Consider the following 57,671-nt stretch of genomic DNA (forward strand, 5'->3'; position numbering starts at 1 on the left):
ATTTTTCCATAAACCTAACCCCCATAAATTATTTTTACTCTAACTTATGGGGGTCAGGTCATTTCCGCGGGCGGCTGGTGAACCTCCTCGAGCTGGCGCACTTCTCCGCCTCTTATCTAGGTGGAGAATCAATTACCATGCATTAAAGTTTCTGGCCGTAGTACCTGTCCAAGGAGAAACCACGTCCCATAATCTCTGAGGCATTAAGGAAGATTACAAAGGATTCTGGTTCTTCTTGTTGCAGCAGCTTTTTCAACTGTACAGCTTCCGGCTGCTCCGTTACACAAAGGATCATTGTCTTCTCTTCCTTGCTGTACCCGCCGACCGTACGGACCTTTGTCAATCCGCGGTCGACTTTGTCGCGGATGAGGGCTTGGACTTTGTCATCTTCATCGGTAATGATCATCACGAGTTTGGTAGCAGAAGTCCGCAGTTGCACCATATCAATGACTTTGCTGCAAATATAGATGGCCATCAAGGCGAACAATGTAAGTTCCAGGCTGAATACGATGATGGAAGCTGCAACAACAAGCCCGTCCACCAGCAATTGGGAATATCCGCTGGAGATGCCAGTGAATTTTTTGACAATCTGAGCAATTGCTGCGGTGCCTCCTGTCGATCCATTTCCTTTGTAGACAATCCCAAGTCCGACCCCAAGCACAATCCCTCCATAAACGGCACCGAGGAGTGGGTTGGTGATGGTAAAGGGAATTTCCGCCGTCAGGTAGATGATAAATGGGACCCAAAAGGTTCCCAGCAGGGTTTTCCAACTGAAGTCGCTCCCCATGGCAATCCAGCCGACGATGAAGAGTGGAATGTTGATCGCAAACTGGACGAGGGCCGGACTGAGTGCATACAGTTCAAATAGTATCGTACTTACACCGGAAATACCGCCTGCTGCTAATCGCGCCGGCAGCAGGAACATATTATAGGATAAGGCTACAATAGTTGCACCGAAGATAATATATACATATTCAAGCAAAGGCTGGTTTAGTTTGTGACGAATTTCCATCATGATGCAGTCCCTTCTCGTTCATTTGATAACTGTTTCATTCTATCACATCGAGTTTTGCTCTGCCGCCTGTTTTGAGGAATCATTTCCAATGGGTTAATATAGAAGGTATAAGCGAATGGAGGGTCATACATGATAAATAGTTTGCGCGATACAGTAAGGTTGAATAATGGTGTTGATATGCCAGCCTTCGGACTTGGTGTTTATAAAGTGGAAGAAGGGGAAACAACCGTCCACTCGGTAAAAACAGCCATCGACCATGGATACAGAAGTATTGATACCGCTGCGTTCTACGGGAACGAGCGTGGTGTAGGACGAGCTGTTGAGGAAAGTGGGGTGCCTCGGGAGGAATTATTCATCACCACCAAGGTATGGAATGACCAGCAGGGCTATGAAGAAACACTTCAGGCATTTGATGAAAGTCTGAAGAAGCTTGGTCTCGACTATCTGGACCTTTACCTGATCCATTGGCCGGTCACAGGTATGTATAAAGATACGTGGAAGGCGATGGAGAAGCTGTATGAGGAGGGGAAAGTTCGTGCGATCGGTGTCTGCAATTTCCATCAACAACATTTGGATGATCTCCTTCCGGAATGTAAGGTGAAGCCGGCCATCAATCAGGTGGAGTATCACCCCCATCTAACCCAAGAAAAGCTCGCAGAATACTGCCGGCAGGAAGAAATTCAACTGGAGGCATGGTCGCCATTAAAGCGTGGGGAAATATTTGATGAGCCGATATTACAGGAAATCGCTGAAAAGCACGGAAAAACTGCAGCCCAAGTCGTGCTGCGCTGGGATGTGCAAAATGGGGTGATTACGATCCCAAAATCTACCAAGGAACATCGCATCAAAGAAAATGCCGATATCTTTGATTTTTCATTGAGTGACGAAGATATGAAAAGGATCAATCGGCTGAATAAGGATGATAGAGTCGGAAGCAGTCCGGATAAATACCCGGTCGAATAACAGCTGAAGATGGATGGAGGAAAGTGGGTATGAAGGTTATAGATACGCATTGTGATGCCCTGCTGAAGCTGCAGATGGAAAAAAGAGGGGTGTACTACGGCAGAAAACCGCTGGATTTCCAACATGCCGATATGCTGGATACGAATCTGGATCGACTTCGCCAGGGAAAGATTGGGACACAGTTTTATGCCATTTTCATTGAGCCCGATATCCCAATGGAAGAAAAGTGGCAGCATGCACTGGAACAGATTGATCTGTTTCATACAGAGATACTGGATAAACACCCAGAAATGAGGCATATTCGCAGTTGGTCTGATCTGAAAACGTTGCATGCAGACGAAATTGGTGCCGTACTGACCTTGGAAGGGGCTGATCCGATTGGTAATGATCTTGGAAAGCTGCGCCATTTATATCGCGCAGGCGTATTGGCTGTCGGTCTGACTTGGAACCATGCGAATCTTTGTGCAGATGGAGTACACGAACCTCGTGGAGGGGGGTTAACCCTTCTTGGAAGAGAAGTGATCAGGCTCAACAATGCTCATCAGGTAATGAGCGATGTTGCCCACTCCACGGTACGAGGATTCTGGGATATAGTAGAATTAGCTGATTATCCATTTGCAAGCCACTCCAACGCAAGAGCGGTCTGCGATCATCCGCGCAATCTGTATGATGGCCAAATCAAGGCATTGATTGAAAAGGGCGGAATGATTCACGTCGTGTTTCATCCAGAGTTCATTTCGGACACGAAGGAACAAGTGGAAATCGATGATCTTATCAGGCATATCGACCATATTTGTTCACTTGGTGGGGTGGAACATATCGGTTTTGGTTCTGACTTTGACGGAATTGACAAGTATGTTGATAATTTGGAGAACGCAGCAAAATATCAAAACCTGATCAATGCCTTGCTGAACCATTATCCGGAAGAGCAAGTCCGTGGATTTGCCGGACAGAACTTTTTGAAGCACATGCCGAACTGAATAAGTGGTGGTATAAAGCTGTAATCCCATGTGTGGCCTCTGGGATTACAGCTTTTTTTTGTGTGTGTTTATACTATCAGCTGGTTTTTATGCATATATATCTACCATTTATGGATAAGCTCTCGGTTCAGGAGGTGGGATATGAATAGATGGATGGTTCGAAAGGAGTGTTGGTACCAGGGGCGCATTTACATGACTCGCATAGCAGGAAACAGAGCTCGAGCAGATCCGCTGCTTTCCTGTATTTCCTTTTAATTATGTGTCGTACGAACTTCCGGTCAAATAAACCCTGTCAAGAATGGGAGGAAACTAGATGAGTGACCAGAAACTCTTGAAGATACTCGGAAGGAAAGACACACTTGCTTTAGCGTTTGGGGCGATGATCGGCTGGGGGTGGGTGGTAACGACCGGGCTCTGGATTACGGAAGCCGGATCACTTGGTGCCATCCTTGCCTTTGCTATTGGCGGATTGCTTGTGCTGATGGTGAGCCTCACCTACGCTGAATTGTCATCAGCCTTGCCACTGGCCGGCGGAGAGCATGTGTACACGTATAAGGCCATGGGAAGAACTGCCTCATTTATTGCCACATGGGCTATCATTTTAGGTTATGTCTCTGTCGTAGCTTTTGAAGCGGTGGCTCTTCCAACGGTGTTTGAATACCTCGTACCTAATTACAGCCAAGGCTATTTGTATACGATTGCCGGTTGGAATGTGACGGCGACTTGGGTCGGCGTCGGAATGATTGGTTCCATCTTTATAGGTTGGATCAACTACCGGGGTATCAAGCTGTCTACGGCGATTACATTCATTCTTACCCTGTTGATTCTCATGGCAGGAGCATTGTTGATTACCGGGAGCACTGCTGCCGGTAATACACAAAATATGCAGCCCTTTTTTGAAAATGGAATGGCCGGTCTTATGGCAGTGGTGATCATGACTCCATTCATGTTTGTCGGCTTTGATGTCATCCCTCAGGCAGCGGAAGAGATTGATCTTCCAAAAAAACGAATCGGCCAGCTGCTCGTATTTTCGGTTGTACTTGCTATCATCTGGTATATTGCCGTTATCTTCGGTGTATCAAGAGTGATGGGAACAACTGCACTTGGCGAATCAGAATTGGTAACAGCAGACGCCATGGCTGCAGCTTTCGATGACAGTCGGTTCATGGGCAATCTCCTCGTTCTTGGAGGTATCGGCGGTATCCTTACAAGCTGGATCGGTTTCTATGTCGGAGGAAGCCGGGCAATATTTGCGCTTGCAAGAGCTGGCATGCTGCCAAAAAGCCTGGGGGATCTCCATCCGAAATATCGGACACCTCATCGAGCCATCCTGTTGATTGGTGTCTTTTCCACAGCGGCACCGCTGCTCGGCCGGCCGGCACTGGTTTGGCTTGTGAATGCAGGTGGACTAGGGCTTGTTGTGGCATGGTTGATGGTGGCCGTTTCCTTTATCATCTTGAGGAAAAAGGATCCGGAAATGGAACGGCCGTTCAAACTTGCCGGCGGGACTGCTATTGGGTGGATTGCTGTTGTCATGGCGGGTGGTGTTACTCTTTTATATGTGCCGGGAATGCCATCAGCCCTTATCTGGCCATATGAATGGGTAATCATTCTGCTCTGGGTCATCCTTGGAGCTGTCCTGTACCGGCTGTCAATGGCCAAATATGGTAAGTCGTTTGCAGATGACCATATGAAGAAAGAAATTGATCGGATTACATGAATACGAAAAAGGTTTCCCAAGGAGGGAGACCTTTTTGTTATCGGAGGAGTGAAAGTGGGTATAGAATATTAACGGAATTTTCTATAAAATTATATTGACAACATTACTTGGCAGACACTACACTGTAACAAAGGTATTGTCGACAATCGACACACTATCTCACATCAGTTCACCTATCATGTCCACTAACGATCCTCTAATTGCCTATTTTTTGAAAGAACCCGTCAACGTACGAAGCAGTAGTTCATACAATGTATAAACGGCTCAGCTGGTGGTGCTGAAATAAAAAAGAGGGGAAGGGATGTGTATGTTAACATTTTCCGTTTCTGAGTTTCAGGATAGGATTGCTAAAACGAAGGAACGCATGGCTGCGGAGGGGATGGATATTCTGCTGGTTACTGATCCGGCAAATATGAATTATCTTACCGGCTATGATGCATGGTCCTTTTATGTCCACCAGCTATTGGTCGTCATGATTGACGAAGACCAGCCGTACTGGATAGGGCGGGGGTTGGACGCCAATGCTGCAAGATACACAACCTGGCTGGATGAAGAGCATATACTTCCCTATGCTGACAACTATGTCCAGTCGACGATAAGACACCCCATGGATTTCGTGTCTGATTTCATCCGGAGCAAAAAGAGCGGTAAGCTAATTATCGGTGTAGAGTTGGATGCCTATTATTTCACTGCTCAGTGTTATATTCATTTGGCACATGGTCTGCCGGATGCCCGTTTCAAAAATGCCACCAACTTGGTGAATCGGATCCGCATTGTCAAGTCTGATCAGGAAATTGCCTATATGAAACAAGCTGCAAGAATTTCGGAAAAAGCTATGCAGGCAGCCTTTGAGACATTGAATGAAGGTGTCCGGCAAAGTGAAGTAGCTGCGGCCATCAGTCATGCGCAGATCATTGGGACAGAGGAATATGGAGGAGATTATCCATCCATTGTTCCATTGCTTCCTACGGGAGAGAAAACATCCGCCTGCCATTTGACCTGGACGGATGATACCTTCAGAGAGGGAGAACCGGTCATCATTGAACTGGCGGGATGCTATAAACGTTACCATTCGCCATTGGCGAGGACTGCGGTAGTCGGAATGCCGAGCGAAGAGGTGTATCAGCTTAGCGAGGTGGTCATCCAAGGCATTCAAGCTGCATTGGAAGCGGTTAAACCAGGAGCTACCTGTGAAGAGATCGAGCTTGCCTGGAGGAAGGAAATCACCAAACATGGGTTGAAGAAAGAGTCTCGTATCGGCTATTCTGTAGGACTGAACTATCCGCCTGATTGGGGAGAGCATACAGCGAGCCTTCGCCCGGGAGATCAGACGATCCTCGAACCGAATATGACCTTCCATATGATACCGACCATCGATCTCGGCCATATTGGCATGGAAATCAGTGAATCATTCCGAGTGACCGAAGAAGGCTGTGAAACACTTGCCAAATTCCCGCGGGAGCTGTTGATAAAGCCCAATGCTCGTTTAGCCTAGGTAGACAGCACTAGGGTTTCGTGTAGAAGGAATATTTGGCAGCACATCCTTAATTGCCGGAGGGCAGCGATATCAACCAGAACATTCCATCCCAGCAGTAAAAAGCCGTACCCCGAGGTGTACGGCTTTTCGCATTATCTTCTTTTGTCCCAGACTTCCGGATTGATCATCGTCGGTGGCTTTTCACCGGATAGTCCGGCGCGTAAATTTTTTGCTGCCAGTTCTGACATGGCCAGTTCTGTCTCCCAGGTGGACGAGCCGATATGCGGAGTTGTCACGGCATTCTCCATGCTGAGCAATGGGTTATGCAGATCCATCGGTTCCTTCTCGAACACATCAAGACCACAGCCGGCAATTTCACCTTTTTCGAGGGCTTCAATCAAATCACTTTCGACAATTGTTTTTCCGCGGGAGCCATTGATGAAAATCGCACTATCCTTCATCAGGCGGAACTCCCTCTTGCCGATCATGCCCTCGGTTTCTGGTGTGAGGGGGGTGATCAAGCAAACAAAGTCAGACTCTCCCAGCAGCTGATCGAGTTCTCGGTAGCTTGCATCGAACCTTTTCTCCGCTTCCGGTTTGCTTCTGCGACTGTGATAGAGGATCTCCATATCAAAGCCAAAATGGGCCCGTTGGGCAATAGCAGCGCCTATCTTGCCCATGCCGATGATTCCGAGTGTTTTATGATGGACATCAATGCCGTAATGATCCGGCCCCAAGGGTTCTGTCCAATTGCCGCTCTTTACTTTGTGATCCAGCTCGGGAATCCTTCTAGCCGCACTGAGAATCAATCCAAACACCGTATCTGCTACGGTGTCGGTCAGGATATCAGGAGTATTGGTGGCGGCAATATTTCGTTTTGTCAGCTCTGGAAGATCGAGATTATCATAGCCGACCGAAACATTGCTGACGATTTTCAAATTTGGCGCACGGTCCAATAATTCTTTGGTGACAGGAAGGGCAAGGCCGATGATCCCTTCCGTCTCTCCCAGCCATTGCAGAAAATCCGAGTCGTTTTCTACGTCGACGTTTTTAAAGAAGCGGACATCGAATTCCTTTTCCAACTGATCCAAAACCGGCTTTTCCACCCGATTATAAGCTAAAACTTTTTTCTTCAATAGTCATCCTCCTTGTCCATCCGTTTCATTATTTATATGCGGGACAGATGTAAAACGATTCATCCCATAGAACATATGACAGTTACCATCAACATAGAGGAGAAACAACCGGAAGTCAATCGAAATAAATATATTTCAAATTATCGGAAAAATGATTGACAGAGGCCGGGCATCTATCCTATTCTAAAATTAAGGTATTGTCGACAATCGACAATAGGCATTTCGAGCAGGGAATGAGCATATTCTTGGAGAAGGGAAGTCAAACAGCGATGGAAGAGGATCGTATGATTGTACAGAAACCGTTAAGTGAATTGATTGCAGAAGAATTGAGGCAGCGTATCTGGAATAAGCAGGTACAGTTTGGCGAGAGACTGCTGGAAACTGAACTGGCGGAGATGTTCGATGTGAGCAGGAGTACGATCCGGGAAGCATTGAAAATTCTGGAGCAGGAACAGCTCGTCATCAGCAAAGCCAGAAAGGGAACGTATGTCACCGAGTTCACGGATGAAGACTTGGCAGAAATCATTGAGCTTCGTACTTTGATGGAAGCACATGCCTTTCAGGATGCCTTGCCAGAACTAGGAAGAGAACACTTCGCCAAACTGTCAGAAATACTGGATGAGATGAAAACTGCTGCCGGAAAGGGGAAATGGGGGGACCTGTTCGATCTCGACATGAAACTTCACGGCTATATCGTCAATCAATCCGGAAATTCACGGATCATTCGTATCTATGAATCCATCCAGGTACAGATTCGTGCCTATCTCGTCCACTTGGATCAATACTATTCCAGTCCGCATTCCTTTTATGCGGAGCACAGGGAGCTGGTGGATGCCCTGAAGACAAAAGATCCACAGAAGGTCAATCGCAGTGTAAGGGATCATATTTCCTATGTGGAGGAAAAGCTGCTGCAGACGAAACAGAAACAATAATTTGTGAGGGAGGCTGCATATGATGACAAAACAGTTCGCCAATGTGAGGACAGAACTGCCGGGTCCAAAAGCAAAGGAGCTTCTGGACAGGAGGCATGCCATTGTACCCGATGCCGTTAGTTACGGAGCCCCGACATTTGTCCATAAGGCAAAAGGTGCATTGCTTGAAGATGTGGATGGAAATACTTTCATCGATTTCGCCGGCGCCATCGGGACCATTAACGCGGGACACAGCCATGAGACGGTGACAAATGCATTGAAAGATCAAGTCGATCGTTATATTCATACAGGGTTCAATGTCATGATGTATGATCCTTATATTGAATTGGCAGAGAAAATTGCCAAACTAGCCCCGGGGGCTTTTGAAAAAAAAGTCATGTTCCTGAACAGTGGTGCAGAAGCAGTGGAGAATGCCGTCAAACTGGCCAGGAAATACACGAAGCGCCAGGCTGTTGTTTCCTTTGCCGGCGGCTTTCATGGACGCACATTGATGACGATGTCATTAACAGGGAAGGTGAAGCCGTTCAAATACGAGTACGGCCCATTTGCCCCTGAAGTCTATAAAGCAGCCTACCCTTATCATTACCGCCGGCCGGAGGGGATGAGCAAACAGGCCTATAGCCGACATCTCTTGGAGGAACTGGAAAAGTTCTTCATCAGCCATGTAGATCCGAGCCTGGTAGCGGCCGTGATTATGGAACCTGTGCAAGGAGAAAGCGGTTTTATCGTTCCTGATAAAGAATTTGTCCAAGGAGTGAAGAGACTCTGTGAAAAACACGGTATTCTGATGATTGCGGATGAGATTCAGACCGGTTTTGGCCGGACGGGTAAATATTTTGCCATGGAACACTTTGATGTTGAACCTGATTTGATTACCATTTCCAAATCCATGGCAGCGGGTCTGCCGATCAGCGGAATCATCGGCCGCAAGGAAATCATGGATTCGCCGGGCAGCGGAGAACTTGGCGGAACGTATTGCGGAAGCCCGCTTGGCTGTCGGGCCGGTCTCGCTGTTCTAGAAATCATGGAGAAGGAGCGGATCAACGACCGGGCTGAAACGATCGGCCGCCAAGTGATGGACCGTTTTAGGCACCTCTATGAAAAGTTCGAGGCTGTCGGTGATTATCGGGGACTTGGTGCCATGTGTGCCATGGAATTTGTCAAAGACCGGGATACGAAAGAGCCGGATAAGCAGCTGACCAATGAAATTTTCAAGGAAGCATACAGCAGGGGCCTCATTTCCATGAAGGCGGGGGTTTATGACAATGTCATCCGATTGTTGATGCCGCTCGTGATTACAGATGAACAATTACAGGAAGGACTCGATATTTTGGAGGAATCGGTGGAAGCAGTACTTGCTCCCGCCAAAAATTAATAAAACTAGCAATAAGGATGGGAGGGGCATATATGACAAAATATCTGATGTATGTAGATGGACAATGGACTGGTAATGAACTGGAAACGATGGATGTCGTCAACCCGGCAAATGGCGAAGTGATAGGGACGGTTCCATATGGCGGGGAAAAGGAAGCCCGGAAGGCCATCGAGGCGGCTCACAGGGCTTTCTCCTCCTGGTCCGCTCTTACGGCTTATGAGCGGGCAGGATATTTGAAAAAGCTTCAGGAACTAATGCTCGAAAATGAGGATGATCTGGCAGAAACAATGACATTGGAGATGGGAAAACCGATCAAGGAGTCGCGTGGGGAGGTAAAATATGCTGCCTCCTTCCTGGAATGGTTTGCTGAAGAAGGGAAACGGGTGTATGGGGAAACCATCCCTTCCCATTTAAACGGAAAACGTCTGCAGGTTTGGAAAAAGCCTGTCGGGGTAGTCGGAGCAATTACTCCTTGGAATTTTCCTGCAGCGATGCTGACGCGAAAAATCGGTCCTGCTCTCGCAGCAGGCTGTCCGGTTATTATGAAGCCTTCCAGGGAAAGCCCGCTGACAGCAGTGAAATTGACGGAGCTCTGTGAGAAGGCAGGCTTTCCAAAAGGTGTCGTGAACCTGGTGACTGGTTCTTCTTCTGGAATTGCCGGTGAATTGATGCAAAATGAGAAAGTACGGAAAATCACCTTCACCGGATCTACGGAAATTGGCAAAAAGCTGATCAGACAGAGTGCGGATCAGGTGAAGAAATTATCCTTGGAACTGGGTGGGCACGCGCCGATCTTAGTGATGGATGATGCGGATATCGATAAGGCGGTAAAGGGAGTTGTCGCCTCTAAATTCCGTAATGCTGGGCAAACTTGCATTTGCGGCAACCGGATTTTTGTCCAATCCGGCATCTACGATGAATTTGTCCAAAAGTTTTCCAAGGAAGTAGAGAAGCTGAGAGTAGGAGATGGCCTGAATACGGAGACAGATATCGGTCCATTGATCAATAAGGACGGCCTTGATAAAGTTGCCAGACATGTGGAAGATGCTGCCGGCAAAGGAGCAAAAGTGGTGATCGGCGGAAAGCCCCTTGCTGATAAGAACGGCATGTATTATACACCGACTGTCATGGCGGATGTCACAACAGATATGGTGATGATGCAAGAAGAAACATTCGGTCCGGTTGCACCGGTCATGAAAGTGGAAAGCGACGAAGAAGCGGTCACCCTTGCCAATCATACACCATATGGTCTTGCTGCCTATGTATTCTCTGAAAATGTCGCCAGAGGCATGAAAATCATTGAACAGCTCGACTATGGAATTGTGGGCTGGAATGACGGGGCGCCATCCGCCGCGCAGGTACCTTTCGGCGGTATGAAAGAAAGCGGAATCGGTAGAGAAGGCGGTCATGAAGGAATGGATGCCTTCATTGAATCCCAATATGTTTCTATTGGTGTGGACTGATTTTCCAAGAAGGGATGTGGGCCAATGAAGAAAAGAATCCAGACGGATAACGCTCCTGCACCGACAGGGCCTTACTCCCAGGCCATATTGGAAGGTGGATTCGTATTTATCTCCGGACAGGACGGAATCCACCCTAATGGTGAATCAGCGGGAGAAACGATAGCCTTGCAGACGGAAGCGGCATTGAGAAACATTGAAAGTATTTTAAAGGAGGCTGGCGGCAGCCTGGAGAATCTAGTGTTTGTCACATGCCATTTGGATGATTTGACAGAAGAAAAGGCGAATGAATTCAACCAAGCTTATCGGAAGTACTTCAACCAAGTGGAGAAGAAACCGGCAAGGATTACCGTCGGGAGCCAGCTGCTTGACGGGAAGGTGGAAATAACAGCCATCGCCTCCATTGATCGGTGAGGAGGGGTTTGTTATGGCCAATACTGGCACGACAATGAAAGAGAGAGCCCAGGCTATCCTAAAGGAGCTGTCGATATGGCGCCGCCACTTGCACCAGTTTCCAGAGCTCAGTTTTTCTGAATACAAGACATCCGATTTTATTGCTGGAATACTGGAAAAGATTCCAGGGATGCAGGTGGAGCGGAATGCGGGGTATCCGACAGCAGTCCTTGGAACTTTATCCTCCGGTGACGGCCCTGTGGTTGCCATGAGAGCCGACATGGACGCCTTGCCGATCCAAGAAGAAAATGTGACGGATTATCGATCCAGGGAGAAAGGCGTAATGCATGCCTGTGGTCATGATGCACACACTGCGATCGTCCTGGGGGCTGCCCATCTGCTGAGTACTTGTTTTGAAGAGGAGAAGTTGAAAGGAACGGTGAAATTCATCTTTCAGCCTGCAGAGGAACGGGCAGATGACACGGGGACCACTGGTGCACCATATATGTTGGAACACGGCGTCCTGGATGATGTGAAAGCAGTTTTCGCTCTCCATATGGATCCCGAGCATCCGTATGGAAAGATAAAGCTCCATGACGGGTTCAGTATGGCCAATGTGGATGTGTTCCGGGCGAGAATCAAAGGAACCGGCGGACACGGGGCTTATCCGCATCTTGGCAGCGACCCTGTCTGGATGCTCGGCAATGTACTCCAAGCTGTATACGGGATTACAGGTAGGCATGTGTCCTCTTTGGAGTCAGCTGTCATCAGTATTGGCAGCCTGGAAGCTGGCTCAGCCAGCAATGTCATTCCCGCTGAAGTGGAAATAGGTGGGACCATCCGCACTTATAAGCCGGAGATCCGCACAAAGACACATGAGGAGCTTCGCCGAGCTTTCTCAATTGCTGAATCATTGGGAGGGGAGGCAGAGCTGGAAATCACAGCGGAGGATCCTGCTTTATACAATTCTCCAGAGGTGAACCGGGAGATTGAAAGGGCGATCCACCACCTTTTTCCTGACTTCGACGTGCTGGATCAGCCATTCGGCATGGGAGGGGAGGACTTCGCCCATATGGCACGGGCAATTCCCGGGGCCATGTTTTTCCTAGGATGCCGGCCGGAAGCGCACCGTGTGCGGCATCTTCACACACCTATTTTTGATATCGATGAGCAGAGCCTTGTCGCAGGAACCGCGATATTGGCGGAGACTGCCAGGCAGTTTGTGAAATGAGAGGAGGAACAGCATGCCGCAGCCAATAACACAGAGGGATGTCTGGAAGGCACGCAACAGGATAGCCTCCATCGTCAAAAAAACACCACTCATTCATTCTCCTGGTTTATCGGAACTTAGTGGTGCCCATGTATATTTGAAGCTGGAAAATCTGACAGTGACCGGCTCCTTCAAAATCAGAGGTGCGGCAAATAAAATCCTGACCCTTTCCCGGGAGCAAAGAGAGCGGGGGATCACCACGTTCTCCACCGGGAATTTCGGCATGAGTGTAGCTTATATGGCAAAAAGGTTAGGGATACCGGCAACCATCTGCATCTCTGAGCGAGTTCCGCCTGCGAAGGTGAAAGTGCTGAGGGATGCTGGTGCCACATTGGAGATATACGGTAAATCACAGGATGAAGCGGAGAAGAGGAGCTATCAGCTGGAAAAGGAACATGGGTGGGCGGTGATCCATCCATTTGATGACCAGGACATCATTGCCGGCCAAGGCACGATGGGACTGGAAGTGCTGGAAGAGCTGCCAGAAACAGATATGGTAGTTGCAGGCCTTTCTGGTGGTGGGCTGCATGCCGGACTCGGCACTGCTCTGAAGGCGGCGGACCCAGCTCTATCCCTGCTGGGTGCTTCTACAGAAAAAGGGCCGGCCATGCTTGCGAGCATCCGTGCCGGAAAGCCGGTCACGGTTCAAGAGCATGACACACTGGCAGACAGTCTGCTCGGTGGAATAGGGCTTGATAACAGATATACCTTCAAGCTTGTCCAGCAATATGTCGATGATATTCTGTTGATCAGTGAGCAGGAAATTACCCAAGGCATGTCCTATATGTTTCATCACCATCGAATGATAATCGAGGGGGCTGCTGCTGCTGGCATAGGCGCTTTGCTGAATCAACGTTTCGAAACTGGATCGAATGTGGTGATGATTATCAGTGGGGGGAGTGTCGATGCGAAAACAGTGATGGATCTTGCTGCAAAGCATAAAGGATGAACGGAATGGGCGGGCATGTGAAACAACCAGAGGGTAGATGGTCATAACAGAGGATGAATAAGCAGGTGAACATGGTGGGGCACAGAACGGCATATCAGCATCAGCCTGATGTACCAGCAGGTTCACCTCTTTCCTCTCCTCATGGCAACCCATGTCCCTGTCAGAAAAGGAGGCAGACCATATGAGTAAAATTCTAGTGGATGATCAGATTATCGACCGGAAGAACTTGATCGACATTGAAGACCGCGGCTACCAGTTCGGTGATGGGGTCTATGAAGTGATCGGTGTCTATGAAGGTAGACCGTTCATGATGGATGAACATCTCGAGCGATTGCAGCGGAGTGCTAAAGAAGTTCAGTTGAAGCTTCCATATAGTATGGTGGAATTACGAAACTTGTTGAATCAATTGGTGAAAGCCAACCATCTGGATGAAGGAATCATCTATCTGCAGGTGACTCGCGGGGCTGCATCCCGCTGGCATGAATTTCCTGGTGAAGATGTCCAGCCTAAGACGATCGCCTATACACGGGCGGAGGAGCGTATGACAGAGGTGGAGGATCAAGGGGGCCATGCCGTGCTGACGGAAGATATCCGCTGGCTTCGCTGTGATATCAAGACACTGAACCTGCTTCCCAATGTGCTAGCTAAACAGGAAGCAAAGAAAAACGGCGCTGTCGAAGCCATATTGCATCGCGGTGAAACCGTTACAGAAGCGAGTGCTTCCAATGTGTTCATCGTGAAAAACGGAGAACTCTTCACCCACCCGGCCAACAACCACATCTTGAACGGCATCACCAGGCAGAAGGTCCTGGAGTTATGCAGGAAAAACAATCTGCCCGTCCATGAACAGACCTTTACTGTGAAAGATCTGCTTGCAGCTGATGAGGTGTTTGTTACCGCCACCAAGTCGGATATTATTCCGATCCTGGAAGTAGACGGGAAACAAATCGGTTCCGGCAAGCCGGGCAATATCACTGCGAAAATCCTCCAGGAATTCCGCAGTTTGATCTACGAGCTCGTAAACGCCTGAAGATAAAATCAGAGGGATGGGGGGCTTTGATGGTGTTATCCCAGCATCTCACCGGCAGCCCGACAGAAGCCATTGTCCACCTGCATAAATATCATGAAAACGTGAAGAAGGTTAAAAAACACCTCCATCAAACATGGTTGATGGCAGTAGTGAAGACGAATGCCTATGGCCATGGAGTTGTCCAAATCAGCAAAGAAGCAGTCAAAGCAGGAGCCGACCGCCTGGGGGTGAGCTCGGTGGCAGAAGGAGTCCTGCTAAGGAAAGAAGGAATACGGATACCTATCCAAATCCTTGGGGCGATTCCTGGCACACTGGCTGACGATGCAGTGGCATATGATCTGATCGGTTCCATTTCCACCAAAGAGCAGGCCCTTGCTTTCAGTAAGGCAGCCGTCCGCCACCGGAAATGGGGGCATGTTCATTTAAAGATTGACACAGGTCTTCACCGATTTGGTGTACCCCCGGAAGAAGCGCATGATTTCCTGGAGGAGTGCAGAGGTTTGCCGAATTTATACTGGGAGGGTGTCTACACGCATTTTTCCCATGCAGATGATGGAGATTGGCAGCGGACGGAAAGTCAGTATGAAAAATTTCTGCAGACCATTCAAGCATTGGAGGAGAAGGGGTGGGCCTTCCCTGTGCGGCATGCAGGAGGTTCCACCATTATGCTGGAAAGGCAGGATATGTACCTGGACATGGTGCGGCCGGGTATCTCATTGTTTGGCTATCCACCGGCTGCCCGCCAGCGCTCCATCCTTGACCTTGAACCCGTAATGGAAGTGAAAACGCGGATCCTGCAGCTGCATGATCTTTCGGCTCAGACATCGATCGGATACGGTGGAAGTTATACCTGTCCCTCCCGCCGTAAGATAGCTGTTGTTCCTGTCGGTCACGGGGACGGTTATGCCAGGAGTCTTTCCAATCGTGGACAGATGATCGTACGGGGGCAGCGCGCAGGAATTGTCGGCACCATTTCTCTCGATCAGACCTTCCTGGATGTCACGGACATTTCCGGAGTATGTGAAGGAGATGAAGTCATACTGATCGGACGGCAGCATGAAGAGCAGATTACCGCATACGAAGTCGCTGAGTGGATGGATAGTATTACAGACGAAGCACTGGCAAGTCTCAAAGAACGAATTCCTCGCGTCTATTCAGACATGGATACAGGAAAGGAGAATTGGAAGTGAAAGAGATCAATATAGCAGTCATACCAGGAGATGGGATAGGACCTGAAGTCATCGGGGAAGGTATCAAGATATTGAAAGCAATTGAAGAGAAAGACCCGGAAATCTCCTTTTCTTTTACGGAATTTCCCTGGGGCTGTGAGTATTATCTCCAGCAGGGAAAAATGATGGATGCAGATGGCATCGATCGCCTGGCGAAATTTGATGCCATCTACTTGGGAGCAGTAGGGTATCCTGGGGTGCCGGACCATATTTCTCTCTGGGATCTCCTATTAAAAATCAGGAAGTCTTTCGACCAATATGTCAATCTAAGGCCAATCACATTGCTTCATCCAGAATTGACCCCATTGAAAGGGAAGTCCGGCTCAGACATCGATTTTCTCGTGATACGCGAAAACAGTGAAGGGGAGTATGCCGGAGCAGGTGACTGGCTTTATAAAGGGAAACCAGAAGAAGTCGTCCTGCAGACTGGGGTTTTTTCCAGAAAAGGGACAGAGCGGATCATCCGCTATGCTTATGAAGAAGCAAGAAAAAGCAATCGGACCCTTACAAGCATCAGCAAAGGAAATGCCCTGCAGTATTCGATGGTTTTCTGGGATGAAGTATTTGAAGAAGTGGGCAGAGAATATCCGGATGTAGAGACCTATTCTTATCTGGTGGATGCGGCAAGCCTGTACTTTGTCACCGATCCGGAACGGTTTGAAGTAGTGGTGACGTCCAACTTGTTCGGAGATATTCTGACCGATCTTGGCGCAGCGCTGACAGGGGGGCTGGGGCTTGCAGCTGGAGCAAATATCAATCCAGAACGGAAGTATCCTTCCATGTTCGAACCGATTCATGGATCAGCTCCTGATATTGCTGGAAAGGGTCTGGCCAATCCGTTGGCATCCATCTGGTCGGCAAGTCAGATGCTTGACTTCTTTGGAGAGGAAGAGTGGGGAAGAACGGTACTCGATATCATGCGGGACCTGCTGAAGGAGCCGGAACTTCTTACTCCTGATTTAGGAGGTAAGGCAACCACACAGGAAGTCGGTGACAGGTTTGCAGACATGCTGAAGAGAAAATAAAAAGATTAAAATAAGAGGCTGGGACAAAAGTGTTTTATCAAGGGGGATTCCGAACGAACAAAGGATAGGAGATATCCTTCGCTTTTCGCGATCGGCTGATGAGCTCTTCGTGCTATCGCACTACGGTGTCTCACCTATGCCTTCCTCTTGCAGGAGTTTGCGTATACTTCCATCGCCTATTCGGTTCATTATTCGTCTCTTGAGATAAACAGTTTAGTTATGTCCCAACCTCTTCATTTATATATGAAATGTTACCACCACGTGAATGGGTGCCGCGCTATGCCACTCATGCCATGCCCGCTGCAACTCGATCGCCGCTCAACGCAACCTGTCAGGAGATGCGGTACAGCCTGATTTTCCATGGAGACTCGGCGTTTTCAAACGTCTCTTCATGGACGAGACCGAGTTCTTGATAGTTGCTGATCGGAACAGCAGAAAGGATATAATCTCCGCCAAGGTTTTTCAAGGCGTCTGTATTGATGTCCAACTGTTCGATTGGTTCACTGCGGTCTTTGGTGAACAGATAATCCTTTCCGTGCTCAGCTACATACATATACAGACGGCCGCCCCAGTCATCGAAGTAGTTTTCTAGTGTTGGATTCTTGTCCAACTCACCGGCAATCACTTCACGGAACTTATGCTTATATTCCAGAGGGAAGCTGTTATTGTAGGTATCCAGCGTATAAAAGCCATTGAACTGGGCGATGGTCGGATGCATGCCGATACTCACTACACGATATTCGGATTGTTCTTCCCCGATATATTCTTCCATTTCCTGAAACAGTTCTTCCGAGTAAAATTCAGCAAACGTCGGCATCCCGTAGGAACTGTATTTGAATTCCTCTTGAAGTCCGAATAGATTGTATGCTTGCATGGCAATCAATAATGCAGCAAAGACAGGTCCCCATTTTACATGCCTCCACAGCACGGACAATGCCAGAGCAAAGGCGATGTACCAAATCGCCGGATCGAGGAAATGAATTCTGGCAAAGTTGAAGGTATTGGCGATCATGAAATTATCCTTCAGAACCCGCATGCCTTCCCAATACCAGAAAGCATACCAGGTGGCCAGTATCAGATTGACTATGAATAGTGTCAGCAGCCTTTTTGGCGGGATATTCTTCCAGGCAAGAATCAACATGGCGCCTAGTACCAATGGAACAATAATATATGCCTGATGTGCTTCATCATGGGTGAGGCCGTACAGGAAGTTTTCCCATGCCAGTTCATAGGTCCGTTCGAACGTGTTATAGCCAAGGTCCATTTCTTCCCGATGGGAGGTGAATCCTTCGTCAAAGAACATGGATATGATCAGCAGATAGTTTTTTATAATATAGATGCCAGTCATAGCACACATAGCTGTAAACCATGGCCAATTCGGCTGTTTTCTGCGATACCAGTCCAGCAGCCAGAAAATACCCATGACTCCGATAAAAAAGACAAAGGACAGAACAAAATTGGAGAAGAATGGGATCAGCAATAGGACCAGCCAGTGACGCTTCGGTGTGTTCCACCCATATTTGCGGATGGTCAGGAACAAGTAAAGAGCAAGTGGCAGACCGGCAATCGATAGGACTCCAGACGGCCAGTAAGGAAGCATCGCAAAGCAAAGGGCAGAGCCTGCCGTAATGAGCTGCTGTTTTTTCCCTTTGAATACAAAGCGGCTCAACAGCAGATACATGCCAATGAACGCACCGATACGCATAATCGTCTGACTGATAGTATATGCTGTCATCGGTTCGAACCATACATACAGCCATACGACGGCATCAAACGCCGACGGCAGTGTGCTTCTCGGCAGCCCGTTGATGGCTTGGGGCAGTTCGGTATCCTCCATGGTGAATATAGGGCCATGTTCTGCCAGCAATTGGTACCAGACAATATTGGAGTCCATATTATCATGCACCCGGATATGAGTATGCTCGCCAAGTATGTAGTAGGGCAGCAAATAAGCCGCCAGGATGATGCAGGCCAACAGGATGAATTTATTTCTGGAAATACTTGTGAATAGCCGTGATCCCATGATCCACATCCTTTTCTGTCAATCCGTAATATAGCGGCAGGCGCAGAATTCTTTCGCTTTCTACCGTCGTCCATCTGTCTTCACCGATGAAGGAGCCGAACCGCTTCCCGGCATCCGAAGAATGGAGGGGGACATAATGTGGGACAGCCATAACCCCTTGCTCCTTCAGATAGGCAATCAAGCGGGAACGTTCCTGTCCATCCTTTGTCTTTATGTAAAACATGTGGGCATTATGTTCACAGTCTTCGGGGATATGCGGGCCCTCGAGCATTTCTTGGTCGAATAGTTCCTGCAATCCTTTCTGGTAGTTGTTCCAGCTGCGAATCCTGTTTGCATTGATTTTTTCTGCATGGTCAAGCTGTACTGATAGATAGGCGGCATTGAGCTCACTCAACAGAAAGGAAGAACCGATATCACGCCAGGTGTATTTATCGACCACCCCTTTGAGGAACTGTGAGCGGTCTGTTCCTTTTTCCTGCAGAATCTCCGCCCGCTCGATCAGTGACGGGTCATTGACCAGCAGTGCACCACCCTCGCCACATGTATAATTCTTCGTTTCATGGAAGCTGAAGGTCCCCATATGCCCGATGCTGCCAAGCGGTTTACCCCGATAGCTGCTCATCAATGCCTGGGCAGCATCCTCAATCACCCACAGATGGTGTTTTTCTGCTAATTCCATTATTCGGTCCATGTCACAAGAAACACCTGCGTAGTGGACTACAACGATGGCTTTTGTCCGACTGGTTATTGCGTTGGCAGTTTGATCGGGATCTATATTCATCGTCCCCGGCGTAACATCGACGAATCGGATGTCCGCCCCTCTCAGGACAAAGGCATTTGCCGTGGAAACAAAGGTATAGGAGGGCATGATCACTTCATCCCCTTCACCGATTTCTGCCAATAATGCGGTCATTTCCAGGGCGGCAGTACAGGAAGGGGTAAGGATGGCTTTTTCACAGCCAAGACGTGCTTCCATCCACTGGGAGCATTTTTCCGCGAATGGCCCATTACCTGCTAATTTCTGCTGATTCATTGCCTGTTTGATTGCTTCATGTTCTGTTCCGATGTTGCAAGGTTTATTGAATGGAATCATATAATCACCTCATGACGATAATTCCCAGGACAATTAGGGAAAAGCCGATAATTTTCTGTGTATCTACTGGTTCGCCGAAGAAAACGGCGGAAAGAATGAAAACCAGCACGAAGGACAAGCTCATGAACGGATATGCATAGCTGATATCGAACTTGGTCATGGCTGCCATCCAGCTTAGCGCCGCCAGGAAAGCTGCCAGAAACCCGGAAATGATCCAAGGGTTCAGCAGCAGTTGAAGCAGGAAGAGGATTTTATCGGCCAGCGGCCCAGGCAGGTTCCCTTGCTGGTCGATCTTCCACTTCAGAATGAGCTGGCCATAGACAGTAAAGAAAATCGTGCCGAATATATAGGCATAACCCATGGATCACCCTCCTACCGGCAACGAGCCATTCAGTTTATGATAAACATTCACGGCACCATTCAAGCGGAATCCGAGTGAAATGAACACATTCAAGGATGCCGGGTTGGAAGGAGAAATAGAAGTCTTCAGCTGGTCATATCCACTGATGCGGAACTGTTCTTCGACACAGGCACTGGTAAAGGCCTTGGCAAGCCCCCTCCCGCGGAAATCCTTATGCATGCCGAGCAGGAGGATCCTATCCTTCTCATAAGCGAAGAAGCCGGCCGTCCGGTCTTCAAATTGAAGGGCAAGAATCTGATCCTGGTCAATCAAGTCACTGACCCAATTGCGGTATCTCCGGTCCGCCATATAATCCGGAATATTGAAATCCCGGTGGAACCGGCCACCTTTAAAGGCTTCACCGGCAATATCCAGTATCTCCTCCCGGTCGTATTCCCGAGTAAATGTGATACCTTCTTGGTAGACTGTTTCGAATCGGTTCCTTCTGCAGACTGGCTCTGTCAGTGTATCGACATAATAGAATCCGTGCTTTACCAGGTTTTGCGTATCGGCAGAAGGAGGCACTTTGAGCGTAAAATGCCCCTCTGTCTCACTCGTCTGCTGGAGAGCGGCTTCACTATATTCAGTCAGCTGGTATGTATCCACCAGGAAATTCCGCTTATCCCAAGGGGTTGCTTCCAAGTATTCCTTCATTCTATCAGCTCCTGTTCATCTGTATCTTTTGCTTCATCTGTTGTTTCACGTATGAGATATAATGGTCTGGCTTTCGTTTCATTGAAGATTTTTCCGATATAAAGTCCCAGGATACCGAAGTTGAAAAAAATCAGTCCACCGAGAAAGAAGATGGAGACCATCACACTGGTCCAGCCGGCTACACGTTCATCCAGGAAAAAGTAGCGGGCAAATAAGTACAACGCATATAAAAAGGATGCGAAAGAGATAAGGAACCCGAACTGGATCGACAGCCGCAGTGGCTTGTTCGATTGGGAAACGATCGCATCGGTTGCCAAGCTGAGCAATTTATGAAAATTATAGGATGACTTTCCTTCTTTTCTGGCATTATGTTCGACGGGGATTTTTGTGGAGCGGTACCCCATCCACTGGATGAACAGTGGAAAATAGCGGTTTTGTTCCCGCATGCGGCGGTATCCCATCACCACTTTCCTTTCGCAAATGCTGAAATTGGCTACGGTGAAATCGGTGGATTGCCCGCTGAAATAATCATAAATCCTATAGAAAAGTTGGGAGCCTTTCTTTTTCAGCCAACTGTCCTGCCGCTCCACCCGCTTTCCAAATACTACTTCGTATCCTTCCTGAGCCTTTTGATAGAGTTTCGGAATCTCTTCTGGACGGTCCTGCAGATCGCAATCCATGACGACGACCCAGTCGCCCTTTGTGTGGTCGAGTCCGGCAGTAATGGCATGATGCTGACCGAAATTCCGGGCGAAATCCAGTCCTGTGATGGCTGGATCTTCTTCACTCAATTTCTTGATTGTTTCCCATGCCCCGTCTGGACTGGCGTCATTTACAAGGATGATTTCATGTTGGGCTGGTATGCTGGAAATTGCCTTCCGGATCCGACGGCAAAGCTCTACCAAACAGGTTTCACAGCCGTATACCGGAACGACCACAGAAATTAGAGGGTCTGCTTGTTTTTCCATTCGCTTACATACCACTCCATTGTTTTCTTCAACCCTTCATGGAAATCAACTGCAGGCTTCCAGCCCAGTTCCTGCTTGATTTTCCGGTCGTCTACCGAATATCTTCGGTCATGGCCTTTCCGGTCTTCCGTAAACTTGATGAGGTCTCTATAGCTTGAAATACTGTACGGCTGCCGGTACTCCGGCACAAATTCATCAAGAAGACTGCAAATCTGAGCTGCCATATCCTTATTCGTCTGTTCGTTTCCGCCACCGACATTATAGCTTTCCAGGGTGTGCCCTTTATGGTAGATAAGATCAATGGCTCGACAATGGTCGTCGACATAGAGCCAGTCACGGACATTTCCACCATCCCCATAAATGGGGATTTGTTTGCCTTCCAATGCATGGCTGATGATTGTAGGTATCAGTTTTTCTTGATGCTGCCGAGGACCATAGTTGTTGGAACTGGAGGAAATGACCACATCCATTCCATACGTATAGCCAAAGCTTTTGACAAAGAAATTTGCACTTGCCTTGGAGGCGCTGTATGGGTTCCGTGGGTTATATGGCGTCGTCTCCGAGAAACTTCCTACCTCGCCAAGCGACCCATAGACCTCATCGGTGGAGATTTGGTGAAATCTGCGGATGTCAAGCTCACCTTTTTCTTCCCAATCTTTCTTGGCAGCATCCAATAGAGTCAAGGTACCGAGTACATTGGACTCCACAAATGCCTGTGAATCTTCAATCGAGCGGTCGACATGTGATTCTGCTGCAAAATTGATGACACCGGATATGTCATATTCTTCAAATATGGAGGTTATCCAAGCTTTATCTCCGATATCTCCTTGAAGGAAGCGGTAATTCGGCCGCTGGTCCACTTCCCGGAGGTTATCCAGATTGCCTGCATAGGTCAGTTTATCTATATTCAATATCTGGGTATCTGGATATTGTTTGGTAAAATAGTCGATGAAGTTGGAGCCGATGAATCCGGCTCCGCCTGTAATAAGCAATGTCTGCTGACGATTATTCATTGCTGGCCACCCCTAGCATCGGATGCTGATCGATGGAATCAGGCTCCCAGTATTGGGTCGTATGCTTCCGTGCAGCAATCTCCAGCAAGTATTGACCGTAATCGTTTTTCTCCATCGACTTTCCCTTCTTATACAGCTCATCTTTCGAAATATATCCCAGATAGTAGGCGATTTCTTCCAAGCAGGCCAGTTTGAAACCTTGGCGCTGTTGGGTGATTTTGACAAACTCGGCTGCTTCAAACAGCGATTCATGTGTACCGGTGTCCATCCATGCAAACCCACGGCCAAGCAGCTCAACATCCAGCTGACCGCGTTTTAAGTATTCTTTGTTCAAATCGGTGATCTCCAATTCCCCTCGAGCGGAAGGCTTCAATTTTTTGGCGATTTTCACAGCGCGGTGGTCATATAGATACAGACCTGTCACCGCAAAATCGGATTTCGGATCCTCCGGTTTTTCTTCCAAGGACAGCACCTTTTGATAGCGGTCGAACTCTACGACGCCAAAGCGCTCCGGGTCTTTGACACGGTAGCCGAATACTGTGGCATGCTGATGGGTTTTAATCGCATTGCGAAGCAGGGTGGTAAACCCTTGGCCGTAGAAAATATTATCGGCGAGAATCAGAGCCACTTTGTCAATACCGATAAATTCCTCAGCAATTGTCAGGGCTTCCGGAATTCCCTTCGGCTCTGCCTGCTCCTGGTACTCGAGGCGGATCCCAAGCTCACTTCCGTCCCCCAAAAGCTCCTTAAAACGCGGAGTATCTTCTGGTGTACTGATAATCATGATTTCATCAATCCCTCCGAGCATCAGAACGGACAGTGGATAATAGATCATCGGTTTGTCATATACGGCAAGCAAATGTTTATTGATACTGTTTGTACTGGGGGATAACCTTGTCCCGCTTCCCCCGGCCAATATGATTCCCTTCATACCTCTCACCCCTTGTGGCTGGTATGTACGATGCCAGCCGAATTTAGTATCATGTTGCAAGGATATAAATTAGTACGATATATCTTATAATCTATTACCACGTCTATGCGGAAGATAATCTTACGTTTTGATTTCAATTATATTTCATTCGAGATGAGGTAGCGGCGTCCATGGTCAAGTGCGTTCCACAAGACTCTTGTCTGCCAACTGCATGATGGTCATGTCATCCATTGGCGGGTTATGGATTCCGGCCCGGACGTCACGATAATGCCGCTGCAGTGGGTTATTTCGGGACAGGCTTCGTGCACCGGTGATTCTCATGGCTTTATCGACAGCATCTACCGCTTTATTGACAACAGACAGCTTTACAGCCCCTAAGACCGGTTTCATTTTATTGCGTGCATCCTTGTCTGCAGCATCCCACTTTGCAGCGACACTATATATGAAGTGTTCGCTCTCCATCAGCATCAGTTCTATTTCTCCCAGTTTCTGTTTAACATTGGGCAGATCAGAAATGGTGCCCTCAATACTGTTTGGCGAATAGGTGGATGCAAATCCTGCAGCATATTCCTGTGCCGCTCTGGCAATGCCCTGATAACAGGCCGGGATATGTAGGAGCCATCCGGCTGCAGGCTTGTTCCCGGGTTGGATATATTCCACTAAATCATTTTTTTTCACGTTTACCTGTTCCAGTACGAGGTCGTGACTTCCAGTGGCCCGCATGGCAATAGAATCCCATGTTTCTTCTACAGAGACACCAGGAAGTTTTCGGCGGATGAGAAAATTGCCGGTCTGCTCTGTGCCTTTGATAGAGGCACTCACGACAAAATAATCCAGAACAGGAGCCATGGTGGTAAATGTCTTTCTGCCATTGATGTTCCATCCCGAATCCGTCTGTACTGCAGTGGTCTCGGGTCTGCCACCGCGGGTCGGGCTCCCCGTTGCTGGTTCAGTAGCTGCATTATTCAGTAGAGCGCCATTGGCCAGTACGTCCTCGGCAAATTCTTTGTACTTCACTTCGTCCCAGATTCCATTTTCCCCCAAGTATTTGGTGATGCCCATATGCCAGCCGATCGATAATGCAGTCGCACCATCCTTTCTTGCAATGGTTTCCTGCATTTTGAGCAGTTCATAGAGGGAGATTCCCATACCTCCATATTTAACAGGGATGGTAAGGGAGGGATATCCGATCTCCTTCAATTCTTTCACATTTTCTTTAGGAAAGGTTCCTTCTTCATCATGTTTCTGAGCACGCTCGGCAAATCGGGATGCAACATCCTCCATCTTTTCCAATCTCTCCTCCATGGTAGCAAGTTTCAAAAGTTCCATTCCTATTTCCTCCTTTAGGTTCATTTTGCTGTGGCAGGGATGTCTAGCAATTTTCATAGAAAGAGTAATCATTTGACCTATTTTCCAGGAAATCCCATTATGATAGGATTATGGTAATCCAGTGTGGTTGCCCTTTGAAGGATAGGGTTAAAGCGGTTTATACAATTTGTTGAAAGATATTGCATTTTCAAAAATATTAAATTATACTACTCTTAACTTATTAAAATAATATTACAAATCTACCATTTAACCTTCCTACGAACATATCTTCTATATGTACGATCACACCTCATTTTTTGAGGGACGCAGTGACCAACGACCATGACCATACTATCCAGACATATTGCGGGCCGCTCTTTTTTACACACCAAACCAGTTGTATGGCCACAGATTATCATGAATTCACATGAGATTGTTACTATTGTATATGATTATATTATCTGAAGTTTCAACCTTTCATTAGAATTGTAACGGAAGTGAAGGAAGACTGAAAAGGGAAATGCATAGCCTTCCAAGGGACATAGAGAGAAGCTCCCTAGGGCATCAATCGTCCGTTGTGATGCGTTCCGGACATGCTCAACTACAGAATGCAACTTCTTCATTAGGGGGATTATCTTGAGAAATAAAGAGAAATTATTGGATATCAGCCATCTAAAAACTTCTTTCCGTATTGGTGATGATTACTATGCAGCGGTGGATGACGTGTCCCTCGCTTTGAATAAAAATGAAGTACTTGGGATTGTTGGAGAATCAGGCTCCGGAAAAAGCGCTTTGGCTTTTTCCATCATGGGCCTTCATACGAGAGCCAAGATTGAAGGAAATATCCAGTTCAAAGGTCAGGACATTACAGATATTTCCCCAGGTGTGCTCAATAAATTGCGTGGAAATGATATGGCGATGATTTTCCAAGACCCGCTCACTGCATTGAATCCTTTGATGGAGATTGGTGATCAGATTGCGGAAACCTTGATTCTGCACCGGCCGGAAATGACACAGCGACAGCGCAAAGACCGGGTGATCGAACTGCTGAACTTGGTAGGGATACCACGGCCGGAACATGTTTTTCAGCAGTTTCCGCATGAGCTGTCTGGAGGTATGAGGCAGCGTGTGATGATCTCCATTGCAATAGCAAATAAACCAGAGCTGCTGATTGCCGACGAGCCGACCACCGCACTTGACGTCACCATACAGGCACAAATACTGGATTTGATCAGAGAATTGAAGGAGGACATGCATGCAGGTATTATCCTGATTACCCATGACCTAGGAGTGGTTGCCGAAATGGCGGATCGGGTGGCCGTCATGTATGCCGGGCAGGTAGTGGAGATAGCTGATGCATATACACTGTTTGAGAAGCCGCTCCATCCCTACACAAGATCCCTGTTGAATTCCGTGCCGACAGAGGGTCAGGATAAACTCCATGTGATCCAAGGCATTGTCCCTTCTTTGAAGAACTTGCCACGGGAAGGTTGCCGGTTTGCAGCACGGATTCCATGGGTGGATCAGTCGGTTCATGAGGATCGGCCTGAACTTCATGAAGTAAGTCCGGGGCATTTTGTTCGCTGTACCTGTTATAAACATTTCTACTTCCCGGATGAAAGCAAGGAGGGTCAATCCCATGGCATTTCTTGAAGTCAACAATTTAAAGGTGTATTACCCGATCAAAGGCGGGATCCTCAATCGCACCATGGGCCACATAAAGGCAGTGGATGATGTCTCTTTCACCATCGAAGAGGGGAAAACCTACGGACTTGTCGGAGAGTCAGGTTCTGGCAAAACAACGACAGGCAGGGCAATCATCGGCTTGGAAACAATCACTTCAGGTGAGGTGATTTTCCAAGGGAGGGATATCACCGACAGGAAGAGCCAGACAAGGAAAATGCGCAAAGATATCCAAATGATCTTTCAGGACCCCTATTCTTCTCTGAACCCAAGGAAACGCGTACAGGATATTATTGCCGAGCCTTTGAGGAATTTCGAAAAGCTGAGCAGGCAGCAGGAGAAGAAACGGGTACAGGAACTCCTGGAAATGGTGGGGTTAAGTCCTGAAAGCATGGTGAAATACCCACATGAATTTTCCGGAGGACAGCGGCAACGGATCGGAGTGGCCAGGGCGATTGCCCTGAAGCCGAAATTGATTATCGCCGATGAACCCGTATCTGCTTTGGATGTTTCTGTTCAAGCCCAGGTGCTCAACTTCATGCAGGATATCCAAAAAGAACTGAATCTTACCTACTTATTTATCAGTCATGATTTGGGAATTGTCAAACACATGTGTGATGATATTGCCATCATGTACAAGGGACGTTATGTCGAGAAAGGGACCAATGAAGACATCTTCCAACATCCCCAGCATATTTATACGAAACGTCTGATTGCGGCAATTCCTGATATCAATCCAGCCAATCGGAAGAAGCAGTTTCATTACAGGCAGGAAGTGAAGCGGGAGTATGAACAGTTCTATGATGATTATTTCGACCAAGAAGGCTTGGCATATGGATTGAAACCGATTTCGAAGTCGCATCTGGTGGCCTTGCCGGAGAAGGGGTGATGAACAGATGTGGAAATTCATCGTCAGGCGGCTGTTGATCACCATGCCGCAAATTATCATACTCAGCGTATTGATCTTTTTGATGGCCCAGGCCATGCCGGGCGATGCGCTGACCGGGGTGCTGGACCCGAACGTGGACAGGGCAACCCTGGAAGAACAACGGGAGAAAATGGGGCTGAATGATCCATGGCATGTCCAGTACCGTGACTGGGTGGCCGGAGTGCTCCAAGGAGATCTGGGACAGTCCTTCCGTTTCAAGATGCCTGTCACTGATATTGTCGAACAACGGATTATCAACTCCTTTTGGCTGTCCCTTGTAACCTTGATATTCACCTATCTTATTGCTATCCCCCTTGGAATTCTGAGTGGGAGATATAATGATTCCCTGCTGGATCAGGGGATCACAGGTTACACGTACATCGGTTTTGCTACGCCGTTATTCATTTTCGCACTTGTGATGCTTTGGGTTTTCGGATACAACCTCGGCTGGTTTCCGACCAGTGGTAGTGTGGCACCAGGCCTCCAGCCGGGAACGGTCGATTATTTTCTGAGCAAGTTGTACCATTTGATCCTCCCCGGACTCTCCCTGGCGCTGATTACTACAGTGAATACGGTGCAGTATCTGCGAAGCGAAATAATCGATACGAAACAACGGGATTTCATTGTGACAGCAAGAGCAAAGGGTGCATCAGAATCAAGGGTCTATAATAAACATATTTTCAGGAACTCCTTGCTTCCAATCGCAGCATTCTTCGGCTGGGAAATCACCAGCCTGATCAGTGGCACCGTTTTTGTAGAGCAAATCTTCGGTTATCCAGGAATGGGACAGCTCTTCCTGGAATCGATCACCCTGCGTGACTACAGTGTAGTTACAGCGGTTGTACTGCTGTTCGGGATTGCTTCCATTCTGGGAGCACTGCTGTCCGATATCATCCTGAGCATTGTCGACCCGCGTATACGCATCAAATAAGAATCAGATAGCACTGAGGTGATAGAAATGGAATCAAACCGAATGAATACAACTGCAGAGAGCATGGATTCCACCAGAAGCCCTTCAGGCATGCGGATCCTTTGGCGGGAAATTGTCCGGGATAAGCTGGCACTGACTTCGTTGATTTTCCTCATAATCATCACGGCTTTTGTTTATGGAACCTCCTTGTTTCTGGAACAGGATGAGATTGTCAAAGTGGACCTGTTCTCTATTCATGAAGCGCCAAGTGAAGAATTCTGGCTGGGCACAGATTATGGGGGAAGGGATATATTCGGACAGTTGATCATCGGGACGAGAAATTCCCTCTCCATCGGATTCCTCGTAACCTTGATGAGCGGAGCGATCGGTATCATCTATGGACTGGTTTCCGGCTATTTCGGCGGTCATATTGATAATGCTCTAATGAGAATTCTGGACTTCTTCATGGTTTTGCCGATGCTGATGATCGTCATTGTATTTGTCTCCATCGTCCCTGATTACGGAATCGTATCCTTTTCGTTGATCATGACGGCATTCTTGTGGATGGGAATAGCAAGGCTGATCCGTTCGAAGGCGCTACAGGAAAAAGAGCTTGACTATGCCCAGGCATCCAAAACATTGGGTTCCTCCGACTTTAAAATCATGTTCACCCAGGTCCTGCCTAACATCACCTCGTTGATTGTCGTCACGATGACGTTGAACCTGGCGGCCAATATCGGATTGGAGTCGGGCTTATCCTTCCTCGGCTTCGGTTTTCCGGAAAGCACACCAAGCCTTGGGACCCTGTTAAGCTATGCAACCAATCCACAGACACTGGAATACAGATGGTGGATCTGGGTACCGGCAGCTGTTCTAATTCTTCTACTGATGCTAGCTGTTCGCAATGTGGGGGAAGCGCTGAAACGAGCAACAGACGCCAGGCAGCGGAGAGGTTGATCGTAGAGTTGCTCGAAAGGAGTGATGCCTGAGAGAGTGGGACACTACCATTGGTACCATCATCAATCTGTCTTTGTATTGATGTTGAGTATATTGCTGGTTGAGGAGCATCGCTGGCAGAGAAGAAGTAATTAAAAGGGGAGGTTACAAGGATGGCACAGAAAAGCTTGAGCAAATGGCTTTTGGCTCTCATGATGGTATTGTTGCTTGCACTGGCAGCATGCGGTAATGAGAGTGGCGGGGAAGGTTCGGACGACAGTGGAGATTCTGGGTCAGATTCTGAAGGAACAGAAGAAGGAGCAGAAGGATCGGAAGATGGACTTTATTCCATTGAAGACTTCGAGCCTGTCACCACAAATGAAGGAGAAGCAATCGATGGCGGGACGCTGAATTTCGGTCTGGTGACGGACACCGTGTTTGAGGGGACGTTAAACTGGGCCTTCTATTCAGGGGACTATGATAGAGAAATAATAAATTGGTTTGATGATTCACTATTGTCTATTGATGAGAGTTTCAACTATACAAATGATGGAGCTGCAACCTTTGAAGTGAATGAGGAAGGGAATGTATTCACCCTCACGATCAGGGATGGTGTCAACTGGCATGATGGGGAGCCGGTAACTGCGGAAGACTGGGCATTCTCCTATGAAGTCATCGGCCACCCGGAATACACCGGGATCCGTTATGACTCCAGCTTCACAAATGTCGAAGGGATGCAGGAATATCATAGCGGGGAAGCGGATGAAATCTCAGGTATAAAAGTAATCGATGAAAAAACATTGGAAATCACCTTTAAAGAAGCAGGTCCATCTCTACTTGCAGGTGGCATCTGGCCATATGCCTTGCCGAAACATGTATTCGAGGACATTCCGGTTGCAGAAATGGCAGAATCTCCAGAGGTGAGGGAGAATCCAATCGGTATGGGAGCCTTCAAAGTAGAAAGTATTGTTCCAGGAGAATCTGTAACAATGACAGCGAACGAGGATTACTGGAAGGGAGAACCGGCACTGGACGGAGTTACCGTTAAAGTTGTCAGCCCACAGACCGTGGTTCAGGCACTGGAAAATGGAGATGTCGACATGGTTGACAGCTTTCCTACTGAACAATATCCTGATGTGGAAGAAAGTCTGACCAATGTAGAATTTCTTGGCCGTGTGGACCGGGCGTACACGTATATCGGCTTTAAACTTGGTGAATGGGATGAAGAACTCGGTGAAGTTGTGATGGATGAAGATGCAAAAATGGCGGATGTCAATCTACGCCGAGCCATGTGGCATGCCGTAGATAACAATGCGGTCGGCAACCAGTTCTATAATGGTCTTCGCTGGAGTGCCAACACACTGATTCCGCCGTTCCATGAGGCGTATCACGACCCTTCCATCGAAGCACCGACCTATGACCCGGACCAGGCAAAGCAAATCCTGGATGAGGCAGGTTATGAAGATACGAATGGAGATGGCATGCGTGAGACCCCTGAAGGTGAAGAGCTGGTCATCAACTTTGCATCCATGTCTGGCAGTGACATTGCTGAACCGTTGGTCAACTACTATATACAGGCATGGAACCAAGTCGGTTTGGATGTACAATTGGTGGATGGCCGTCTATTGGAATTCAACTCCTTCTACGACAGGGTGGAGGCAGATGATCCAGTGATTGATATCTACCAGGGTGCATGGGGAGTAGCTACAGATGTTAATCCTGCAGGGACTTATGGACGGGAGGCAATGTTCAACTATTCCCGTTATGCCAGCGAGGAAAATGACCGTCTTCTGGAAGAAGGAGCGTCCGAAGCTGCCCTGGATTTGGAACACCGGCAAGAGGTTTATAAGGAATGGCAGGAATTGATGGTAGAGGAAATCCCCGTATTCCCAACGCTCTATCGTGCTGAACTAGTACCGGTGAACAATCGCGTACAGAATTATTCCATCACTGCTGAATGGTGGGAGCCACAAGAGATTTCTTTGACACAGGAAGAACCCGAAACAGTAGAATAGAAGAATAATGAAAGGTCCGCCTTGCGGACCTTTTTCTGTTTTACGGTAAATAGAGGAAACTTTAGGAAATAGGTATTTTATATCTTAAAATCTATTCTAGCTTCTAGTAAGCTGTAACCATAAAAAATGTTAAGGATGGGGGGAGGTCGACCTGCAGGTAGCAGTCGCAATTCTGCACGGGGCCGGTACACCAAAGGAAAATTTTGCAGAAGATATCATTGCTGGGGTTTCCAAACATTTCACACAACTTACCGGGGTGGAAAAGCCGGAGAACGTATTGGTTTTTGAGCCTGTCTATTGGTCAGATATATTCGCATCAGAGCAGGAGAAACTTTGGGGAAGACTGCAGGAAAATGCTGATTTGGACTATGCCAGTTTGAGGCGATTTGTGATTGAATTTCTGGCAGATGCCGTGGCATATCAGCCGGCAGCAAATGGAAAGCTTAATTATGACAAGGTGCATGCTGTGTTGGCCTCGGCGCTCCACAGACTGAGGGAAAAGGCGGGCCCGACTGCTCCGCTATGTGTCATTGCCCATAGTCTTGGGTCAATCGTTGCAAGCAACTATTATTATGACCTTCAATACAATCGGGACAATAGAGATCAGATAATGTTGCAAATGATCGGGAGTTCTCCACTCGAACGATGCGATACGATGACATTATTCTATACAATGGGCAGCCCGATGGCTTTATGGACACTCCGTTATATGGACTTCGGATTGCCGATCCATGTGCCTTCACCTTTTATTACGACATACCATCCCGAGTTGAATGGTGAATGGGTCAACTTTTATGATAGGGATGATGTGCTGGCATTTCCCTTGAAGCCGGTCAATGAGGCATTTGACTCCGCTGTTTCAGAAGACATTGCTGTAAACGCAGGTGGATTATTCACCGGTTGGAACCCGCTGTCCCATCTATCGTATGATAAAGATGAACAGGTTGCCGGCCGGATTGCATGTGGACTTGCTAGGACATGGAAAAAAATAAATGGTAAGCTAGGATAAGGGAAGATTTTCCCGGGAGGAGGATATAGGATGAATGAGGCAGATCAAATGAAAAAACTTGTTGGAGAAGCAGCAGTCGAGAATGTGGAAGATGGCATGAAAGTTGGACTCGGTTCCGGTTCGACCGTCTACTGGATGGTAAAAAAACTGGGAGAAAGAGTGAAAGAGGGACTTGATGTTGAAGGAGTCCCTACTTCCAACACTACTGCAGAGTGGGCAAGGGAATTCGGCGTACCATTGACGGACTTTTCCAAGGTTCAGGAGTTGGACCTGACAATTGATGGAGCAGATGAAGTGGATGAACAATTGCATCTCATCAAAGGCGGCGGCGGAGCATTGTTCCGTGAGAAAGTAGTAGCTGCTGCTGCAAAGGAACTCGTCATCATCGTCGACGGATCCAAACTTGTATCACAGTTAGGCAAATTTGCACTGCCAGTGGAGGTGCTGCCGTTTGGCTGGGAAGTGACCGCCAAGCATATTGCTGCGCTCGGGTGCTCACCACAGCTTCGGACTGCCGGTGAAGAGACATATGTCACCGATAATGGGAATTATATTCTGGATTGCCCTTTTGGACAAATTAAAGACCCGGCCACATTACATAATGATTTGAAAGACATTGTCGGAGTAATAGAAACAGGTCTGTTCATCGGCATGGCCGATAAAATAGTGGTTGGCAAGCAAGATAAAGTGGAAGTGATTTCCAAAGCATAAAAAAGATGGGTCCCTGTCAGGCAAGGTAGCCGGCAGGGATTTTTGTGTTCATGGAAAAATGGGCACATAACCTTCTCTTCTTGCATATGCTGATAAGCGGGGTTTTTAGCTCGAAGAAAGGGTGATCAGCGTTGTGCGGGATAACAGGCATCATTGATAGGAAAAAGCCACTCTATCCGGAACGGCAAATCCTGCGGAAGATGACAGATACATTGATACTGCGGGGGCCGGATGACTCACAGGTTTGGATAGGCGGTAATGCAGCGTTCGGGCATAAACGGCTGGCTGTAGTGGATGTAGAAGGTGGGAAACAGCCGATGACCAAGTCCAAAAATGGTTGTTCCTATACGCTTGTATATAATGGGGAATTATATAATACAGCAGAGCTTCGGCGTGAACTCCTTAAACGTGGGTATAGCTTCCAGACCACATCGGATACGGAAGTGTTGTTGACTTCCTATATGGAATGGAAAGATGAGTGTGTCGACCGCTTGAACGGCATCTATGCATTCGGCATCTGGGATGAACAGGAACAGCGCCTCTTTATGGCAAGGGATCGACTGGGAGTGAAACCGTTATTTTTCCTGGAGAAGGAAGGCAGGCTTCTCTTCGGTTCTGAAATAAAAGCGATTTTGAAACATCCAGATACCAAGGCGGAACTGGAACGGGATGGCATGGCGGAAATATTCGGACTCGGCCCATCCAGGACTCCGGGTCATGGGATCTTCAAGGACATTAGGGAGCTTCGAGGTGGCCATGTACTTACTTACTCAAAAGATGGGTTGAAAGTCTCGCGCTATTGGAACCTGGTGAGTGAAAAACATGATGATTCCGTAAATGAAACGGCATCCAATGTCCGAGATTTGTCTGTCGATGCGGTTCAGCGACAGCTGGTTTCCGATGTGCCGGTTTCCACCTTTTTGTCCGGTGGGCTGGATTCCAGTGCCATTACAGCGATAGCCGCTGATTATTTCCGTAAGGAGGGAAGGGGAGTGCTTCCAACCTTTTCCATCGATTATGAAGGGAATGAGCAGCATTTTCAGGCAAGCAAGTTTCAACCTTCCACCGATCAGCCCTGGATAGATAAGATGGTGCAATACTGTTCGACCGACCACCATGATGAAGTGATATCCGGTTCGGAATTAGCAGCATATTTGAAGGAATCCGTACGGCTCAGAGATCAGCCCGGCATGGCGGATATTGATTCTTCCATGTTGTGGTTCTGCCGCAAGATAAAGCAACATACGACTGTCAGCCTCTCTGGGGAGTGTGCGGATGAGATTTTCGGCGGATATCCGTGGTTTCATGACCCTCATTCATCTAGTGACATTGGGTTTCCGTGGATGCGCTCACTTGACGCCCGGATTGATCTTCTTCACCCGGAATGGCAGAAGAAGTTGGACATGAAAACATATGTGCAAGACAGAAGCAGGGAAACACGTCGGGAGACACCACGGCTTGACGGGGAGAAAGAGCAAGATGCACGCAGGAGGGAATTATTTTATTTGAACATGCATTGGTTCATGGCCCAATTGCTGGACCGAAAAGACAGGATGAGCATGGGAGCCAGCTTGGAGGTCCGCGTCCCTTTTGCCGATCATAAGCTGGTGGAATATGTTTGGAATATCCCATGGGAAATCAAAATGCATGGCGGCAGGGAAAAGGGGATTTTGCGGAAAGCCTTGGAAGGGATATTGCCGGATGACGTCCTGTACCGGAAAAAAAGCCCTTATCCAAGAACTTTCCAGCCAGAGTATACGAAGGCTGCTGTAAAATGGATGGATGAAATCCTTGCCGACGCAGACTCCCCATTATTCGAATTTTTGAAGCGGGAGAAAGTGGAGGCCATTAACCGTAGCGGAGGGAAGGAGTTCAAGGATCCGTGGTATGGTCAGCTGATGAAAGGCCCGCAATTGATTGCCCACTTATGCCAAATTGACTATTGGCTTCGTGAGTATGATGTAAAAGCCAGTAATTAGGAATGGAATTGTATGCAGGCGGATCCTTTCTCTGCCTAAGACATACAGGACACCAAAAACCCTGCCGTTCTTCCGGCAGGGTTTTTGGTGTTCCCAAGAAGTCCATTTAATTGGACAGTTTGCTTTTCAATTTTGGAGGTTGGGGGTATATTAATGGATGGGTCTTGAAATGAGGAGTGATTCTATTGGTATTCGTAATATTTTTTCTTGCTGCTGCATTAACCGTCTATACTGCCATGAAATTGTCCGAGTATGCGGACGTTATCAGTGAAAAGACCACGATGGGCGGTATGATTGTCGGAACCATCCTTCTTGCCGGGGCAACCTCCCTTCCAGAGGTGACTACCAGTTTCTCGGCGGTAGTGATTGGCAATATCGACATAGCGATCGGTAATATGTTGGGATCGAATTTATTCAACCTGCTGATTCTAGCTGTGTTTGACCTATTGTATCGAAGAAGACAGCTGTATCATCAAGCAGGGAGAAGCCATTTATTCTCAGCAGTACTTGGTTTGTTCCTGATGCTGGTTGTTACTTTGGCTCTCTTTTTGCGGATTGATTATACGATTATAGGCATTGGGGTGGATGCCCTTCTGGTACTTCTTATATACATTATTGGTATGGTCATCATCAGCCGTCTGCCTTCTGCCCCAGAACCGACAGAGGCACTGATGGGCGATGGTCCAGAGACGGAAACGAATGAACCGGCAAAAGACATGTCGATTAAAAAAGCGGTCATCGGTTTCATCATTGCTGCCATAGCCATCCTTCTAGCGGGGACCGTATTATCGATCACCGGTGATCAGATTGCAGTCATTACCGGTATGGGTTCAAGTTTTGTCGGCAGCTTCCTGATTGCAGCTACGACATCCTTACCGGAAGCTGTTTCCGTGTACGCTGCCTTGAGGCTGAAGAACATGAATCTTGCAGTAGGCTCGATCCTCGGAAGCAACATGTTCAACATGATCATCCTCGCAATATCTGATGCTGTTTACCAAGGCGGTTCCATATTGGCCGATGTTTCCCAGTCGAATGTGTATACTGGAATTGCCATTACTCTACTTTCCGCGGTACTGATTTGGGCATTGCTGAGAAAGCGTTCAGCTTCTCTGTGGACATACAGCATCCCGTCAATGATAACAGTCATAGGATATTTCATCGTTTCCTATCTGTTGTTCCAAGGATAATCATCACGAGTAAAAAAGGGGTACCTCCTTCAATGGGTACCCCTTTTTAGATGATTTCATAATTCAATATTTGTTCTGCGTTGGTGATACGGGCTACGGTCGGAGTTTTCATATCCTGGCTGATGCCACCTAGTAAGTTGCCATTCCGGTAGGGAACCACTTCAACCTTTTCTACGTTTCTTAAAGAGTGGATGAACTCAGAGAGAAGAATTAAATCCTCATCTTGGTCGCTGATGCCTGAAATCAGTTCATGGCGGATCCATACAGGGACGTGCTGTTCCGCCAAATGTTCAGCGAACTCCAGAATATGACGGTTGGTGATTCCGGTGAGTGCTTTATGTTTAAGAGGATTAATTTGCTTCAGGTTGAGCAGTACAAGGTCCGTTTTAGACAGAAGCTGATTCAGCTGCCGCAGGAAAAAATCGGATTTGGTGTAGCAGCTTCCAGCAGTGTCAATGGCTGTATGTACGCCGAGTTTCTTCAACTCACCAAAGAGTTTATTTAGAAATTTGGTATGGAGCAAGGCTTCACCGCCACTTACAGTTACTCCTCCTCCCGAAGCTTGCAGGAACGGAAGATAGGTCGTCACATCCTCTATGATTTCTTCAACAGTAATATCCCTGCCTTCTGAAATTTTCCGGCTGTCCGGATGATGACAGGATTTACAACGCATCGGGCATCCTTGCATGATCAATAAATAACGGAGGCCGGGACCGTGATCTTTTGTACATGTCTGTATGGAATGGATTCGATCCTTCATCTGTTCTGCTCCTCTCGGAAACTTCTGTCCGCCGTAAATATGGCGCCGGACAGAAGTATAATATAAGGTATGTAACAGTTCTATAGGTTCAATATATCACAAGATGAGCCCTTCTACCGTGGAAAATATTACAATAATGTGTATATTACAAAGGCAAAAATTTGCAGATGACAGAGAAGTGGCGACAGTGTATAATATGAATGTTGAATACGTGAGAGGTTCTTAGTCCAACCCTCTATAAAAAACTAAGCACTATTCATGAAATGAAGCCATGTGCCTTAGGACACATGGCTTTTTTATATTTCAGCACATGATGGCATTTCTGTCAGATGGAAATCCAGAAACTATGGAAGGAAGAAGAGAAGGAGGAGATTGTATGAAAAAACAGGATGTATCTGAATTGACCCTGCTGGGGAACCAAGGTGTCAGCTATGATTTTGATTATAATCCCGAGGTGCTTGAGACATTTGAAAACAATCATCAGGACCGTGACTACTTCGTGAAATTCAATTGTCCGGAATTCACTACATTATGCCCCATTACCAATCAGCCAGACTTTGCGACCGTTTATATCAGCTATATTCCCGACGTGAAAATGGTGGAGAGCAAAGCGTTGAAACTGTACCTCTTCAGTTTCCGCAACCACGGCGGTTTCCATGAGGACAGTATGAATATCATTATGAATGATCTGGTTAAACTCATGGATCCACGGTATATCGAAGTGTGGGGGAAATTCACCCCGCGTGGTGGGATTTCCATCGATCCTTACTGCAATTACGGACGTCCTGGCACCAAGTACGAAAAAATCGCGGAACATCGGATGATGAACCATGATATGTATCCGGAAACCATTGATAACCGCTGATAGCGGGAGCCAGGGTTGGACTAGAACCTCACCTATGTACAGGGAGGATTAATAATGTTTGTCTATTTGAATGCTTTATTTGTCGGGCTTTTAGTTGTTTCCAATATTCTTGGGGTAAAGCTTTTCAGTGTCGGTGAGTTCATTCTGCCGGCAGCAGTGATCGTCTATGTTATCACCTTTTTGGTTACCGATGTAATTGGTGAGGTCTACGGAAGGGACGCGGCAAGAAAAACCGTGCAGGCAGGTTTCTTTACCCAGGTGCTCGTGATGGTGTTCGTTTTTATTGCAATACAACTTCCTGCAGCACCTAATTTTGGCTTCCAAGCAGAATTCGAAACCATTCTCGGCGGCAGTTTCCGGGTCATGCTGGCCAGTCTATTATCTTATGTTGCCAGCCAGCATTTGGACGTGAGTCTTTTCCACCGGCTGAAATCCCACCATGGAGAGAAGAAACTATGGTTGAGAAACAATATTTCCACAGCTGCCGCCCAACTCGTGGATACCACCATTTTCATTGCGGTTGCCTTTTGGGGAATGGTACCGACAGGTGTTCTCCTTGGTATGATTGCAACCCAATATGTATTTAAACTGATCGTGGCGCTCATTGATACACCCATCGTCTATCTGCTGGTCTACATGGCCAGGAAACGCGGAACACAAGAGCAGTCAGAACTTGCCTTGCGTCATTCCTCCTGAGGAATGACGTTTTTTTATGGGGCTGATTTTTAAAATTAAATCAGCAGGGCATGGAGGAAATAGCAGAAGCGCAGAGTAATCAGCAGAAGGACGATTCCATCACCCTTTATTCGGATCTGAGGCCTTGCTCATAGAAACTGAAGGATCCTGCCGTAAGTTATTAAACAATCAACTTGTCCGATATTGAATAAGTACTTGTTTCCAAAAATTCTGCAGGGGGAATATAGAAGTTTAAAATAGTATCAAGTATAACGGCTTACCGGGCAGATATATCCTGGAAATAAAGCGCTTTAATTGCTATGATAAAGCAACATAATATTACGGCTGAATAATAATTGTATTGAAGGAGGAATTGGGTTGAAAGGTCAGTATATGATGTCGATTGATCAAGGTACAACCAGTTCGAGAGCCATACTCATTGATCATTCAGGGGAAATTGTTGCCACAGGCCAGAAGGAGTTTGAACAGTTCTTTCCCCGTCCCGGTTGGGTAGAACATGACGCCAATGAAATTTGGACATCTGTGCTTGGCTGTATCGCCGATGTCTTAAGGAAATCGGAAATAGAGCCAAATCAGGTCGCAGGCATCGGTATTACCAACCAACGGGAGACAACTGTTGTCTGGGATCGGCATACAGGAAGACCGATTCACAAGGCCATCGTCTGGCAGTCCCGGCAGACAGCCGATATTTGCAGGAAGCTGGAGGAACAAGGCTATGCAGAGATGATCAGGAGAAAGACCGGTTTGCTGATCGATCCCTATTTTTCCGGGACGAAGGTCAAGTGGATTCTCGACCATGTCGACGGTGCAAGGGAAAAGGCAGAAAAAGGAGATCTGCTATTTGGAACAATCGATACCTGGCTGGTGCATAAACTGTCGGGTGGGAAGGCACAGGTGACAGATTATTCCAATGCCTCCCGCACCATGATGTTCAATATATATGACTTGCAGTGGGACGATGAGCTGTTGGAAATGCTGGATGTGCCAAAGAGTATGCTGCCGGAAGTCCGTCCATCTTCTGAGGAATATGCCAAGACAGTGGGCTACCATTTCTTTGGGCATGAGATTCCTATCGCAGGCATTGCAGGGGATCAGCAGGCAGCATTGTTCGGCCAGGCTTGTTTTGAAAAAGGCATGGCAAAAAATACGTACGGGACTGGCGGATTCATGCTGATGAATACAGGAGAAGAAGGTGTCAGTTCACAGCATGGTCTGTTGACGACATTAGCTTGGGGTGTGGACGGAAAAGTTGAATATGCCTTGGAAGGGAGCATCTTCGTGTCCGGATCGGCCATCCAATGGTTGAGGGATGGTTTGCAGATTATCCGGGACGCCTCGGAAAGTGAGACTTATGCAGAAAAGGTGGACTCGACGGAGGGCGTCTATATGGTCCCTGCCTTTGTCGGGCTTGGCACCCCCTACTGGGACAGTGAAGCTCGCGGAGCATTTTTCGGCATCACCCGAGGAACTAGAAAAGAACATATGATACGCGCCACTTTGGAATCTCTTGCATACCAATCACGTGATGTCCTTGATGCCATGGTGGAGGATTCCGGTATCGATCTGAAGACACTAAGGGTGGATGGAGGAGTCGTTAAGAACGATTTTCTCATGCAATTCCAGAGCGACATGCTTGGGGTTCCGGTGGAAAGACCGGCATTTCAGGAAACAACTGCACTAGGGGCGGCATATCTTGCCGGTTTGGCGGTAGGCTATTGGAAAGACAAGGAACAGATAGCCCGCCAATGGCAGAACGAAAAAACCTTCCGTGCAGAAATGGACGACGATCACCGCGCTCGCCTTTATGCAGGGTGGAGAAAAGCAGTCGAAGCAGCGAGAGCTTTCAAATAAGAAAATGATTGACAAGCCGGGATGCCATGCCCGGCTTTCTGCTGTTCCAAGTGTTCATCCCCTATAATCTGGCAAGTTTCTCCTTATAACTTTTCTTAGAAAAGAAATATTTATGACTTTCCAAAAAACCACCTACACAAACCCTATTAAGTATGCTAGAATAATTAAATTATTAGAATCTTTACAGTTTAAACTGTTATGAAAAATGAATGACAACTATTTGGAAGGTGGGTTACAGAATGGAAAAACCAGAAAAAGATCTACGCATCAAGAGTCAGGTGTTCTCAGATGACGCCATGCGTGCTCCTAACAGGGCAATGCTGCGCGCGGTTGGAATCGATGATGAGGATTTCAAGAAGCCGATGGTCGGGATCGCCAGCACATGGAGTGAAGTGACCCCATGTAATATACATATCGATGATTTGGCGATCAGTGCCAAAAAGGGAGCAAAAGAGGCAGGAGCAGCTCCACTCATCTTCAATACGATCACTGTATCGGATGGTATCTCCATGGGAACACAAGGTATGCGATATTCCCTGCCGAGCCGTGACGTGATCGCCGATTCCATTGAAACAGTGGTCGGCGCTGAGAACCTGGACGGGTTTGTAGCAATCGGTGCGTGTGATAAAAACATCCCGGGCTGTATGATCGCGATTGCGAATTCGGATGTTCCCGCTGTATTCGTTTATGGGGGGACAATTGCCCCTGGACGTCACCGTGGAAAAGACATCGACATTGTCTCTGTATTTGAAGGGGTAGGCCGACATAATAATGGTGACATAGATGATGAGGAATTGAGATCCATCGAATGCAGTGCCTGTCCAGGAGCAGGTGCCTGTGGTGGCATGTATACTGCAAACACGATGGCATCCGCGGTGGAAGCAATGGGTATGAGTCTGCCTGGAAGCTCATCCAACCCGGCTGAGTCAGATGAGAAGGCTGAAGACTGTGCGAACGCTGGTGAAGCATTGTACAACCTTCTCGATCAAGGGATTTATCCAAAAGATATTATGACAAAAGAGGCCTTTGAAAATGCTATCACGGTTGTTATGGCTCTTGGAGGCTCTACCAATGCAATCCTTCACCTGCTATCAATCGCTCATGCTGCGAAAGTGGATCTGTCTATAGACGATTTTAACCGTCTTCAGGAAAAGGTGCCGCATTTGGCTGACCTTAAACCAAGCGGGCAATATGTCATGCAGGACCTGCATCGCGTTGGCGGTGTACAAGCAGTCATGAAGCTTTTGTATGAAGAAGGATATTTGCATGGCGACTGCCTGACAGTAACTGGCAAGACAGTTGCTGAAAACCTGGCAGAGGCGCCAAGCCTTGCAGAGGGACAGGAAGTGATCATGCCGCTTAACAATCCAAAACGTGCAGATGGCCCGTTGATCGTGCTGAAAGGGAACCTTTCTCCAACGGGGGCAGTGGCTAAAGTGTCCGGTGTGAAAGTAAAACGCCATACAGGACCGGCGCGTGTATTTGATACGGAGAAAGAGGCTACACAAGCAGTCATGAACAATGAAATCAATGAAGGAGACGTACTGGTCATCCGTTATGTCGGCCCGAAAGGTGGACCTGGCATGCCGGAAATGTTGTCCATTTCCAGTATTCTTGTCGGTAAAGGACTGGGCGAAAAAGTGGCTCTGCTGACAGATGGCAGATTTTCCGGAGGTACCCACGGACTAGTTGTTGGGCATATCTCGCCGGAAGCACAGAGTGGCGGTCCGATCGCCTTCCTGAAAGAGGGAGATCTTGTCACCATTGATTCTGACAAGAAGGAAATTACCATGGATGTTTCCGAGGAAGAACTGGAAAGCCGTAAAGAAGGCTGGACAGCTCCTCCACTCTACAAAAAGGGCATTTTGGGCAAATATGCGCATAATGTTTCCTGCTCATCGAAAGGTGCAGTTACAGATTTTCTTGATGAAGAATAAGAGAAAACCCCTGGTCAATGACCAGGGGTTTGTTTTTTGAATGAGGAAAAGAAATGCATAATTAATCTGGTAAGCTGATACGTTATCCTTCCTGTACAATGTCTCTTTTTATCGTGCATCTGGTTCCCTTGTCTTTCATTTTTTGAGTGACCGGTGATATATCAATTTACCTTATGACAATGAAATTGTTGTAAATAAAGGGAGGATCGCAATATATCAGTTAATTAAATGGATGATTAGAATAAAGGTAAAACCCAGTTATTATATATTCTTGTTCTCTTACAAAAAGAAGACTTCAAGGATTAAAATATCAATTTTCTATTTCTATTTATTTATGTTGGCCAAATTTCGTTTATACCGATTTGGCATGAAAAGCCAAAAAGTGACACAAAAACAGATGGATTCGTTCAGTCAATAAAAAACTCCAATCCCCAATATTCTTTGGTTTAAAAGGGGAACGGGAAGGAGAGATAGCGGCGATCATTTGTAACATTTTTGTAATATAAATGCCAATTCGCAACTATCCAACAATGTAACCGTATTCATAAAAAACAATTAATCAAAAGTATCAAAAAATTTTAAAATAGCTGTTGACCGAATCACAAAAAAGTTATATGATTATCAGCAATATATCAGTTATTACATTTTTCCAATTAGCCATAGAGTTAGCAAAAAAATGTCAACTTAATAATTCCAACTCGACGACGGGAATAAAGGATCTGCATCATTGCATTTACAGAGATCTGGGGTTGCTGGAAGCCCAGAAATGCAAGCAGTTCCGACATCATCCCCGAGTGCCAGGTTGAACGGGTCAAAAGACCTCACTATTCCTGGCCAGGTGCACCTTTACAGTGCACCTGTTATCAAAGCGGGCTGTACGACAGCCTGTGAGATAGTATTCGTGAGAATGCTATGAATATGGGTGGTACCGTGAAAAGAAGACTCTTTTCTCCCCAATAATTCTGCATCTGTGCAGGTTTATAGGAGAAAAGGGTCTTTTTCGATTTATAGAAGACTAAAGGAGGCATGCAGCAGTGAAAGTTGAAGCGAAGAACAAAGTGGAATCGGCGAGTGAAAGGATTACCGGGGCGGATCTGCTGGTCCAGACATTGGTTGAAGCGGAAGTTGATACAGTATTTGGTTATCCAGGTGGAGCGGTTCTTCCAATCTATGATGCATTGTATCGTAATGAAACACCTTTCAAACACATATTATCCCGTCATGAACAGGGATCCATACATGCAGCGGAAGGATATGCCCGAGTAACCGGAAAGCCCGGTGTGGTTATTGCTACGTCAGGCCCTGGAGCAACCAACCTGATTACAGGTATCACAGATGCCATGATCGATTCCCTGCCACTAGTCATCTTTACTGGTCAAGTAGCTCAGGGGGTCATCGGCACAGATGCTTTTCAGGAATCGGATGTAATGGGCATCACTACACCGATCACAAAATATAACTATCAAGTCAATAACCTTTCTGAACTCCCGAGAATCGTAAATGAAGCTTTCCATATTGCTTCAACCGGGAGACCAGGACCGGTAGTCATAGACATCCCTAAAAACATTTCACAAGAGGTGACTGGAGAAACCTTTAAGAAAGATTTCCACTTACCTGGTTACCAGCCCACTATCAAGCCGAACCCCCTCCAAGTCGTAAAGCTGGCTGACGCCTTGAGCCGGGCGAAAAAGCCGTTGCTGCTGGCGGGTGCAGGCGTCGTATTCGCGAAAGCGTCAGAAGAATTGGAACAATTCGCTGATAAGCATCAAATACCGGTCGTTAATACACTGCTAGGCCTTGGAAGCTTTCCAGCATCCAACCCGCTATCACTTGGTATGGCCGGGATGCACGGCACCTATGCAGCCAATATGGCAATCTATGAAAGTGATTTGCTGATAAATATCGGAGCAAGATTTGATGATCGTCTTACAGGCAATTTGGAGCACTTCGCACCTCATGCCAAAGTTGCTCATATCGATATCGACCCTGCTGAAATCGGAAAGAACGTGGATACGGATATTCCGGTTGTAGGGGATGCAAAAGAAGCATTGCAGGCATTATTGGATAGTACGGTCGAAGTGGATGAATGCAGAAGCTGGAAAGAGACCATCGGACAGAACAGGTTGGATTACCCACTTTGGTATGATGAAGGGTCATCTGCTATGTCGCCACAGTGGCTGCTGGAGCAAATCCATCGCCTGACAGATGGCGATGCCATTGTTACTACGGATGTAGGGCAACATCAAATGTGGGCTGCCCAGTACTATAAATTTGACCGTCCAAACCGTTGGGTTACTTCCGGTGGACTCGGCACCATGGGATTCGGATTTCCGGCAGCAATCGGTGCCCAGCTTGGCGCTCCAGAGGATTTGGTCGTTTCAATTGTCGGGGATGGCGGTTTTCAAATGACATTACAAGAATTGTCCATCATCCAAGAAAGAAACCTGCCAGTCAAAGTAATTATCGTTAATAATAACGCACTCGGCATGGTCCGCCAATGGCAGGAAAGCTTTTATGAAGAACGATACTCGGAATCGCTCCTTCCCAACAATCCAGACTTTGTCAAGTTGGCTGAAAGCTATGGCATCCATGGTGTAAAAGTGGAGCGTGAAGAAGATGCTCTCGCTGTTTTAGAAGACGTATTCCAGTCGGATGGCCCAGCCATTGTAGACTGCCGAGTAGAACAGCAGGCATGTGTCTATCCGATGATTGCGCCAGGCAAGGGGCTTCATGAAATGATAGGGGTGAGAAGATGAAAAGAATCATAACGGCAACGGTCCAAGACAGAGGCGGGGTGCTCAACAGGGTTACAGGGATGCTGCATAAAAGACAGTTTAATATTGACAGTATTTCCGTCGGAACATCCGAAGTAGAGGGAGTTTCCAAAATGACCTTTGTGGTCGATGTCAATGATCAGCAGAAACTGGAGCAGTTGACCAAACAGCTGAATAAACAGATTGATGTTATCAAAGTTTCTGACATCACCGACAAGGCAATGGTGGCAAGGGAATTGGCTCTCATCAAAGTTGGTGGTCACGGCCAGCTGAGGGCAGAGATACAGGGAATCATCTCCCCATTCCGTGCCTCTGTTATTGATGTGAGCCGTGACAGCTTGACCGTACAGGTGACAGGCAAGCCGGATAAAGTGGAAGCACTGATCACCTTATTGAGGCCATATGGAATCAAGGAGTTGACCAGAACCGGGGTTACCGCCTTCTTGCGTGGACAGCAGCCCCAGCAAGTGACAGAGATTAACTCTCTTTCTATCTAGCAAGAGTTAAATATAAAAATGATAAATAAAAAATAGATTTCAGGAGGAATAATTATGACTAAAGTACTTTATGACCAGGATATCCAAAAGGAAGTTTTACAAGGGAAGAAAATCGCAATCGTAGGATATGGCTCCCAGGGGCATGCCCATGCACAGAACTTGAGGGAGAGCGGCCATGATGTAGTGGTTGGTCTGAGACCAGGTAAATCCCAGCAGAAAGCAGAAGAAGATGGTTTCCAAGTAGTATCTGTAGCAGAGGCCACAAAGCAGGCGGATGTTGTGATGGTCTTGCTGCCGGATGAACACCAAACAGCAGTTTATGAAGAAAGCATCAAACCAAATCTGCAGGCAGGAAATGCATTGGTGTTTGCTCACGGATTCAATATCCATTTCAGCCAGATCGTGCCGCCGGCTGATGTCGATGTCTTCCTCGTAGCGCCGAAAGGACCGGGGCATCTGGTACGCCGAACATATGAGGAAGGTGCAGGAGTACCAGCATTGTATGGTGTTTATCAGGATGTTACTGGAGATGCTACAGAACTTGCACTTGCATACGCACAGGGAATCGGGGCAGCTCGTGCCGGTGTCCTCGAAACCAGCTTCCAGGAAGAAACAGAAACAGACTTGTTCGGTGAGCAGGCAGTACTTTGCGGTGGATTGACCAGCCTGGTGAAGGCAGGTTTCGAAACATTGACAGAAGCAGGGTATCAGCCGGAAGTTGCTTACTTCGAGTGTCTTCATGAAATGAAATTGATTGTTGACCTTCTGTATGAAGGCGGATTGGAAAACATGCGCTATTCCATTTCCGATACAGCTCAATGGGGTGACTTCGTTTCCGGTCCACGTGTCATCAATGAAGAAACAAAAGGACGCATGAAAGAAGTTCTGGACGATATCCAGGCAGGTAAATTCGCTAAGGGCTGGATCCTTGAAAACCAGGCAAACCGTGCACAGTTCAATGCTACCAATGCGAAAGAGAACCAGCACCAGATCGAGAAAGTTGGAAGGGAGTTACGTGAGTTGATGCCTTTTGTCAAACAGCCTCTTCAAGAAAAACAAAAGGATGTGAAGGCGCATGTCACAAATTAAAATTTTTGATACTACATTGCGGGATGGTGAGCAATCACCGGGTGTCAATCTGAACCAGCTGGAGAAGTTGGAGATTGCCAAACAACTGGAACGATTCGGCATTGACCGGATGGAGGCAGGTTTTCCTGCCTCCTCCCAGGGTGATTTCGAAGCCGTCAAGGCAATTGCCGATACGATCAAGGGGACTTCTGTTACCGGATTAGCCAGGACCATCAAAAGTGATATCGATACGGCTTGGGAGGCATTGAAAAATTCAGAAGAGCCACGTCTGCATCTTTTTCTGGCGACCTCCCCAATCCATATGACATACAAGCTGAAACAGACACCGGAACAGGTCATCCAGACGTCCGTTGACATGGTATCCTATGCTCGCCAAAAGTTCCCGCAAGTACAATGGTCTGCTGAGGATGCGACCAGATCTGACTGGGAATTCCTCGCACAGATCATTGAACAAGTGATTGATGCCGGAGCAACTGTCATCAATCTGCCAGATACCGTGGGATACACCACACCAGCGGAATACGGCCAATTGTTCCGCTATATAAAGGAGACGGTGCCGAATATCGATCGGGTGGATCTCTCTTGTCATTGCCATGATGACTTGGGAATGGCGGTGGCCAATTCCATCGCAGCTGTGGAAAACGGTGCAACACAGGTGGAAGGCACGATCAACGGTATCGGTGAACGTGCAGGCAATGCTGCTTTAGAGGAAATTGGTGTAGCCATGAAGATCCGTTCTGATTATTACCCTTATGAGACTGGTTTGAAACTGGATGAAATCAAGCGTTCCAGTGATCTTGTCGCAAAACTGACGGGCATGTATGTACAGCCGAATAAAGCGGTTGTCGGGCGAAATGCCTTCGCCCATGAATCCGGTATTCACCAGGATGGTGTGCTGAAAAATGCTCAGACTTACGAAATCATCACTCCGGAGATGGTCGGCCTGAATTCCAATACCCTTTTCCTTGGAAAGCATTCTGGAAGGCATGCGTTCAAGGATAAGGTGAAAGAATTCGGCATTGAGCTCTCTGAAGACAAACTCAAAGAGGCGTTCAAGCAGTTCAAACAGTTGACCGACCATAAACGGGAAGTGACCGATGATGATATTTATACGATTCTGATGGAAATCAAGACGGACACTTCCGCAGTCAGCAAATACAAAATGGAAATGTTCCAGGTGCAGTATGGTACCGCCAATATCCCTACGGCAACGGTTGTATTGACCACACCGGCAGGAGAGACTGTAGAAGCCGCACGAACCGGGCAGGGCAGTGTCGAGGCTCTATATAAAACAATGGATGCATTGATTGCTGAGGATTTGACACTGGAAGATTACCAACTCAACTCAGTGGGTGGTGGAAAAGACGCCTTGGCCGAATCTCATGTCCAGCTGGTTGTAAATGAAGTCAGGGTAAACGGAAGAGGAGCAGCCCAGGATGTGATCGAGGCTTCCGCCAGTGCGTTCCTCAACGCTGTCAATCGTTATATTATCCAACAGAATGCGTCATTAGAGACGGAAGCAATAAAGTAAAAAAATAGGAAAGGGGAGGGGAGTTTAATGAACAAAAAGATCACATTATTGCCTGGTGACGGGGTAGGAAAAGAAATTATGGAGTCTGCAAGAGTGGTACTGAATACGATCGCAAGCGAATATGATCACCGGTTCAGCTTCCGCGAACACGCAATCGGCGGAGAGGCAATCGACCAATACGGCACTCCGCTTCCAGAGGATACTATCCAGGCATGTGAGGATTCTGATGCAGTACTGCTAGGTGCAGTCGGGGGGCCGAAGTGGGATGGCAACCCTCCCCATCTGCGGCCGGAAAAGGGGCTTCTTGGAATCAGGAAAAAGCTGGGACTGTTCGCAAACCTGCGTCCAGTCCAAGGCTTCTCCTCCCTCCTGCATGCTTCTCCGTTGAAAGAGGAAGTGATCAACGGAAGCGATATCTTGATTATCCGTGAACTGACCGGCGGCCTTTATTTCGGGAGACCGAGCGAACGCCGGAATAATGGGGAAGAGGTAGTGGATACACTCGCATACTCCAGGCATGAAATGGAACGCATTATCGAGAAAGGTTTTCAAAGCGCTCAGATCCGCAGTAAACGCCTTACATCAGTGGATAAGGCAAACGTGCTGGAATCCAGCCGCATGTGGAGGGAAGTTGTCGGGGAAAAAGCAAAAGACTATCCGGACGTAGAAGTGGAGCATCTGCTTGTCGATGCTGCCGCAATGAAACTGATTACCGAGCCGAATCGTTTTGATGTCATCGTAACGGAAAACTTGTTTGGCGATATTCTCAGTGACGAAGCAAGTGTACTGACAGGTTCACTTGGAATGCTGCCATCGGCTAGTATCCGTACAGATGGAGTAGGGTTGTATGAACCGGTACATGGTTCTGCACCTGATATTGCAGGTAAAGGTATTGCAAACCCGCTTGGGATGATTCTCTCCGTTGCTCTGATGCTCAGGCATTCCTTCCAAATGGAAGAAGAGGCAGCAGAGATCGAAAAAGCGGTCAACGAATGTCTGGAACAGGGCTATCATACAGGTGACCTGGATATTAAAGATGGCAAGAAGGTAGGTACAAAGGAAGTGACGGAAGCGGTAATCGAAAACCTTACCACGAAGAGCGTATCCAATAGTATCTGCAATATGTATGTCTAACTGCGGGAGGGTGATCATATGGGAAGACCACAAACAATTATCGAGAAAATCTGGGAAAAACATTTAGTGCATCAGGAAGAGGGAAAGCCGGATTTGCTTTATATCGACCAGCATCTTGTCCATGAGGTGACGTCTCCTCAGGCATTTGAAGGGCTGCGTCTGAATAACAGGAAAGTCCGCCGGCCGGACCTTACCTATGCCACGATGGATCATAATGTCCCTACGAAAAACCGGGATGAAATCAAAGATGAGATTTCCAGGAAACAGATGGAAACACTTAGAAAGAATTGTGAGGAAAACGGTATTAAGCTGGCTGACATGTATCACCCTGATCAAGGGATTGTCCATGTTATCGGGCCACAGTTGGGACTGACACAACCTGGCAAGACAATCGTATGTGGCGACAGTCATACATCCACACACGGAGCATTCGGTGCTCTTGCATTCGGAATCGGCACCAGTGAAGTGGAACATGTACTGGCAACCCAGACCATTTGGCAGGAACGTCCAAAAACATTGAATGTAAGAGTAGAGGGAGATCTGGGGCCTGGTGTGACAGCAAAGGATTTGATTCTGGCGATCATCGGTAAATTCGGTGTGAAATTCGGAACAGGCTATGTCATGGAATATACCGGAAAAGCCATCCGCAACCTTTCCATGGAAGGGCGCATGACGGTATGTAATATGTCCATTGAAGGCGGAGCTCGCGCTGGGTTGATCAGCCCGGATGAAAAGACGGTGGAATATCTGAGAGGCCGTGAATATGTCCCTCAGGGAGAAGCATTCGAAAAGGCAGCACAGGAATGGCTTTCCTTGGCAACAGATGAAGGCGCCGAATATGATGAAACGGTGACTATCAATGCAGAGGAGATTGAACCACAGGTAACATGGGGAACGAATCCTGGTATGTGTGTTCCTGTCAGTGGCGCAACCCCTGCGTTGGATGGAGCGGAGCAAAAAGAAGACGTGGAACGGGCGTTGACCTATATGGGATTGGAGGAAAATCAACCGATTTCTTCCATAGAAATTGATCATGTTTTCATCGGGTCCTGCACTAATTCCCGTTTCAGTGATTTAGAGAAAGCTGCGGGAATTATTGAAGGGAAAAAGGTCAAAGACGGTGTGCGTGCCATTGTGGTTCCAGGCTCCTTCAGTGTGAAACTGAAGGCGGAGCAGGCAGGCATCGATAAGGTGTTCAAAGATGCAGGTTTTGAATGGCGCGAATCTGGTTGCAGTATGTGTCTGGCAATGAACGATGATGTGGTACCGCCTAATGGGCGTTGTGCTTCCACCTCCAATCGGAACTTTGAAGGAAGACAGGGAAATGGAGCAAGAACCCATCTCGTCAGCCCTGAAATGGCCGCTGCAGCAGCAGTGGAAGGGCATTTCGTTGACGTACGGAAATTCGCAGGTGTATTGAACTAGGAGGTGCATACGATGGAAGCAATTCAGCAGCATAAAGGTCTGGTCTACCCATTGAACCGTTCCAATGTGGATACAGATCAAATTATCCCGAAACAATTCTTGAAACGGATTGAGCGAACCGGCTTCGGACAGTTTTTGTTCTACAATTGGCGGTTTGATAATGAAGGAAATCGGCGAGAAGACTTCTCCTTGAACAATTCAGAATATGATGAAGCAACCATTCTTCTGGCAGGCGAAAACTTTGGCTGTGGTTCCTCCAGGGAGCATGCCCCTTGGGCCCTCCTTGATTATGGCTTCAAGGTGGTCATCGCACCAAGCTTTGCTGATATCTTCTATAATAATGCGTTGAAAAATGGCATTATTCCAATTAAAATTGACGAAGAGCAGGTGAACCGCTGGATGGAACGTGCAGAGAAAGCTACATTAGTCCTCGACATTGATTTGGAGGGACAGAAGATTACAGATGAAGTGAGCGAAGTTGTCCACTTTGATATTCCTGCCTATCATAAAGAAAAACTTTTAAACGGTTGGGACGAAATAGCACTGACATTACAGCATAATGATAAGATAGAGCAATACGAAAAAACGCTAACATAGTATAGGGAGAGTGACTCAATTGGGAATTGCTTAACAGGTGACTTAACAGGAGATAAGGTGTACAGGGCATGGCAGAAACTGAAGCCGATTGTCCACCATACACCATTGATGACATCGGTAACCACAAATGAGCTGGTAGGAAAGAATGTCTATTTCAAAATGGAGAACCAGCAGAAAACAGGCGCCTTCAAATTCCGTGGAGCAAGCTTTAAACTGATGCAGTTGCCGCAGGAAGAGTTGAAAAAAGGAGTCATCACGGCTTCAGCGGGAAACCATGCCCAGGGGCTTGCCCATGCAGCGGCTAAGCTGGGTGTGAATGCAACCATCTTCATGGCGGAGGGGACACCTCATGCGAAGGTGGAGGCTACTCGGAATTATGGGGCAGAAGTGGTTCTGACAGGGGAGAGCTTCCAGGAAGCATATGAAGCTTCCCTGAAAAGAAAAATGCAAACCGGTGCTGTCTATGTCCATCCGTTTGATGATTATGACATCATGGCTGGCCAAGGTACAATTGCCATGGAAATGTTGCGACAAGAAGACCGGATGGATACGATTATAGTACCGATTGGCGGCGGCGGACTGATCAGTGGTATTGCTGTCGCTGCCAAATATGCCAACTCCAATATCCGCGTGATTGGAGTTCAGGCGGAAGGGGCAGCTGCTATACATGACAGCTATTACAGCGGCGGAGTTACGAACCTGCAGTCCGTCTCTACCATTGCAGAAGGCATTGCTGTTAAGCAGCCCGGTAAACATACGCTTCCTATCATACGGGAATATGTCGATGAAATTGTAACAGTGACAGATGAGGAAATTGCTGCAGCTATCGTATATATGCTGGAGAGAAACAAAACCCTCATGGAAGGGGCAGGCGCGGCAGCGATCGCAGCCTTATTCTCCCATAAAGAGAAGATTAAATCACGGCATTGTGGTGTCATCGTAAGCGGCGGAAACCTTGATATCGGTGCATTATCCAATATACAGGGACTCGCCAAAAAGGTCCGTGAATCTGTAGCTATTTAAAAAGAGAGGCCGGGAGTAGAATCCCTGCCTCTTTTTTTCATCCACCCTATCATAGCTTGTATCCTGTCCGACTCTTAAATCTTTTCAGGATTACAGAACTTTCCACCCGGGTAATACCCTCCACTGCATATAACTCCTGATTGATAAAAGCCTCCAACTTTGGGAAGTCCTCGACAAGCACATGCATATGGAGCGTGCTTGGCCCGGTCATCTGGTAGATGCTCGCTACATGCGGATTATCTGCCAAATTCTGGGCAACTTCCTGCATATGTTTCGGTTCTACATCCACTTCAAAGAAGGCGGATACTTTTTTTCCTGCTTTTTCTGAATTGATGACCACTGAAAACTTTTCAATGATTCCTCGATTTTTCAGACTGTCGATACGGTCCTTTACAGCTACTCGTGAAAGCCCTATCTTTTCTGCTAAATCCACATACGATATTCTGCCGTCTTCTGAGAGAATTTCCAAGAGTCTCTTATCTGTTTCATCATACCTCATGAATAATCACTAACTCCCATTATTGAATATATAGGACCATGATATCACAAAAAGCAAGTAATTATACCAATCCACTTTATTATTGTAAGCATTCATATAGATTAGCTTTATGGTTGATTGACATCTTACCATTAATTTCGTAACATATTAACTAATTCGATAAAATATTCAGACGGAGGGACAATTGGGATGGAATCTTTTTCAAGTGAATCATATCCATATGCGGTCGCCCGGAATGCTGTATATGCGAGGAAGGGAATGGTCGCTACCTCGCAGCCCCTTGCCAGTCAAGCGGGCCTTGAAATTTTGAAAAAGGGCGGAAATGCGATTGATGCGGCAATTGCAACCGCTGCCTGCCTCACTGTTGTAGAGCCAACTTCCAACGGAATTGGCGGGGACGCATTTGCCCTGGTTTGGACAAAAGGCAGATTGCATGGGTTGAACGCGAATGGCAGGTCGCCGAGGAACATATCGATCGATCAGTTGAAGAAGGCAGGTATGGAAGAGATTCCTGCATACGGCTGGGCACCAGTGACCGTACCTGGGGCACCTTCAGCATGGGCTGAACTGTCTGGACAGTTTGGAAAGCTGCCATTGAAGGATGTGTTGCAACCGGCTATTACATATGCACGGGAAGGCTATCCATTATCCCCTACATTGGCTAGATTCTGGAACAATGGCTATCAGAAGTACCGTAAAGAACTGACCGGTGACATGTTCAAGCATTGGTTCAAGACATTTGCACCAAACGGTCGTGCGCCTCGGGTAGGTGAATTATGGTCATCTCCGGATCATGCTCGTACCTTGGAGGAGATTGCCGATACACAGGCTGAGTCCTTCTATCGTGGGGATCTGGCTGAGAAGATTGCGGCGTTCTCGGAGGAACATGGTGGTTATTTGAGCAAGGCAGATTTGGCCGACCATCAAGCTGAGTGGACGGAGCCGATCAAAGTGAATTACCGTGGATATGATGTTTGGGAGATACCACCGAGCGGGCAAGGAATCGTAGCCTTGGAAGCTCTAAATATCCTGAAAGGCTTTGAATTTCCGGAGAAGGAATCCGCCGAAACCTATCACAAACAAATGGAAGCAATTAAACTAGCCTTTGCGGATGCCCATGAGCATGTGACAGAATTGACACATATGAAAGTAAAACCGGCAAAGCTGTTGAGTGAAGCCTATGCGGCGAAACGGCGTTCCCTCATAACGGACAGGGCCATTCAGCCGGAAGCAGGAGAGCCATCGTCGAGTGGCACGGTCTATCTGGCTGCCGCTGATGGAGAAGGAAATATGGTTTCCTTTATCCAAAGCAATTATATGGGATTCGGATCTGGTTTAGTAGTACCAGGTACTGGAATCGCTTTGCAGAATAGGGGACATAACTTCTCCATGGATCCGAAACATGTCAACGCGCTTGAAGGGGGAAAGAAATCCTACCACACCATCATACCGGGATTTCTTTCCAAGGGGAATCAACCGGTCGGTCCATTTGGTGTTATGGGCGGTTTCATGCAGCCGCAGGGCCATGTTCAAGTGGCAATGAATACCATCGATTTTGGCCTCAACCCTCAAGCAGCACTCGACGCGCCTAGATGGCAGTGGATGGGTGATAAGATAGTTGAAGTGGAACACCGTTTTCCACATCATATTGCCCAAGAGCTTCAAGCAAAAGGGCATCAGATCCGTTATCAACTCGAACCCAACAGTTTCGGGCGAGGCCAGGCAATCTGGAGGGATGCGGAGTCCGGTGTACTTGCAGGTGGAACTGAATCACGAACAGATGGGACGGTTTCTTCCTGGTAATATACGAAATAGTATCCTAACAAACTATTGAAACTAAAAGGAAATGTGGTTTACATGAAAACACAATGGAATCTATTTATCGCCTTTTTCCGGGTAGGTATGTTGGGGTTTGGAGGTGGACCTGCCTCCATCCCTTTAATCCATAAAGAAGTAGTAGATAAGTATAAGTGGATGAGAGATGATGACTTCGGTGATCTGCTGGCACTTGCCAACACATTGCCTGGACCGATTGCCACAAAAATGGCAGGGTATATCGGGTACAGAGTAACGGGGATTGGCGGGATGATCTATGCAGTCTTGGCAACCATCGTACCTACCATAATATTGATGATCATCTTGCTGACGACCATCTCTTCCATCAAGGAATTCGACTGGGTGCAGGGAATGACGGCTGCAGTGGTTCCTGTTGTAGGAATGATGCTTGCTGTCTTGACCTGGCAATTTATCAATAAGGCAAGGAAAGGACTTGGTTGGGGCAGGGCGCTGGTTTTTGCCGTAGTGATTTTCATTCTTTTAGAAGTGGCAGGCATTCATCCGGCGATCATCATTGCTTTTCTTCTTGCGTTAGCGCTGCTGGTCAGGGACGAGCCTGGACATAATGCCCGAAAGAAGGAAGGTGATCGATAATGATGGTTTATTGGGAGATATTTTTGGCATTTTTCATACCTGGCATCCTGGGCTATGGTGGTGGTCCTGCTTCCATTCCATTGGTAGAGAACGAAGTGGTGCGCAGATACGAGTGGATGACCGTTCAGGAATTCAGTGAGGTGCTTGCTCTGGGTAATTCACTGCCGGGCCCGATTGCCACTAAAATGGCAGGATACATTGGATACGAAGTAGGCGGGGTACCTGGTTCAGTAATCGGCATCTTTGCGACCGTAGCCCCATCCCTCATAATTATGGTCCTGCTGCTCAGTGTGTTGCTCAAATTTAAAGATTCCCCGAAGGTTAAACGGCTCACCCTTTTTGTGCAGCCGGTGATTGCCATTCTGCTCGGAATGATGGCATGGAGGTTCTTCGCTGATTCAGCAGAAGGAATCGGCTTATGGCAGACCCTGATCCTAGGCGCCGCGAGCTTTCTCTTGATTGAGCGGGTCAACATCCATCCAGCATTCGTCATTCTTGGTGCATTCCTATATGGGGGATTATTTCTTTAGAGGATTAAACAGTCATGTCATGGGTTAACCATGACTGTTTTTTTGGAGCACTGGGAGGAAATCAGCAGGAGCGCCGGGAAATCAGCAGGAGCCCGGGCATATCAGCAGGAGCCCGGGCATATCAGCAGGAGAGACGGGAAATCGGCAGGAGCCCGGGCATATCAGCAGGAGAGACGGGATATCAGCAGGAGCCCGGGCATATCAGCAGGAGCGCCGGGAAATCGGCAGGAGCCCGGGCATATCAGCAGGAGCGCCGGGAAATCGGCAGGAGCCCGGGCATATCAGCAGGAGCCCGGGCATATCGGCAGGAGCGACGGGATATCGGCAGAAGCGACGGGAAATCAGCAGGCGCCCGTATATATCGGCAGGATTACATACGCAAGAAAGCGCATCTTCTTAGATGCGCTTTCTTGCTAATCCACCAGTCCGAGTTTCTTCAATCCGTTATAAATACCGGACTCGGTTACGGTGGTGGTTTGATACTTGGCAAATTCAACGAGATCCGGATGGGCATTGCCCATGGCGAATCCGTGGCCGACTGCCTGGAGCATTTCTTTATCATTCATTCCATCACCAAATGCAATCGCTTGTTCTTGGGGAATATGGAGGCGTTGGAGAATGGTTTTTACAGCTTCTCCTTTATTCACATTCTTCCGGATGAGATCCTGTGCCTGCTCCGCTCCGTTGACATTGACAATCGATAGGCGGATATTCTCTTCGATTTCGTAGAGGCGGGCTTTTTCCGGGCTGATGTTCAGGATCGTAATCCCAATGATTTGATCTATTACATCATCGGTGAACACTTCATTTTTCTTTAGCTGGAAAATATCGTTGAACTGCTGGACAAACGGATGGTCCAAAGAAGTGAAGTAATTGCATCCATTGGTATAGAGAACAAGCTCATGCCCATTTTCTTCGGCAATGTTCAGGAATCGCCTGACTGTTTCACTGCTGATCGGTTCATCGACAATAGTCTCGTCCTGGTAGACTGCATACGCGCCGTTATAGCCGATCAACGAATCGACATCCAGTTCCTCAGCAAGGCCCTCTATTTCATGGAGTGGTCTACCAGTGGCTATGAACACCTCGACTCCTTTTTCTTTCGCTTGGGAAATGGCAGTCTTGGTTGAATCGGTATAGGTGTGGTCCGGTTTGAGGATGGTTCCGTCAATATCCAGAAATAATGCTTTATAAGTCATGGTAATCTCCTTCTATTATTAGATAGTCCCACCTATTTTAGCATAATGCTGAAAGAAATTCAGGAAAGGAGAAGACACACGATATTACATGAAAAAGAACCAAACCGGCGTTTTTCGGTTTGGTTCAGCGCA

The 57,671-nt window shown here is 47.5% G+C and carries 51 protein-coding genes and 1 riboswitch; of the genes, 38 read left to right on the forward strand and 13 right to left on the reverse strand.

Going from position 1 to position 57,671, the window contains the following annotated elements:
* Positions 1-142: 142 nt before the first annotated feature.
* Entirely contained in the window at positions 143-1,015 is an 873-nt protein-coding gene (locus ACFOGI_RS04715) for a YitT family protein (RefSeq protein ID WP_390269190.1), read from the reverse strand.
* 129 nt (positions 1,016-1,144) lie between these two features.
* Here ACFOGI_RS04715 and ACFOGI_RS04720 point away from each other — a divergent pair, with 129 nt between their 5' ends.
* The 4 genes from ACFOGI_RS04720 (at position 1,145) to ACFOGI_RS04735 (ending at position 6,173) form a co-directional block, all read left to right on the forward strand.
* Complete coding sequence (locus tag ACFOGI_RS04720) at positions 1,145-1,978, forward strand: aldo/keto reductase (protein ID WP_390269193.1); 834 nt, start codon at positions 1,145-1,147, stop codon at positions 1,976-1,978.
* A 29-nt stretch (positions 1,979-2,007) separates the two neighbouring features.
* Positions 2,008-2,958 (forward strand): dipeptidase, encoded by a 951-nt coding sequence (locus tag ACFOGI_RS04725; protein WP_390269196.1) that lies wholly within the window; start codon positions 2,008-2,010, stop codon positions 2,956-2,958.
* A gap of 313 nt (positions 2,959-3,271) precedes the next feature.
* Positions 3,272-4,678 (forward strand): APC family permease, encoded by a 1,407-nt coding sequence (locus ACFOGI_RS04730; RefSeq protein WP_390269199.1) that lies wholly within the window; start codon positions 3,272-3,274, stop codon positions 4,676-4,678.
* 307 nt (positions 4,679-4,985) lie between these two features.
* Positions 4,986-6,173, forward strand: a complete 1,188-nt coding sequence (locus ACFOGI_RS04735) for a M24 family metallopeptidase (protein WP_390269380.1) — start codon at positions 4,986-4,988, stop codon at positions 6,171-6,173.
* A gap of 134 nt (positions 6,174-6,307) precedes the next feature.
* Here the strand turns inward: ACFOGI_RS04735 and ACFOGI_RS04740 are convergent, their stop codons facing one another.
* The gene (locus tag ACFOGI_RS04740; RefSeq protein WP_390269202.1) at positions 6,308-7,291 is read right to left on the reverse strand and encodes a 2-hydroxyacid dehydrogenase; all 984 of its coding nucleotides are present in this window, start codon (positions 7,289-7,291) and stop codon (positions 6,308-6,310) included.
* A 233-nt stretch (positions 7,292-7,524) separates the two neighbouring features.
* Between ACFOGI_RS04740 and ACFOGI_RS04745 the strand changes: the two genes are divergently transcribed.
* From ACFOGI_RS04745 to ACFOGI_RS04785, 9 genes are all read left to right on the forward strand, one after another.
* The gene (locus ACFOGI_RS04745) at positions 7,525-8,223 is read left to right on the forward strand and encodes a GntR family transcriptional regulator (protein WP_390269205.1); all 699 of its coding nucleotides are present in this window, start codon (positions 7,525-7,527) and stop codon (positions 8,221-8,223) included.
* 19 nt (positions 8,224-8,242) lie between these two features.
* Positions 8,243-9,598, forward strand: coding sequence for a 4-aminobutyrate--2-oxoglutarate transaminase (gene gabT / locus ACFOGI_RS04750; protein WP_390269208.1), 1,356 nt, complete (start codon positions 8,243-8,245; stop codon positions 9,596-9,598).
* A gap of 32 nt (positions 9,599-9,630) precedes the next feature.
* Complete coding sequence (locus tag ACFOGI_RS04755; protein ID WP_390269211.1) at positions 9,631-11,061, forward strand: NAD-dependent succinate-semialdehyde dehydrogenase; 1,431 nt, start codon at positions 9,631-9,633, stop codon at positions 11,059-11,061.
* Between the two features lie 24 nt (positions 11,062-11,085).
* Positions 11,086-11,472, forward strand: coding sequence for a RidA family protein (locus tag ACFOGI_RS04760; protein WP_390269214.1), 387 nt, complete (start codon positions 11,086-11,088; stop codon positions 11,470-11,472).
* 13 nt (positions 11,473-11,485) lie between these two features.
* Complete coding sequence (locus ACFOGI_RS04765; protein ID WP_390269217.1) at positions 11,486-12,682, forward strand: M20 metallopeptidase family protein; 1,197 nt, start codon at positions 11,486-11,488, stop codon at positions 12,680-12,682.
* Positions 12,683-12,695: 13 nt separating this feature from the next.
* Entirely contained in the window at positions 12,696-13,670 is a 975-nt protein-coding gene (locus ACFOGI_RS04770; RefSeq protein ID WP_390269220.1) for a pyridoxal-phosphate dependent enzyme, read from the forward strand.
* Positions 13,671-13,851: 181 nt separating this feature from the next.
* Entirely contained in the window at positions 13,852-14,700 is an 849-nt protein-coding gene (gene dat / locus ACFOGI_RS04775) for a D-amino-acid transaminase (RefSeq protein ID WP_390269223.1), read from the forward strand.
* A gap of 29 nt (positions 14,701-14,729) precedes the next feature.
* Positions 14,730-15,890: an alanine racemase gene (alr, locus tag ACFOGI_RS04780; RefSeq protein WP_390269226.1), complete on the forward strand. Its 1,161-nt coding sequence runs from the start codon at positions 14,730-14,732 to the stop codon at positions 15,888-15,890.
* Entirely contained in the window at positions 15,887-16,954 is a 1,068-nt protein-coding gene (locus tag ACFOGI_RS04785) for a tartrate dehydrogenase (RefSeq protein WP_390269229.1), read from the forward strand. Before alr ends, ACFOGI_RS04785 begins: the two co-directional genes overlap by 4 nt.
* Positions 16,955-17,285: 331 nt before the next feature.
* Here the strand turns inward: ACFOGI_RS04785 and ACFOGI_RS04790 are convergent, their stop codons facing one another.
* The 8 genes from ACFOGI_RS04790 to ACFOGI_RS04825 all read right to left on the reverse strand — a co-directional run bounded on the left by ACFOGI_RS04790 (position 17,286) and on the right by ACFOGI_RS04825 (position 25,365).
* The gene (locus ACFOGI_RS04790; RefSeq protein ID WP_390269232.1) at positions 17,286-18,977 is read right to left on the reverse strand and encodes a DUF6044 family protein; all 1,692 of its coding nucleotides are present in this window, start codon (positions 18,975-18,977) and stop codon (positions 17,286-17,288) included.
* Entirely contained in the window at positions 18,940-20,070 is a 1,131-nt protein-coding gene (gene rffA, locus ACFOGI_RS04795; protein WP_390269235.1) for a dTDP-4-amino-4,6-dideoxygalactose transaminase, read from the reverse strand. Before rffA ends, ACFOGI_RS04790 begins: the two co-directional genes overlap by 38 nt.
* Before the next feature lie 4 nt (positions 20,071-20,074).
* On the reverse strand, positions 20,075-20,431 hold the full coding sequence (locus tag ACFOGI_RS04800) for an EamA family transporter (RefSeq protein WP_390269238.1): 357 nt from the start codon (positions 20,429-20,431) through the stop codon (positions 20,075-20,077).
* Positions 20,432-20,434: 3 nt separating this feature from the next.
* Positions 20,435-21,124, reverse strand: a complete 690-nt coding sequence (locus tag ACFOGI_RS04805) for a GNAT family N-acetyltransferase (RefSeq protein ID WP_390269241.1) — start codon at positions 21,122-21,124, stop codon at positions 20,435-20,437.
* Positions 21,121-22,092 carry a glycosyltransferase gene (locus ACFOGI_RS04810; protein WP_390269244.1) on the reverse strand — a complete coding sequence of 324 codons (972 nt, stop codon included), beginning with the start codon at positions 22,090-22,092 and terminating at the stop codon, positions 21,121-21,123. Before ACFOGI_RS04810 ends, ACFOGI_RS04805 begins: the two co-directional genes overlap by 4 nt.
* Positions 22,068-23,105 carry a dTDP-glucose 4,6-dehydratase gene (rfbB, locus tag ACFOGI_RS04815; protein ID WP_390269247.1) on the reverse strand — a complete coding sequence of 346 codons (1,038 nt, stop codon included), beginning with the start codon at positions 23,103-23,105 and terminating at the stop codon, positions 22,068-22,070. The genes ACFOGI_RS04810 and rfbB overlap by 25 nt, the downstream gene beginning before the upstream one ends.
* On the reverse strand, positions 23,098-24,036 hold the full coding sequence (gene rfbA / locus ACFOGI_RS04820) for a glucose-1-phosphate thymidylyltransferase RfbA (RefSeq protein WP_390269250.1): 939 nt from the start codon (positions 24,034-24,036) through the stop codon (positions 23,098-23,100). The genes rfbB and rfbA overlap by 8 nt, the downstream gene beginning before the upstream one ends.
* A gap of 174 nt (positions 24,037-24,210) precedes the next feature.
* Entirely contained in the window at positions 24,211-25,365 is a 1,155-nt protein-coding gene (locus ACFOGI_RS04825; RefSeq protein WP_390269253.1) for an acyl-CoA dehydrogenase family protein, read from the reverse strand.
* Between the two features lie 615 nt (positions 25,366-25,980).
* Between ACFOGI_RS04825 and ACFOGI_RS04830 the strand changes: the two genes are divergently transcribed.
* From ACFOGI_RS04830 to ACFOGI_RS04870, 9 genes are all read left to right on the forward strand, one after another.
* Entirely contained in the window at positions 25,981-26,997 is a 1,017-nt protein-coding gene (locus tag ACFOGI_RS04830; RefSeq protein ID WP_390269256.1) for an ABC transporter ATP-binding protein, read from the forward strand.
* Complete coding sequence (locus ACFOGI_RS04835; protein ID WP_390269259.1) at positions 26,984-27,916, forward strand: ABC transporter ATP-binding protein; 933 nt, start codon at positions 26,984-26,986, stop codon at positions 27,914-27,916. Before ACFOGI_RS04830 ends, ACFOGI_RS04835 begins: the two co-directional genes overlap by 14 nt.
* A 7-nt stretch (positions 27,917-27,923) precedes the next feature.
* On the forward strand, positions 27,924-28,886 hold the full coding sequence (gene opp4B / locus ACFOGI_RS04840; RefSeq protein WP_390269262.1) for an oligopeptide ABC transporter permease: 963 nt from the start codon (positions 27,924-27,926) through the stop codon (positions 28,884-28,886).
* 27 nt (positions 28,887-28,913) lie between these two features.
* Positions 28,914-29,822, forward strand: coding sequence for an ABC transporter permease (locus tag ACFOGI_RS04845; protein ID WP_390269265.1), 909 nt, complete (start codon positions 28,914-28,916; stop codon positions 29,820-29,822).
* Positions 29,823-29,974: 152 nt separating this feature from the next.
* On the forward strand, positions 29,975-31,816 hold the full coding sequence (gene opp4A / locus ACFOGI_RS04850) for an oligopeptide ABC transporter substrate-binding protein (protein ID WP_390269268.1): 1,842 nt from the start codon (positions 29,975-29,977) through the stop codon (positions 31,814-31,816).
* A gap of 277 nt (positions 31,817-32,093) precedes the next feature.
* The gene (locus tag ACFOGI_RS04855) at positions 32,094-32,825 is read left to right on the forward strand and encodes a chemotaxis protein (RefSeq protein WP_390269271.1); all 732 of its coding nucleotides are present in this window, start codon (positions 32,094-32,096) and stop codon (positions 32,823-32,825) included.
* 30 nt (positions 32,826-32,855) lie between these two features.
* On the forward strand, positions 32,856-33,536 hold the full coding sequence (rpiA, locus tag ACFOGI_RS04860) for a ribose-5-phosphate isomerase RpiA (protein WP_390269274.1): 681 nt from the start codon (positions 32,856-32,858) through the stop codon (positions 33,534-33,536).
* Positions 33,537-33,667: 131 nt separating this feature from the next.
* Entirely contained in the window at positions 33,668-35,515 is a 1,848-nt protein-coding gene (gene asnB / locus ACFOGI_RS04865; RefSeq protein ID WP_390269277.1) for an asparagine synthase (glutamine-hydrolyzing), read from the forward strand.
* A 185-nt stretch (positions 35,516-35,700) separates the two neighbouring features.
* Entirely contained in the window at positions 35,701-36,702 is a 1,002-nt protein-coding gene (locus ACFOGI_RS04870) for a sodium:calcium antiporter (protein WP_449366681.1), read from the forward strand.
* Positions 36,703-36,748: 46 nt separating this feature from the next.
* On the opposite strand, the gene ACFOGI_RS04875 is transcribed toward ACFOGI_RS04870, so the two are convergent.
* Entirely contained in the window at positions 36,749-37,462 is a 714-nt protein-coding gene (locus ACFOGI_RS04875) for a radical SAM protein (protein WP_390269283.1), read from the reverse strand.
* A gap of 209 nt (positions 37,463-37,671) precedes the next feature.
* A riboswitch (PreQ1 riboswitch) is annotated at positions 37,672-37,717 on the forward strand.
* Positions 37,718-37,838: 121 nt separating this feature from the next.
* On the opposite strand from ACFOGI_RS04875, the gene queF reads away from it, so the two are divergent.
* The 12 genes from queF to ilvA all read left to right on the forward strand — a co-directional run bounded on the left by queF (position 37,839) and on the right by ilvA (position 52,881).
* Positions 37,839-38,327 carry a preQ(1) synthase gene (gene queF, locus ACFOGI_RS04880; protein ID WP_390269286.1) on the forward strand — a complete coding sequence of 163 codons (489 nt, stop codon included), beginning with the start codon at positions 37,839-37,841 and terminating at the stop codon, positions 38,325-38,327.
* A 54-nt stretch (positions 38,328-38,381) separates the two neighbouring features.
* Complete coding sequence (locus tag ACFOGI_RS04885; RefSeq protein ID WP_390269289.1) at positions 38,382-39,023, forward strand: queuosine precursor transporter; 642 nt, start codon at positions 38,382-38,384, stop codon at positions 39,021-39,023.
* 372 nt (positions 39,024-39,395) lie between these two features.
* Complete coding sequence (glpK, locus tag ACFOGI_RS04890) at positions 39,396-40,874, forward strand: glycerol kinase GlpK (protein WP_390269383.1); 1,479 nt, start codon at positions 39,396-39,398, stop codon at positions 40,872-40,874.
* Positions 40,875-41,113: 239 nt separating this feature from the next.
* The gene (gene ilvD / locus ACFOGI_RS04895; protein WP_390269292.1) at positions 41,114-42,811 is read left to right on the forward strand and encodes a dihydroxy-acid dehydratase; all 1,698 of its coding nucleotides are present in this window, start codon (positions 41,114-41,116) and stop codon (positions 42,809-42,811) included.
* A 1,034-nt stretch (positions 42,812-43,845) separates the two neighbouring features.
* Complete coding sequence (gene ilvB / locus ACFOGI_RS04900) at positions 43,846-45,567, forward strand: biosynthetic-type acetolactate synthase large subunit (RefSeq protein WP_390269295.1); 1,722 nt, start codon at positions 43,846-43,848, stop codon at positions 45,565-45,567.
* Positions 45,564-46,082 carry an acetolactate synthase small subunit gene (gene ilvN / locus ACFOGI_RS04905; RefSeq protein ID WP_390269298.1) on the forward strand — a complete coding sequence of 173 codons (519 nt, stop codon included), beginning with the start codon at positions 45,564-45,566 and terminating at the stop codon, positions 46,080-46,082. The genes ilvB and ilvN overlap by 4 nt, the downstream gene beginning before the upstream one ends.
* Positions 46,083-46,136: 54 nt before the next feature.
* Positions 46,137-47,171 (forward strand): ketol-acid reductoisomerase, encoded by a 1,035-nt coding sequence (ilvC, locus tag ACFOGI_RS04910; protein ID WP_390269301.1) that lies wholly within the window; start codon positions 46,137-46,139, stop codon positions 47,169-47,171.
* Positions 47,158-48,702 carry a 2-isopropylmalate synthase gene (locus ACFOGI_RS04915; protein ID WP_390269304.1) on the forward strand — a complete coding sequence of 515 codons (1,545 nt, stop codon included), beginning with the start codon at positions 47,158-47,160 and terminating at the stop codon, positions 48,700-48,702. The genes ilvC and ACFOGI_RS04915 overlap by 14 nt, the downstream gene beginning before the upstream one ends.
* Positions 48,703-48,729: 27 nt before the next feature.
* Positions 48,730-49,836: a 3-isopropylmalate dehydrogenase gene (gene leuB, locus ACFOGI_RS04920; protein ID WP_390269307.1), complete on the forward strand. Its 1,107-nt coding sequence runs from the start codon at positions 48,730-48,732 to the stop codon at positions 49,834-49,836.
* 18 nt (positions 49,837-49,854) lie between these two features.
* Entirely contained in the window at positions 49,855-51,261 is a 1,407-nt protein-coding gene (gene leuC / locus ACFOGI_RS04925) for a 3-isopropylmalate dehydratase large subunit (protein WP_390269310.1), read from the forward strand.
* Positions 51,262-51,273: 12 nt separating this feature from the next.
* Entirely contained in the window at positions 51,274-51,858 is a 585-nt protein-coding gene (gene leuD, locus ACFOGI_RS04930; RefSeq protein WP_390269313.1) for a 3-isopropylmalate dehydratase small subunit, read from the forward strand.
* 57 nt (positions 51,859-51,915) lie between these two features.
* Entirely contained in the window at positions 51,916-52,881 is a 966-nt protein-coding gene (gene ilvA / locus ACFOGI_RS04935; RefSeq protein ID WP_390269316.1) for a threonine ammonia-lyase, read from the forward strand.
* A 49-nt stretch (positions 52,882-52,930) separates the two neighbouring features.
* Here ilvA and ACFOGI_RS04940 read toward each other — a convergent pair whose 3' ends face one another.
* Positions 52,931-53,380 carry an Lrp/AsnC family transcriptional regulator gene (locus ACFOGI_RS04940; RefSeq protein WP_390269319.1) on the reverse strand — a complete coding sequence of 150 codons (450 nt, stop codon included), beginning with the start codon at positions 53,378-53,380 and terminating at the stop codon, positions 52,931-52,933.
* A 189-nt stretch (positions 53,381-53,569) separates the two neighbouring features.
* On the opposite strand from ACFOGI_RS04940, the gene ggt reads away from it, so the two are divergent.
* Genes ggt through ACFOGI_RS04960 form a run of 4 tightly spaced genes read left to right on the forward strand, consistent with a single transcriptional unit; the run spans position 53,570 to position 56,757 of the window.
* Entirely contained in the window at positions 53,570-55,183 is a 1,614-nt protein-coding gene (gene ggt / locus ACFOGI_RS04945) for a gamma-glutamyltransferase (protein ID WP_390269322.1), read from the forward strand.
* A 54-nt stretch (positions 55,184-55,237) separates the two neighbouring features.
* On the forward strand, positions 55,238-55,810 hold the full coding sequence (locus tag ACFOGI_RS04950) for a chromate transporter (protein WP_390269325.1): 573 nt from the start codon (positions 55,238-55,240) through the stop codon (positions 55,808-55,810).
* Between the two features lie 2 nt (positions 55,811-55,812).
* Positions 55,813-56,340 (forward strand): chromate transporter, encoded by a 528-nt coding sequence (locus ACFOGI_RS04955; RefSeq protein WP_390269386.1) that lies wholly within the window; start codon positions 55,813-55,815, stop codon positions 56,338-56,340.
* A gap of 30 nt (positions 56,341-56,370) precedes the next feature.
* Complete coding sequence (locus tag ACFOGI_RS04960) at positions 56,371-56,757, forward strand: hypothetical protein (protein WP_390269328.1); 387 nt, start codon at positions 56,371-56,373, stop codon at positions 56,755-56,757.
* Here the strand turns inward: ACFOGI_RS04960 and ACFOGI_RS04965 are convergent.
* Positions 56,754-57,539 carry an HAD family hydrolase gene (locus tag ACFOGI_RS04965; RefSeq protein ID WP_390269331.1) on the reverse strand — a complete coding sequence of 262 codons (786 nt, stop codon included), beginning with the start codon at positions 57,537-57,539 and terminating at the stop codon, positions 56,754-56,756. The two genes, ACFOGI_RS04960 and ACFOGI_RS04965, sit on opposite strands and share 4 nt — an antisense overlap.
* Between the last annotated feature and the right edge of the window lie 132 nt (positions 57,540-57,671).

It is taken from the genome of Virgibacillus xinjiangensis (assembly GCF_042643145.1).
Taxonomy (GTDB): Bacteria; Bacillota; Bacilli; order Bacillales; family Amphibacillaceae; genus Virgibacillus_O; species Virgibacillus_O xinjiangensis.

Coding starts and splice junctions, on each gene's coding strand:
- rpiA (WP_390269274.1), top strand. CDS start 32,856: ATGAATGAGGCAGATCAAATGAAAAAACTTGTTGGAGAAGCAGCAGTC.
- ACFOGI_RS04765 (WP_390269217.1), top strand. CDS start 11,486: ATGGCCAATACTGGCACGACAATGAAAGAGAGAGCCCAGGCTATCCTA.
- ACFOGI_RS04950 (WP_390269325.1), top strand. CDS start 55,238: ATGAAAACACAATGGAATCTATTTATCGCCTTTTTCCGGGTAGGTATG.
- rfbB (WP_390269247.1), bottom strand. CDS start 23,105: ATGAATAATCGTCAGCAGACATTGCTTATTACAGGCGGAGCCGGATTC.
- dat (WP_390269223.1), top strand. CDS start 13,852: ATGAGTAAAATTCTAGTGGATGATCAGATTATCGACCGGAAGAACTTG.
- ACFOGI_RS04835 (WP_390269259.1), top strand. CDS start 26,984: ATGGCATTTCTTGAAGTCAACAATTTAAAGGTGTATTACCCGATCAAA.
- ACFOGI_RS04790 (WP_390269232.1), bottom strand. CDS start 18,977: ATGGGATCACGGCTATTCACAAGTATTTCCAGAAATAAATTCATCCTG.
- ACFOGI_RS04915 (WP_390269304.1), top strand. CDS start 47,158: ATGTCACAAATTAAAATTTTTGATACTACATTGCGGGATGGTGAGCAA.
- alr (WP_390269226.1), top strand. CDS start 14,730: ATGGTGTTATCCCAGCATCTCACCGGCAGCCCGACAGAAGCCATTGTC.
- ACFOGI_RS04760 (WP_390269214.1), top strand. CDS start 11,086: ATGAAGAAAAGAATCCAGACGGATAACGCTCCTGCACCGACAGGGCCT.
- ACFOGI_RS04845 (WP_390269265.1), top strand. CDS start 28,914: ATGGAATCAAACCGAATGAATACAACTGCAGAGAGCATGGATTCCACC.
- ACFOGI_RS04955 (WP_390269386.1), top strand. CDS start 55,813: ATGGTTTATTGGGAGATATTTTTGGCATTTTTCATACCTGGCATCCTG.
- ACFOGI_RS04965 (WP_390269331.1), bottom strand. CDS start 57,539: ATGACTTATAAAGCATTATTTCTGGATATTGACGGAACCATCCTCAAA.
- ACFOGI_RS04745 (WP_390269205.1), top strand. CDS start 7,525: ATGAGCATATTCTTGGAGAAGGGAAGTCAAACAGCGATGGAAGAGGAT.
- ACFOGI_RS04805 (WP_390269241.1), bottom strand. CDS start 21,124: ATGAAGGAATACTTGGAAGCAACCCCTTGGGATAAGCGGAATTTCCTG.
- ACFOGI_RS04715 (WP_390269190.1), bottom strand. CDS start 1,015: ATGATGGAAATTCGTCACAAACTAAACCAGCCTTTGCTTGAATATGTA.
- ACFOGI_RS04960 (WP_390269328.1), top strand. CDS start 56,371: ATGACTGTTTTTTTGGAGCACTGGGAGGAAATCAGCAGGAGCGCCGGG.
- ACFOGI_RS04720 (WP_390269193.1), top strand. CDS start 1,145: ATGATAAATAGTTTGCGCGATACAGTAAGGTTGAATAATGGTGTTGAT.
- opp4A (WP_390269268.1), top strand. CDS start 29,975: ATGGCACAGAAAAGCTTGAGCAAATGGCTTTTGGCTCTCATGATGGTA.
- rffA (WP_390269235.1), bottom strand. CDS start 20,070: ATGATTCCATTCAATAAACCTTGCAACATCGGAACAGAACATGAAGCA.
- ACFOGI_RS04825 (WP_390269253.1), bottom strand. CDS start 25,365: ATGGAACTTTTGAAACTTGCTACCATGGAGGAGAGATTGGAAAAGATG.
- ACFOGI_RS04940 (WP_390269319.1), bottom strand. CDS start 53,380: ATGAGGTATGATGAAACAGATAAGAGACTCTTGGAAATTCTCTCAGAA.
- ACFOGI_RS04810 (WP_390269244.1), bottom strand. CDS start 22,092: ATGGAAAAACAAGCAGACCCTCTAATTTCTGTGGTCGTTCCGGTATAC.
- ACFOGI_RS04735 (WP_390269380.1), top strand. CDS start 4,986: ATGTTAACATTTTCCGTTTCTGAGTTTCAGGATAGGATTGCTAAAACG.
- ilvD (WP_390269292.1), top strand. CDS start 41,114: ATGGAAAAACCAGAAAAAGATCTACGCATCAAGAGTCAGGTGTTCTCA.
- ilvN (WP_390269298.1), top strand. CDS start 45,564: ATGAAAAGAATCATAACGGCAACGGTCCAAGACAGAGGCGGGGTGCTC.
- opp4B (WP_390269262.1), top strand. CDS start 27,924: ATGTGGAAATTCATCGTCAGGCGGCTGTTGATCACCATGCCGCAAATT.
- leuB (WP_390269307.1), top strand. CDS start 48,730: ATGAACAAAAAGATCACATTATTGCCTGGTGACGGGGTAGGAAAAGAA.
- queF (WP_390269286.1), top strand. CDS start 37,839: ATGAAAAAACAGGATGTATCTGAATTGACCCTGCTGGGGAACCAAGGT.
- leuC (WP_390269310.1), top strand. CDS start 49,855: ATGGGAAGACCACAAACAATTATCGAGAAAATCTGGGAAAAACATTTA.
- ACFOGI_RS04875 (WP_390269283.1), bottom strand. CDS start 37,462: ATGAAGGATCGAATCCATTCCATACAGACATGTACAAAAGATCACGGT.
- ggt (WP_390269322.1), top strand. CDS start 53,570: ATGGAATCTTTTTCAAGTGAATCATATCCATATGCGGTCGCCCGGAAT.
- ACFOGI_RS04800 (WP_390269238.1), bottom strand. CDS start 20,431: ATGGGTTATGCCTATATATTCGGCACGATTTTCTTTACTGTCTATGGC.
- ACFOGI_RS04770 (WP_390269220.1), top strand. CDS start 12,696: ATGCCGCAGCCAATAACACAGAGGGATGTCTGGAAGGCACGCAACAGG.
- ilvC (WP_390269301.1), top strand. CDS start 46,137: ATGACTAAAGTACTTTATGACCAGGATATCCAAAAGGAAGTTTTACAA.
- leuD (WP_390269313.1), top strand. CDS start 51,274: ATGGAAGCAATTCAGCAGCATAAAGGTCTGGTCTACCCATTGAACCGT.
- ACFOGI_RS04885 (WP_390269289.1), top strand. CDS start 38,382: ATGTTTGTCTATTTGAATGCTTTATTTGTCGGGCTTTTAGTTGTTTCC.
- ACFOGI_RS04730 (WP_390269199.1), top strand. CDS start 3,272: ATGAGTGACCAGAAACTCTTGAAGATACTCGGAAGGAAAGACACACTT.
- glpK (WP_390269383.1), top strand. CDS start 39,396: ATGATGTCGATTGATCAAGGTACAACCAGTTCGAGAGCCATACTCATT.
- ACFOGI_RS04755 (WP_390269211.1), top strand. CDS start 9,631: ATGACAAAATATCTGATGTATGTAGATGGACAATGGACTGGTAATGAA.
- ACFOGI_RS04725 (WP_390269196.1), top strand. CDS start 2,008: ATGAAGGTTATAGATACGCATTGTGATGCCCTGCTGAAGCTGCAGATG.
- rfbA (WP_390269250.1), bottom strand. CDS start 24,036: ATGAAGGGAATCATATTGGCCGGGGGAAGCGGGACAAGGTTATCCCCC.
- gabT (WP_390269208.1), top strand. CDS start 8,243: ATGATGACAAAACAGTTCGCCAATGTGAGGACAGAACTGCCGGGTCCA.